The sequence below is a fragment of the Ureibacillus sp. FSL K6-3587 genome, from assembly GCF_038593165.1.
GTDB classification, from domain to species: Bacteria; Bacillota; Bacilli; order Bacillales_A; family Planococcaceae; genus Ureibacillus; species Ureibacillus suwonensis.
The window spans coordinates 1-57,671 of record NZ_CP151969.1; the positions used below are offsets into that span (position 1 = coordinate 1).

The window sequence follows — 57,671 nt, forward strand, 5'->3', positions numbered from 1 at the left end:
ATAAAAAAATTACCCTCCTTTGACTACCGTCAAAAGAGGGATGATTTTACTTCGCATATTCTACTGCACGAGTTTCCCGAATGACCGTCACTTTGATGTGACCAGGATAGTTGAGTTCTTCCTCAATTTGTTTACGGATATCTCTGGCAAGTCGATGTGCTTGTAAGTCATCAATTTTTTCAGGTTGTACAATGATCCGGATTTCCCGGCCTGCCTGAATGGCATAGGATTTTTCCACACCTTCATAGGATTCTGAAATTTCTTCAAGTTTCTCCAATCGGCGAATGTAGTTTTCTAGTGTTTCACTACGAGCACCAGGACGGGCAGCTGAAAGGGCATCTGCCGCCGCCACAATGACAGCAATCACACTCGTTGGTTCCACATCACCATGGTGGGAAGCGATACTATTAATTACAACTGGGTGTTCATTGTATTTCGTTGCAAGTTCAACACCGATTTCCACGTGGCTTCCTTCCACTTCATGATCGATGGCTTTTCCGATATCGTGCAACAATCCAGCACGCTTCGCAAGCGCCACATCCTCGCCCAATTCAGCAGCCATGAGTCCTGCCAAATGGGCCACTTCGATGGAATGTTTCAATACGTTTTGGCCATAGCTTGTCCGATATTTCATGCGGCCCAAAATTTTGATCAAGTCTGGGTGCAAATTATGGACACCGACTTCGAAAGTTGTAAGCTCTCCCGTTTCACGGATATGTTCATCCATTTCCCGGCGTGATTTTTCAACCATTTCTTCAATCCGTGCCGGATGGATTCGTCCATCTTGCACCAGTTTTTCAAGGGCAAGACGGGCCGTTTCGCGACGAATCGGGTCAAAACCTGATAAAATAACCGCTTCCGGCGTATCATCAATAATCAAATCCACACCAGTAAGCGTTTCAAGGGTACGAATATTCCGTCCTTCACGGCCAATGATTCGTCCTTTCATTTCGTCATTCGGCAAGTTGACAACCGATACAGTCGTTTCCGCCACATAATCGGCCGCAAATCGTTGCATAGCCAATGCCAAAATTTCTTTCGCTTTTTTGTCAGACTCTTCTTTCGCACGGGTTTCAGCTTCTTTGATCATCATCGCAATTTCCGTTGAAAGTTCCTGCTCTACTTGTTTCAAAATGAACTCTCTTGCCTCTTCTTTAGATAAAGAAGCAATTCGTTCCAACTCTGACTCCTGCTTTTTTACGAGCTCTTCCACTTTACTTTCCATTTCTTCAATATGCTGTTGTCTTTCGGCTAGAGCCTCTTCTTTTCTCTCTAGACTTGCTTCTCTCTTATTTAGAGCATCATCCTTGCGATCAAGATTTTCTTCCTTTTGCAATAACCGGTTTTCTTGTTTCTGAAGCTCAGCACGTCTTTCACGAATTTCCTTTTCAGCTTCAGTCCGAAGTTTGTGAGTTTCATCTTTCGCTTCCAATAGTGCTTCTTTTTTCAGCGCTTCCGCTTCTCGCTTCGCTTCATCTATAATGAGCTCAGCTGAGTGTTTCGCACCATTTACTTTCGATTCATTCACTTTTTTCATATAGAAATAGATAACAGCGGCACCGACGATGAGCCCAAGCAAAGCGGAGATCATGTATTCCATACGAACACCTCCTCTTGCTATTATCACATGCAATTTCAGTCGGCTCATATATTGATAACAATTCTCAACATATTGCCTATTTCATTTTATCATTGAAAAAAATTATACAGTCTAATTGTATAGTTCGGAGTTTTCTCTGTCAAGGATTGCCACTGCTGATGGCATTTGATTTTGATTGTTGCTTCCTTTTTTCAGGATAATAAAATACGATAATTTTTGGTATTTTTTATAAAACCATTGGTATAAAAAGGATCAGGAAGTTTATGGTTTCCTTTACGAAAACTTTCTTTTACCATTTTTCCATTATTTGATTATTTTTATACATATAATAATGGAAAAGGCGGCTCCGGATCATTTTTAAGGGTCAAAAAATCTATTAAGCTCCGTCTACAATAAAAAAGCGAATCAGATTATCGTCGTCCTCTGATTCGCTCTTTAAAAAGCAATCCCTTATTCTTCGTCAAATAATGGCAATTCTTCCGCCACTTCTTCATCGTCGTTATGGGCAGCGATCATATATGTGTTTGATGCCATGCCAAAAGATTCACGGATTTTTTCTGCAATTTCATCCCGGATTTCCGGATTTGCTCTTAAGAATTGTTTCGCATTTTCCCGTCCTTGGCCGATTCGTTCATCGTTATAGGAATACCAAGAACCGCTCTTTTGAATGATGTCCAATTCCACACCGATATCCACGATTTCGCCTTCTTTGGAAATGCCTTCACCAAACATAATATCCACTTCAGCTGTTCGGAATGGAGGGGCAACTTTATTTTTTACCACTTTAATTTTTGTTTTATTTCCCACCATTTCACTGCCTTGCTTAATTGTTTCCGCACGGCGGACTTCCAAACGGATGGAAGAATAGAATTTTAAAGCGCGGCCTCCAGGTGTTGTTTCCGGATTTCCAAACATGACGCCGATTTTATCGCGCACTTGGTTGATGAAAATGCAAATCGTATTGGATTTATTGATTACCCCGGACAATTTTCGTAAAGCTTGGGACATGAGGCGGGCTTGCAATCCCATGTGAGAGTCGCCCATCTCGCCTTCGATTTCCGCTTTCGGCACCAATGCCGCCACAGAGTCGATGACGATGATATCAATGGCGCCGCTTCGTACCAACGCCTCAGCGATTTCCAATGCCTGCTCTCCTGTATCTGGTTGGGAAAGAATCAATTCATCAATGTTGACGCCCAATTTTTGGGCATAAATTGGGTCTAACGCGTGTTCTGCATCGATAAATGCCGCTTGTCCGCCTTGGGCTTGCACTTCCGCAATCGCGTGCAATGCCACCGTTGTCTTACCGGATGATTCAGGACCATAAATTTCGATAATTCGGCCTCTAGGATATCCGCCAACCCCCAGAGCTGCATCAAGGGCCAATGATCCGCTTGGAACTGTGGAAATTTGCAGGTCTGTTTTTTCGCCAAGCTTCATGATGGAGCCTTTGCCGAATTGCTTTTCAATTTGTTTTAACGCCATTTCTAAGGCAGCTTTACGATCACTCAAAACATTTCCTCCTTAAAAAACGTATCTGTATTGTTCTGTTTCTACTATACTTCTTTTTTGAGAAATAATCAATAAAAAAGCGAACGTATTTTCGCAAAAATAAAATTTGAGCCCATTTTTAGGCTCAAATTTTATTTTTCACACTTTTTTATACCCTTTTTCCTCAAGCAATCGGATCAAATAACTGAACGTATATTTTACCGCGCGTAACCGGTTTGTATTTCGTAGGCCAGAAAGCCGGAGTTTTTTCGTCACCACATCATCCCCAATGGCAATGCCGATCCAAACCGTTCCTGCCGGTTCTCCATCGTGAGGCTCCGGACCGGCAGCACCGGTCAATCCAACCCCGATATCCGTGCCGAATTTTTCACGGACATTTTTCGCCATACTTGCGGCACATTCGCTGCTGACGATGCCATGTTGATCCAGCAATTCTTTTGGTATGCCCAACTGGTTGATTTTTGCTTCTTTCGTATAAGTGACCATTCCTCCAACAAGGGCTCCGCTAACACCCGGGATTTCCGCCAGTTCCGATTGGAATAGCCCGGCCGTCAAACTTTCCGCTGCTGAAATGGTCAATTTGTGATGAAGCAGCATTTCAACGGTTTTTGAAGCCAACGTATCATCGTCTGTACCATAGTTGTATTTTCCGACAATCGATAATATTTCCTGTTTCTCTTCATCAATTAATTTCCATGCCTCTTCTTTTGAATCCGCTTTTGCCGTAATGCGCAGCATCACTTCTCCATCAGAGGCGAGCGGGGCGATCGTCGGATTTGTTTGGGCATCCAAAATATGTTGAATTTCCGTTTCCAACTCCGCTTCTCCGATACCATAAAACCGGAGAACATGGGAAAGAATTACCCCGCCTTTGCTGATGAGGGAAGCAAGCCGAGGCTTTGCTTCAAATTGAAACATCGGCTCCAGTTCCTTTGGCGGACCAGGCAACAATATGTAAGTCCGGCCATCCTTTTGCAGCATCATGCCGGGAGCAAGGCCGTGATGATTCGGCAACACTTCACTTCCTTGCAAAACCAGGGCTTGTTTTTTATTATTCTCCGTCATTGTCCGGCCTTGGTTTTTAAAAAATGATTCAATGGTCGCCAACGCATTTTCATCATACACAAGCGGCACATTCAAATGCCCGGCAAGCGTTTCCTTTGTCAAATCATCCTTCGTCGGTCCCAATCCGCCGGAAAAAATGATCAAATCAGCGCGGGATTCAGCAATTTCAATCGCTTTTTTCAATCTTCCCCCATTATCGCCAATCACAGAATGAAAATAAACATTAATGCCTATTTCGGATAATTGGGCGGAAATAAATTTCGCATTCGTATTCGCAATTTGACCTAAAAGCAATTCGGAGCCCACGGCAATTATTTCGGCATTCATCTTTTTCCCTCACTTATTTGGAATTGACAAAAACATGTCTGTTCAAATAGAAGTAATCCCATCCGGACCAAATGGTAAAGAATAATGCTACGTAAAGCATGATGTCATCAAATGGTATGCCGAACAGTGCAAAAATAGTATTGTGCAAAAGCAAAGCAACGATGGCAACGATTTGCGTCCATGTTTTGATTTTTCCCAATTTGCTGGCGGCGACAATTTTTCCTTCCCCGGCCAAAATGGAACGCAAACCGGTAACGGCAAATTCACGGCTTAAAATGACAATAACCACCCATCCTGGAGCAAGTCCAAGTTCCACCAACAGGATGAATGCGGAAGTCACTAACAGTTTATCTGCAAGAGGATCCAAAAATTTTCCCAAATTTGTGACCAGATTATATTTCCGGGCAAAATGTCCATCGATCCAATCGGTGCATGATGCAACTATAAAAATCAGTGCACCTACAAAATGGTGGACAGGCATTTCCGCCCCAAATAATTCCATTGTTCCCCAATTAAAATCAAACATCATCACAATCACAAAAATCGGAATCAATAAAATGCGGGAAACGGTTATTTTATTTGGTAAATTCATCGTTCTCTACAACCTTTCATCAGAAAGAAAATATTGGTGCATCCATTATTTACTATACAACTTTTGGGCGAAAGAAAATAGTCATCTTCATTAGATGACTATTGTTCCTCGCTGAATTGAATAATGATATTTTGCGCACTTAAATCTTGAACATACTTGATTTCTTCACCGTTTACATAAACTTTTGCATTATTGGAGAAACCAAGTCGAATGCGGGCATAACCGTTCGCTGTGGAATCATGTTCCACCACTTCGCCCTGTTTATATATGCGATCTTCCACCTGTTCGTTTCCATTCGCGTCACGAATGCTTACCCATGTATCACCCAATACTTCCACACGGATGAGCATTTTGTCAGTTCCGGACAATTTATAGACCGTTGATACCCCATCCGGCTGCACTTCTCCCTCGGAAATCACTTGAGCTGTTTTTTCATCATCTTTTTGCTCTTCCTCATCCGCTTCTGTTGCCGGTTGTTTGTCAGAATTTTCCTCTTTTCCTTTTTCCTCATTATCTTTTGCAGGAGGTGTTTTAACTTCCGTTTGTTCGTATTCAAATGAATCGCCATTCTCCGTCACGGATTCATCTTCGGTAGAAGGTCTTTGGGAGAAAAAGAACCAAAGAACAGCAATAATAATGATAATGAATAAAGCGACGACATATTTCGGCAAATTTTCCATCAATTTATTTGGAGATGCGGTTTTTAATCTTTTCCGTGTTGGACTTTGGGAGAATGATTGGGCAACTTCCTCTGTTTGATGACTCGGAATTTCATCTTTATATTGCTCGAAAATTTCTTCCGGATCCAAGCCAACCGCTTCCGCATATTGTTTAATAAACGCACGGACATAGAAAGTACCAGGCATGATGGAATAATTTCCTTCTTCAATGCCGATCAAATATCGCTTTTGAATTTTTGTTATTTCTTGCAAGTCATCTAAACTGTAACCTTTAGACAATCTCGCTTCCTTTAGGCGAGTACCAAGCTCTGTCAACCATAACACCTACTTTATCTAATATTATTAAAATGAGAAAAAGTCATCATTTGCAAAAGTGTCATTTTTTACAATCGCATCATAAACTATTTCTTCGTCCGGATGATGCCTCAACTCAATAATATAGTCAAAATCTTCAATGGAGTATTCGGAATGTTTCACAAAAATGTCGGGATGTTCAATCACCTTTACGCTGGGCATTTTCATCACTTCCCGAACAAGCCGTAAATGCCTTTCATCTGTCGACATTCTAGTGACAACGCCATCGAGGATAAATATATTATTTGTATTAAATTCATCCCCTATCAGTTGTTTTCGAACCGTTTGTTTAATCATAGTGGAGGATAAAAATATCCATTTTTTATTGGCACAGACGCTTGCGGCAACAATGGATTCCGTTTTCCCCACCCGGGGCATTCCGCGGATGCCGATCAACTTATGTCCATCGGTTTTGAACAATTCAGCCATAAAGTCGACCAATATGCCCAGTTCATCCCGTACAAAACGGAATGTATTTTTTTCATCTGCGTCTTTTTCAATATATTGACCGTGGCGAACTGCCAAACGGTCGCGAAGTTTCGGCTCCCGGAATTTTGTGACGCGGATATCATCAATCGTATTGACAATGGATTGAAACCGTTTGATGGATTCTTCGTTTTCGGCTTTTAACAACAAACCTCGACGCCCTTCGTCAACACCATTAATCGTTACGATATTCACTTTCAGCATACCAAGCAATGAGGCGATATCCCCTAATAAACCTGGACGATTTACTTGAATTTCATATTCGAAGTACCATTCACCCATCCACAACCGTCCCCTTGCAATAGAAACGAAATTGATTACCTACAAGTTTCATCATAGCGGATTTTGTATGTATTGAAAAGTTTACAATGCGACAAAATTGTGCCAAAATCGGACAAAATTATGCTTTATTTTACATTAAGTTCAATTTGAATGAAGAAAAAGGAGGAAAATCCCCCTTTTCCTTTTTCAAAAATAGAGCATCAGTTAACTTTTTTGTCTTGCACCAATTTCATGACACAGCTTGCCAGTGCTTGCTTTTCCTTTTCATCAGCCACTGACCATAAATCAGCCAGAACCCGCTCCTGCTCATTTTTCGGGTCCACATTTTTTGCCAAATACTCGCCGATTTGTACAGCCGTTTTTTCAATTGTGTTGCTGGATAATCCCATATTTTTTGCATTTTCAACTTGTTTTCCCAAGAATGATTTCCATTTTTCCCAGTTTTGTAATATTTCCATATTCTCTCCTCCTTTTCGACATTAGTATGGTCAAGCATCCAATTTTATATGTACCAACCACCATTTAATCGAATAATTTGTCCCGTTACATAATCTGCCTGACCACTAATGTAAAAGGAGACGAGATTCGCCACTTCTTCCGGTTCTCCAGGGCGATGGAGCGGAATTTCATCATAAATCGCCTGTTTTTCCTCTTCTAATAAATGTGAGTTCATGTCGGTATTGATGATTCCCGGTGCGATGGCATTGACCAATATCCGCTGGCTGGCCGCTTCTTTCGCATAAGCTTTTACAAAAGCGTGCTGGGCCCCTTTCACCGTGGCATAAACGGTTTCGTTGGCGGCACCCGCTTCTCCCCAGATGGATCCGATGAACATGATATAACTGCTGCCGTTTTGGCGTAATTTTTTTGACAAAAGCGCAACAAGGCGAATCGGATTTTGCACATGTTCTTTCCACAACTTATCGATGATGCTTGCCGGCGTATCTTCAAGCAAGCCATAATATGCCGTTCCGCCGGCAAAAATCACCGCCTGGACAGAGAAGATTTGATTCGCCAATTGCTCCGCTCCCCCATCAACGGAAAAATCTGCCTGTACAGGAATGAATTCCGATTGCGGATAAGCGGCTGTCAATTCCTTCATTAATTGGTCCACTTTTTTCCGGCCTCTGAAATAATGCAAATAAAGCGACCAGCCATCTTTAGCCAGACGCTTTACAATCGCACTGCCAATCGCACCGGATGCCCCGATCACAAGTGCAAATTTCTTCATTGTTGATTCCTACTTATCGGTAAAATTTTAAAGATTGTTTGTTGGGATTCCCCTTGAATCGATTGGAAAGCTTCTTTTACATCTTCCAACGTAATTTTTTCAATCACCGGAACTACATCAAATAAATTCATATCATTAAATTTATATCTTGTAAATTGATTCGCAATATATTCCAAAGAATTAAGCGCTCTTAAGAAAAAACCGATTTTTTTACGCTTGATGCGTTCAATGGATTCAACATTGAGCATTTGCTCCGCGTGATTTACGGTATTCAAGATTTTTTCAACGAGTGCGTCAGGATTTGGCGTATCGGAACCGATTAAAGCAAAACCAAAACCTTTCTCCAACGTGAAATCGTAAGCAAAGGACTCATCGATTAAACCGTTGTCATAAACATCTGTGTAAAATTCCGATGCACGGCCAAATAAGTTTTCCAATCCGATTTGGATTGCAAGCTCATGCTTCAGCATTTCTTCTCCGCTCAAGTTGGTTTCTTTCGCTTTCAGCCCGACATACACTTTTGGTTGTTGGACATCCATTTGGATTTCCCGCTCTTTGATGGCCACTGCCAACGGTTCTTCATCAAAATAGCGTTGGATTTCCGGCGCTTCTTTGAAAGACTTTTTATTTTGGTTGTCTTCAATAAATGCCATCATCTCTTTCGGATCCACATTGCCGACGATGAAAAGCAGCATATTGGAAGGATGGTAGAACGTATTGTAACAAGTATATAAATGTTCGGCTGTAATTTGATCGATCGATTCAATCGTTCCGGCAATATCAATTTTTACCGGATGATTGTGATACATGTTTTCGATTGCGCCAAAATAAAGCCGCCAATCGGGCTGATCATCGTACATCGTAATTTCCTGTCCAATAATCCCCTTTTCCTTTTCCACCGTTTTTTCTGTAAAATACGGCTCCTGCACAAAGTCCAATAATGTTTCCGTATTTTCAAAAATATGGTCCGTCGCAGAGAATAGATAAGCGGTTCTTGTAAAAGAGGTGAATGCGTTTGCGGAAGCCCCTCTTTCACTGAACTTTTGGAATACGTCGCCTTCTTCTTTTTCAAACATTTTATGTTCAAGAAAATGGGCGATGCCATCCGGTACGGTAATGGGCTCCTTTTCACCAATCGGCGTAAAAGTGCGGTCAACAGAACCGTACTTTGTTGTAAAAGTAACGAACGTTTTGGAAAATCCTTTTTTAGGCAATATATAGACATCCAGCCCATTGGCCAGCTTTTTATAATATAACGTTTCATCCAACTGTTGAAATTCGATGGTTTCCATTATTCCGCCTCCTTTCCGCAGAGGAAGTACGTAGCTTCATGTTTCAATTGGGATGCCATTTGTTGCAGGTCTTCTTTTGTCACCTTTTCCCAACGTTCCTTCCATAATTCCACGGAAAATTCTTCATCCAAATCTTTGTATTGGTCAAAAATATCAATTTGCCCGCGAGGCAAATCCAAGGCTTCACGCAATTGGTTGACGAGCATCGCCCTCGTTTGATTCAATTCCAAGTCGGCGATATTCCCCTTTTTCATTTCATCCAATTGTTCAAAAATGATATCAATGGCTTTTTTCTCGTTTTTCGGTTCAATCCCGGATATGACATAAAGGAGTCCGTAATGCGGCGAATAAGAGCTGGAAACATAATAACATAAGCTTTCCCGTTCGCGCACATTCATAAATAATTTCGAATGGGCATAACCTCCAAAAACGCCATTGAAAATTTGCATTTTCGGAAAATCAGGATCCCCGAATTTCACCGGTGTGCTGAAGCCCATATGCAGTTTCCCTTGTTTCATATCCTGAAATTCTTTTACATAATCTTTCTCCGGTTTTGAATCCTCATTGATGGTTGGTTTTTGAGGAGTACGATCTTTAAATTGAAAAGCCTTTTTCATTTTTTCTTGTATCTCCTCAACGTCGATATCCCCTGCAACGTAAATGTCGATTTTATCGTTGTCGATCATCGACTGGTAAGCCTCAGTCAATGACGCCGGTGTCACTTCTTTCACCGTTTCGATCGTGCCGCTTGCAGGGATGGATGCAGGATGATTCGGACGTAAAATTTGCGTCAAACGCTGTTGGGCATAACGGGTTTTATCATCAAAAACAGATTCGATTCGCTGAATGACGATTTGTTTTTCCCGTTCAACGATGAAAGGGACAAATTGACCGTTTTTCCAATTCGGTTGAAAGATGACGGTTTGAAGCAAGTCAATCACATCGTTTAAAACCGGTTGGTTGGACAAATATTGGTCATTTACCGTTTCGACATTCAGCATGACCGTATGTTCCCCGCCACGTTTCGAAACATCGAAATACAGCATCGTTCCATATAAATCGTCCAAATAACTGCGAAACTCCGCCGACTTCCTGAATCTTGCATTGCTATGCTGCAACACATTTGAAAGTACGGCCCGTTCAGCTGCAGTTTTTGTCGTCAATGGTGTTCTCCATTTAAAGGAGAAATTGACCGTTTTAAATTGTGTCGTTTTTCTTATATGTAGCGAAACACCTTCCGCCAATTTCGTCGTCTGAAACAAAAAAATTCCTCCTGACTTCCCAATATTATGCATAACCTCATAAATAATTTTCTCAAGAGACCAGTATATTATTCAAAAAACTACGAATTGACCACTATTACTACTATACATGGAATAAATTTGTTTATGTACAACATTTTTATTTTAATAGAAAATTTTCCATTTGGCATTTAGAAGGACTTAAGTCGCCTCATTCACGGGATTCCAGCCAAGCTTTGGCCAAAGTTTCAACCACGGGATAAATGCTTTCGATTGGAATCGCTCCAAACCCTACCATTACAAGATGATTGGTTGTTTTCGTCTGATAACATGTTGAAACCGGATCGATGGCTATTCCATTTTCCGATGCAATTTGAACCGCCCGCCCTTCTTCCAGCCAAGGAGGGAGTTGAATGATGATATGAAGTCCTGCTGTATCGCCAAAAATTTTAAACTCATCCGTCAAATTGGTTTGTAATGCCGCCAATAATTGCTTTCTTTTTTTGCGATACAATGTACGCATTTTTTCAATATGCTTTGCAAAATGCCCGGAACGCATAAATTCAGCAACAACCAGTTGATCGATTCTCGATACGGTCGGTTTTTGATTTTGATAAAACTTTTGAAATTCCCCTGCAAGAGGTAACGGCAATGCCATATAACTCATCCTTATGGAAGGGATGAGGGTTTTGGAGAATGTGCCAAAGTAAATCACCCGTTGAAGTTGATCCAGATTTGAAAGCGGCGGTATCGGTAACCCTTTATAACGGAATTCCGCATCATAATCATCCTCGATCAGATATGCATCCACTTCTTTTGCCCATTGGAGAAGCCGGGCTTTTCGTTCAATAGGCATCACAACCCCCAAAGGGTATTGATGGGCCGGCGTTACATAATACAATTTCACCTTTTTTGAAGGAACAGCGGCTCCAGCTTGATCAATCGGTACATATTCAATATCATAATGCATTTGCTGAAAAATCGAAGTTGCCCTAAAATATCCGGGTTCCTCCACCGCAACCGAAATATTGCCAAAAAAAATGCATAATGCCTGCAACTGCTGTTGTGTGCCGCTGAATAGAAAGATTTGCTCCGGTTCGCAAGCAATTCCCCTTGCCATATGTAAATATTGGGCAATTTCCTTTCGCAGCGATTCTTCTCCTTGCCATGCACTATTGTGGACGGGATGGCTTTGCAATTGGTTTTTATATATTTTTTCCCAAATTTTATAAGGAAATGCCTCCGCATCTACCTGTCCGTTTTTTAAATTAAATATCGTTTTCTCTTCAGCGGGTTTGATGGACGGCTTTTTCGTTGCAGGAACGCGCAGCCATTCCTCATTATATTTGGCGACAAAGTAGCCGGAACGTTCCACGCTGTACAGGAAGCCTTCGCTCAATAATTGTTCATATGCGTTTTGGACCGTTTGGATACTGATATTTAATTGTTCCGCAAGTTTTCTTTTGGAAGGCAATTTTTCATTTGGCTTTATTTGCTTATTGATGATTTTTTCCTTTAATTGTTCGTAGATTGCAATATACTTGGGCACCCCATCCGGAAATTGAAACTGCAGCTCCATCGGCAACCTCCTGGTATGATGAAAAATTCGTAATTTGGTTATTTCAAAAATACCAAAGGAGGTTTTTAATGGCAACAAAGGAGTTGATACAATGGAACATATTATTTTGGAAAATGATATCGTTTTGCTGCGGCCAATAGAATCGGAAGATATCGAAGCGATTGCCGAAGCGGCGAAGGATGAACGTATCTGGGAACATATGCAGGTTGATTTGGCAACGAAAGAAGCGGTTGAAAAATATGTGGGAAAAGCGGTTCAAGAACGGAAGGAGCAAGTTTCCTATGTCTTTGTCATCATCCATAAGAAAACCAATCGAATTGTAGGCTGCACTTCATTTTTAGATCTCGTTTTGGACCATAAAAGGCTGGAAATTGGGGGAACATGGCTGAATCCATCGGTATGGCGTACACCGGTCAATACCAATTGCAAATATTTGCTACTCTCCTATTGCTTTGAGCAGTTGCAATTGAATCGGGTTCAACTGAAAACTGCCCATACAAATAAAAAATCCCAAAGAGCCATCGAAAGAATTGGAGCCACAAAGGAAGGCGTGCTTCGAAATCACATGATCAGGCCCAACGGAACCATCCGCCATACGGTAATGTATAGCATCATCAAAGAGGAATGGCCCGCTGTCAAAGAAAGATTCCTGCATGAATTGTTGTAATTGTGTCACAGTTTTATAGGATGGGAAGCGGCAAATAAATAGCTCTACCCTGGAACAAAAGAAGCTGCCCGAAAAGTTTCTTCCGGACAGCTTTTGTTTATTCGTTGATATTGGAAATCAGCACTTGTCTTGGACGGCTGCCGTCGGGAGGACCGACGACCCCGCGGGCTTCCATTTGATCGATGATTCTTGCGGCGCGGGAATAACCGATGCGGAAGCGGCGTTGCAGCATGGAAATGGAGGCGGATTGCATTTCCACCACCAATTTCACCGCTTCATCATATAACTCGTCGGTTTCCTCTTCAAAGCTTTTTTCCGGTTCATCCGTTGGGATCATCGTTTCATCATATTGGGCTTTCTGTTGGGAAATGACATAATCCACAACCGCCTGCACTTCCTCATCGGAAACGAATGCCCCTTGAACACGGATTGGTTTGGAAGTTCCCGCCGGCATAAAGAGCATATCTCCCCGTCCCAATAGCCGCTCTGCTCCCCCCATGTCAAGAATCGTGCGGGAGTCCACAGCACTCGATACGGCAAAGGCGATACGGGATGGGATATTCGCTTTAATGACCCCGGTAATGACATCTACGGATGGTCTTTGGGTTGCGATAATCAAGTGAATACCTGCCGCGCGCGCCATTTGAGCCAAGCGCGTAATGGCATCTTCCACGTCATGGGATGCCACCATCATTAAATCCGCCAACTCGTCAATCACCACAACGATATACGGCAACTTCGGCATTTGTTCATCGTGTTCCTGATTGTAACGTTCAACATAGTTGTTGTACCCTTTGATGTTTCTTGTTCCGGTATGGGAGAACAAGTCGTAGCGTCTTTCCATTTCGCTGACAACCTTTTGCAACGCCTGGGACGCTTTTTTCGGATCCGTCACAACGGGCGCAAGCAAGTGCGGAATGCCGTTGTAGACATTCAATTCCACCATTTTCGGGTCAATCATCATCATTTTGACTTCATGCGGTTTTGCACGCATCAAGATGGATATGATGATTCCGTTTATGCACACACTTTTCCCGCTTCCCGTTGAACCGGCGACGAGCAAGTGAGGCATTTTGTCCAATTCCGCCAAAATGGCCTGTCCTGTAATATCCCGTCCAAAAACGATCAATAGTTTTGCATCCGGTTTATTATTTTCTTTCGATTCAAGGACTTCTCTCAGTGTTACAACGGCGACTTCACTGTTCGGCACTTCAATACCAATGGCCGACTTTCCGGGAATCGGCGCCTCCATTCGGATGTCTTTTGCGGCCAGTGCAAGGGCCAGGTCATCCTGTAAATTGACAATTCTACTTACCTTTACCCCCACATCCGGCATGACCTCATACTTTGTCACAGCCGGGCCCAAGTGTACTTGCACCACTTTCGCTTTCACACCAAAGCTTAAAAGGGTTTGTTCCAGTTTTTTCGCATTTGCTTGAATAATTGAATATTCCCCGCTTTGATCATGCTCAGGGGGGACATTCAATAAATTCATCGGCGGCAAGCGATAATCCTGATTTTCCACATTCTTTTCAACAGACTGCTGAATCGTTTCTTCAATGGATTCGTCATCCGTCACTTCTTCCGGCTCTTCCCGCACTTTTTGAATATTTTGGGTGAAGGCAGAAATGATTGGTTCATGATCCTCTTTATCCTCTTCAATAATGGATAACGGAACTGTTTCTTCATTTGCCACAGCCATTTCTTTTAATGCTGATTGTTCACTTGTTTTCGCCCGCTTTTTGGCATTCTCGTCCTTATTCAAAGAACGGCGTTTTCTTTTTTTCCGTTGTGGCAGTTTTATTTTGAGGTTTGGAATTTTCTCGGCAATCATTGGCACAAAAGCTTTTCCCGTCACTAAAACCATTCCGATAATGAACAATAACACGGCGACCACCCGAGCTCCGGCGGAACCGAATAGAATGTGGAACATGCTGAATAATAATGCCCCAATAAATCCGCCGCCCAGAGCATTGCTTCTGTTTACAATCCCGCCATCCGTAATCATGATCCGCCAAGTTTCTTTCAAGACCGATTTAGATTCCAAGGCATCCTGTTTATATAACTCTTCAATAAGTACACTATGGCTAAAAATTGACAGACTGAAAATCATCATGATGACACCGAGAACAACCCGGTCCGTAAGCGGGATTTTTTCACGCTTGACCATCAATAATAATGCGAATAGTGCAAGAAATGTCGGAATGGCAAAGTATAAATTGCCTAATAAAAACATGGAAATATTTTGCGCCGTTTTGCCGACAAAACCATATTCGAAAAAGATGATGATTGAAAAACCAATCAACAGCAATCCAATGATTTCAAAATAGAGGACGGAAATGCCGTTTTTTGCTTTCGTTTTCGCTTTTGTTTTCCCTCTCGTCTTCCGTTTCGCCAAATTGTTCACCTACTTTGCAATCAACCATCAACAGTATGAGAAACAGGATTTCCTTGACCGCGGGATCGCGGTGAAGAAAATCCTGTCTTTCCGGGCTGGCTTAGTATTCCATAATAATTGGGATAATCATTGGTCGACGTTTCGTTTTTTGGAATAGATAAGCGCTAAGCGTTTCACGGATTTCTTGTTTAATATTCGTCCACTCAAATGTGTCTTTATTAACATATTTTTCAATGCAGTCACGGGCAATTTGCGTCGCTTCAGAAATCAATTCTTCCGATTCGCGAACGTAAACGAAGCCCCTCGAAATGATTTCCGGACCGGAAGCGATTCTCTTTTGGGAACGGTTAAGGGTTACAACCACTATGAATATGCCGTCTTGGGACAACAGTTTTCGATCCCTCAACACAATGTTTCCAACATCGCCAATACCGCTTCCATCAATTAATACATTTCCAGCCTGCACTTTTCCGCTTATGCGCATTTTCCCATTTCGATATTCAACAACATCGCCTTTATCTGCAATAAAAATTCTTGATTTATCAATTCCGACTTGCTGTGCCAATTTGGAGTGCGCGATTAACATACGGTATTCGCCTTGGATCGGGATAAAGTATTTTGGCTTCATTAAATTTAACATCAATTTTAAATCTTCCTGGCTGCCATGTCCGGAAACATGGACTTTTTTGTCGGCAGTCAATACCGTTGCACCAGCTTTGGCAAGATTGTTCATCGCATTGGACATTTGCACTTCCATTCCTGGTGACGGTGTGAATGTAATCAACACAGTATCCGTATCTTTTATACGGATGTCGCGATGTTGTTTTCGAACGATTTTATCAAGGGCGTCAAGCGGTTCCCCTTGATTGCTTGTCACAATAATGATCAATTCATCATCTTCATATTTGCTGATTTCCGTAATTGGAATCAATGTATTTTCATCAATCGATAAATATCCAAGTTTCACGCCGATATCGATGACTTTTTCAAGGCTTTTCCCCACGATAGCGACTTTCCGGTTTGATTTTTGTGCTTGGTTGAATACTTGTTGAATGCGGATAAAATTCGATGCATATACTGCAACAATGATACGGGCAGGGGCAGAGTGGAAGTATTTCGCCAACTTTTCTTCAATCACGGTTTCACTTGTCGTATATCCTGGACGTTCAGCTTCCGTTGATTCGGAAAGTAAAATGAATACCCCTTCTTCACCCAGTTGAGCCATTTTCGCAAGATCCGGCTTGAATTTTCCTTTTGCAGACTGATCAAATTTGAATTCTCCAGTAAACACAATTGCCCCTTCGGAAGTGTGGAACACGATGCCCAAAGAGTCTGGAATGCTGTGTGTTGTATGGAAAAATGTTACATAAGTCGATTGGAAATTCATGCGACTTTTGTTCGTCACTTCAAAGAATTTCACTTGATGCGGTGCCGGAAGCTCTTTTAAATGTTCCTTTGCAAGTGCAATTGTCAGTTTCGAACCGTACACAGGAGCATTTATTTTTTGCAAAACATAGGCAATGGAGCCAATGGCATCTTCATGGCCATGGGTTAAAAATATTCCTTTAATCCGATCTTTGTTTTCTTCCAAATAAGTAAAGTCTGGAATAACGATATCAATACCAAGCATTTCATCTTCCGGGAACATCAGTCCGCTATCGACAATAAAAACTTCGTCATCGATTTCGATCACGTACATGGATTTACCGATTTCTCCCACTCCTCCAAGCGGGATGATCCGAATGACTTCATTTTTTGTTTTTAACACAATCTTTCCTCCTAATATTATCCCGAACGCACAACCACTTATTTATCATTATACGGTGAGATGGGTGGAAGTACAAATAAAAAATGGGATTTCAAAGGGGGAAATTAAAAAAACCTGCCGTCCAAACAACTCAGAATGGAATTGTTTGGACAGCAGGATTTAAATACTTTGTTTTACATGTTCCCAAACTTCATCAAATTGACGCTTCTCTTCTTCGGTCATCTCAACCAGCGGAAGACGAACCCGTGCGACTGAAAAACCTACTTTGCCTAACGCATATTTCACCGGAACCGGATTCGGACATTTAAACAGCTGTTTAAAAATCGGCAATAAAGCTTGATGCATTTTCGCTGCCTCGTCTAATCTTCCTTCTTTAAAGGCGCGGATCATCGCCTGCATTTCATTCCCCACCACATGAGAGGCAACGGAAATGACGCCTTTGCCTCCGATGGCCAAAAGGGGCAGCGTCAATGCATCATCACCGCTGTAAACGAAGAAATCTTCATCGGTCTTTGCTAATATTTCAGCCATTTGATCCAAATTTCCGCTTGCTTCTTTTACGACTTGGATATTAGGTATTTTGCTTAATGCAATCGTTGTGGCGGCTTCGATATTGGTGCCCGTGCGCCCTGGCACATTGTAAAGGATAATGGGTAAAGCCGTTTCTTTTGCTACTGCCTCAAAATGTGCATATAGACCGCGTTGATTCGGTTTATTGTAGTAGGGAGCCACCAGCATGACCCCATCCACACCGAGGTTTTCCGCCTTTTTCGTCATCTCGATTGTTTCTTTTGTATTATAAGTGCCTGTTCCCGCAATGACGGGTATCCGTTTATTCACCTTTTCAACGGTAAATCGAATCAGTTGAAGTTTTTCATCCATTGATAAAGTTGGCGATTCACCGGTTGTTCCGCAAACAACAATCGAATCGGTTCCATTCGAAAGCAAATGTTCAATCAATTTCCCTGCAGCTTCAAAATCAATGTCACCATTTTCTTGAAACGGTGTCACCATGGCAGTAGCGATCCTACCTAAATCCAAATCTAACACCCCTTATAGTAAGTTATCCTCCAGCATTGCTTCAGCGATTTGGATGGAGTTCAATGCAGCACCTTTCAATAAGTTATCTGCAACGATCCATAGGTGGAAGCCTTTTGGATGATTCAAGTCTTTGCGAATTCTTCCGACATACACCGGATCTTCATCTTCCACAAAAATCGGCATCGGATAAACTTGGTTGTTGATATCATCTTGCAATACTACTCCAGGAGCGTCTTTTAAAATATCAAAGAGTTCTTGTAGACTCGCCTCTTTTTCCACTTCGATATAAACAGATTCCGAGTGTCCGGCAACTACCGGAACTCTCACGCATGTTGCCGCAACTTCCAAATCAGGCAAATGCATGATTTTTTTCGTTTCATTAATCATTTTCATTTCTTCTTTTGTATATCCGTTTTCTGTGAATACATCAATTTGAGGAATCACGTTGCGGGCGATTGGATAATGTTTTGGTTCGGATTTAACCGGCAACACATTCGCTTCTACATTTTTTCCTTTCTCCCATTCTCCGCTTTGCACGCGAAGTTCTTCAATTGCGGACATTCCTGAACCGGAAACCGCTTGATATGTGGAAACAATGACTCTCTTTAGACCTAATTTTTCCCGGATCGGTTGGAGTGCAACAACCATTTGGATTGTTGAACAGTTAGGATTGGCAATGATTCCGTTATGTTTTTTTAAATCCTCACGATTCACTTCAGGCACCACCAACGGCACATCCGGATCCATACGGAAATGACTTGTGTTATCAATTACAACGGCACCTTTTTTGACAGCTTCAGGAGCAAGTTTTGCGGAAACGGAACCGCCTGCAGAAAATAACGCGACATCCACTCCCTCAAACGCTTCAGGCGTCGCTTCTTCAATTTTGTACGTTTTTCCTCCGAATTCAATTTCTTTTCCTGCGGATCTGGCAGATGCCAAAAATTTTATATCTTTAATTGGAAAATTTCTTTTAAGTAATTGTTCTTTCATTTTAGTACCGACTGCGCCAGTCGCACCAACAATCGCTACTGTTAATTGCTTCGCCATTGCACAAATCTCCTCCTAAAATAGTAACCAAATAATCTTCATATAATGATGAAAATTTTATCACAATTTTACTGAATTGTGTGATAAAAATTAATTTTCTTTATGGTATTGAATAAATAAAGGCTGTAGCTGCTTTTTGTAGTAAATTGCGTGCACGACTGTATCCACCATTTTTGAAAAATCGGCTATCAACGAAGTCGGTTTATTGAATGGATCATCTTGCCCGAAAGGAATAAAATAAATGTTTTTTGAGTTTAATAGTTTCATAATGTTGACGCCGTTTAAACCAAGGGCATCATTTGTGGAAATTCCGATCACTACAGGATTGCCGTTCCGGAGGGTGGCTTTTGCCGCCATCAATACAGGGCTGTCTGTCGCGGCATTGGCAAATTTGCTGATGGAATTTCCCGTCATGGGAGCGATGACCATGCAATCAAGAGGATTTTTTGGCCCCAACGGTTCAGCTTCCACAATGGTCGAAACGACTTTTTCCCCCGCCAACTCCTCGATTTTTTTCACCCATTCTTGCCCGGAGCCGAAGCGGGTAACCGCAGTCAAAACGGAATGAGTAACAATTGGAATCACCGTCGCACCTGCATTGCGAAGATCTGTAATTTTCGGTACGACATCCTCATATGTGCAATGGGAAGCGGTGATGCCAAGCCCTATTCTTTTACCTTTCAGCAAGACTTTCTCCTCCTTAATTGACCAACAATTGAATTGTATAAAATGTTCGCCGCATCATTCGGGAAAAATTTCCCCGGCAATGCAGGAAGCAATTCGTAATTTTCCCGTTCTACCCCTTCTTGCAAACAACCTGGATAGGAAGCTAAATCAAAAATCGGAATGCGGATTTTTTCGTTGATACCCGCATCCAGCCATTTTGCCGGTATGGTATTGACAAAGTAATCCGCTTCGATTTCCCCCACATCCGCCAAATAAGTAGCTTGATAACGAAAGGCTTTCGCTTCGTTCAGTTGCACATCGGATCGGACTGCGATGATGACTTCAGCACCGATGCTTCGAAGCAGATGTCCCAAGGTTTTTGCCACCCGGCCAAATCCCGTAATGATGAATCTTTTTCCGGAAATGGCCTGCTTCGTTTGGTAAAATGTCGCAACAAACGCTTCCGCCGTCAACAACGCATTTTGCCAGATAAACGCTTCATCTTCCAAGTAATGATGGACGGTATGTTCCTCCAAAATTTCCTTCCATTCCTCATTGGTCTTTCCACAAAAAATAGTGGCGTTTTGCAACCCCAATACTGCAGGCACTTCCACTTTCAATGGTTGGATTGGCAGTACGATATAGTCCGGCTCTTGCTCTATTGCCAGCTGATTTAATTCATTGTCCCAAGAAGTTTTGCTTTTGTAAAAAACCGTCCGTTCGGGGTTTGACAATTTCTTGGCGAGAAGTTTCAATCGGGCATCCGTTCCAATGATGAGCCATTTTTCGCTGTTCATCGGTCATAATACCTTCTTGTGCCTGTGGTTTTGCGGAACAAAATGCGGTCTTCTCCAATCAGATGAATTTCTTCCCAAGGAATGAATAATGCCGCATTTGCTTTTCTCTTTTGGAAAGGCAGCCGGGATGTTTCTATCAGTTCAAATCCTAAAATTTTCCCCGTTTTAGGATCGAAAATGCATTCCGTTTCGGACAAATAGCCGTAGCGAACACCGTTTTCCATTTCGATCAATTCTTTTTCAGCGAGCTCTGACAACAGCATCATTTCCCTCCTCCATGAGCTTATTAGTACTATATGCATTGAAAAACTGATAGGTGCCCATCTTGTTTTAAAACTTTTTGGTTGACATTCTGTTCTAACTGTATAAACTGTATATATACAGTTATACATCCTAATGGTGGTGACTTTGTGGACATCAAACTGAGCAACGCATCGGAAAAACCGATTTATGAACAAATTACAGAACAAATAAAACAAGCAATCATCACAGGAAAATTGAAGCCGGGTGATTCCCTCCCTTCCATCCGCAGCCTGGCAAAAGAATTGAAAATCAGCGTGATGACGACAAAAAGGGCCTATTCCGATTTGGAGCGGGATGGATTTATCGTCACTTTTGCGGGAAAAGGCAGCTTCGTCGCGGAACGGAATCAGGAATTCTTGCGGGAAGAATTGCTTCGCCAGGTGGAGGAGCACTTATCTAAAGCCGTTCAAATCGCAAAGCTTGCAGGAATCGAGGGAAAAGAACTGATTGATTTACTTTCAATGTTAGTGGAGGAGGAATTGGAATGACGAATGCAATTGAAGTGCGCAATTTAAGTAAGAGGTTTTCCCAATTCCAATTGGAAAATGTTACTTTTCAATTGCCAAAAGGAACCATTATGGGATTTGTAGGGGAAAACGGTGCCGGTAAAACAACAACCATTAAATGCCTTTTAAATTTATTGAAAAAAGAGCAGGGGGAAATCAAAATTTTCGGGCTCGACCATGTTGAACATGAAACGGAAATCAAAGAACAGATCGGCGTTGTCTTTGATGACCTTTACGTACCGGACATTTTGAATCCAACCCAAATCAACAACATCTTTGAAAAATTCTACAACCGTTGGGATGAAAACTTCTACGTTGAACTATTAAAACGATTTAAAATCCCTTTCAAAAAACCGGTTAAACAGCTTTCCCGCGGGATGCGGATGAAACTGTCCATTGCCATGGCTTTGGCCCACCATCCGAAATTGCTGATATTGGATGAACCGACAAGCGGACTTGACCCGATTGTGCGGGATGAAATTCTTGATTTGTTCATGGAGTTTATTCAGGACGAGGACAACAGCATTTTATTCTCCACCCACATCACATCCGATTTGGAAAAAATCGCCGATTATATCACTTTTATTCATGAGGGGAAAATTGTCTTCAGCAAAAATAAAGATGAACTGTTGTATAATTACGGGATTTGGAAAGGAACAGCCGAGCAATCGATGGAACTGCCGGAACACGCAAAAGTGCGTATGCAAAAAAACGCTTTTGGCGTCGAGATTTTAGTGGATCGCAAAGAAGTAAACAGCGCCTTTACACTTGATCAGCCGTCCATTGAAGAGATCATGTTATTTTTCGTGAAAGGGGTTCAACCATGAGGGCACTTATTTTGAAAGATTTGTATTTAATGTTCAATCAAAAGAACTTAATCTTCACTTTAACATTGTTATTTTTCTTCGCCTCTTTCTTTTTTGGAGACCCTGGAATGCTGATGATTTTTCTAACCGTTTTATGTATTACACAAATTAACACCTTACTTGCCTATGACGAAACAAGCAATTGGTATCGTTATGTCTATACGATGCCGGTGAAAAAAGCCGATATTGTAAAAAGCAAATATATATTGAGCTTAATTTTGCTGTTATTCATGCTCTTGATTATCTTTCCAGTATTTCTGATTACGAACGAGATGTCCGGAGCAGCTATTGAGATGAATGAATTTTTGAAGGTTTTATCTATTGTCGCCTCCAGCTTGCTGATTATGTTGGGCCTAACGATTCCAGCAACCATTAAATACGGAATCCAAAAGGGGCGCATTTTGATACTAGCTGCTATATTCATCCCAATTATCGCTACAAATATTTTATCCAATGGGAATTGGAGTGTACGGTTTTTTGAAATTTTGGATATATTGAGTCTTATTTCTTTGCCGGTTTCTGCAATTCTTTTCTATTTATCTTATAAACTTTCCACCTACATTTTGGAGAAAAAGGAATTTTAACATAAAAAAACGAGCAGAGGACGTTTTCCCTTGCTCGTTTTTTCTTCATGCATTTACCATTTTTCGTTGATAATTTTGGACATCCTTCCCGATGATGGCCACTGCCGGTTCAACGGAAAAAATCTTACCAATCAGTTTCTGTACCGAATCCAGTGAAATGCCATCAATCTTTTGAAGAATTTCATCCACCGGCAAATGACGGCCAAAAATCAACTCGTTTTTCCCGTTTCGGGTCATCCGGTTTGTCATACTCTCCATATTGAGCAGGAAACTCGCTTTCAGCTGCTCTTTTCCGTTCTCAAGCTCTTTCGGTGTCACACCTTCTGTTTTGATTTTTTCAATTGCCCCTAGAATCGTTTCATGCAACAGGGACAATTGCTGATTGTTGGTGCTGCCGTATATGGTGATCGCCCCGACATCCATGTAACAGGAAGGATAGGAGTAAATGGTGTAAGCCAATCCCTTTTCCTCCCTCACTTCTTGGAACAGACGGGAGGACATGTTGCCTCCAATTATATTATTCAGCGCGATGAAGCTATAATAATCGGAATCTTTGACGCTGATGCCAGGATAACTCATGGCAAGATGGGACTGCTCCACATCCCTTTCCTTGATGAAACGGCCTGAGTGGAAGGCCGGATCCGTCAATTGCATCGGTACGGCTTTTTCTGACGGTTCAAATTGTCCAAACAATGATTCAATATGTAAGAGCAATTCCTTCGATATATTCCCGGCAAGGGATACAACGACATTTTTCGGATAATAGTGTTTCTCCATATAGGTTAGAATGAGCTCCCGATTGAAGGTTTGAAGGGTTTCTTTCGTCCCTAAAATGGGAAGTCCCAATGAATCGTTCGGATACATGACTCTCCATAAACGTTCATGGATATCATCATCCGGCGCATCTTCGCTCATTAAAATTTCCTCTAAAACGACTTGCCGTTCCTTTTCCAATTCACTTTTTTCGAAAACGGAATTGAAAAACATATCCGCCAATATGTCAATGGCCAATTTTCCATGATGATCCAACACTTTCGCATAATAACATGTATTTTCTTTTGTTGTGAATGCATTCAGCTCTCCGCCGATGCGATCAAACTCCTCCGCTATCTGTCTTGCCGAACGGGTGGCTGTTCCTTTAAAAAGCATATGTTCAATAAAGTGGGTGATTCCATTTTCTTCAGGCAATTCAAAACGGGAACCTGCCCCCACCCAAATGCCCACAGAAATCGAACGCACGTATGGAACATGCTCATAAACAATTCTTAAGCCATTTTGGCAAGTGTAAACGTTAACCAATGTTCAACCTCTTTCTATTTCAACCTTTTCCTTCGAAACTACTCTTACTTTACAAAATATTAAAGAAGATGAAAAGTTTTTTGATTCACTCAAAGGCATGGCCATTGGACAAATTAAAAAGAGGTTGTTCTCCTTTCTTACAACCTCTCATTATCTTAACGATTATTCGAATTTTGTTTTGCCCGTTCCCTGTCCTCTTTTAAAACGACTTTTCTGGACAGATTGATTCGTCCTTGATCATCGATGTCGATGACTTTTACAAGAACTTTATCTCCAACTTTCAACACATCTTCCACTTTGTTCGTGCGTTCTTCCTGAATTTCGGAAATATGCAATAGTCCATCTTTTCCTGGCAAGATTTCGCAGAATGCACCGAATTTTTCAATACGTTTAACCGTTGCCAAATAATATTCTCCCACTTTTGCTTCACGTACGATATCCTCGATGATCTCTTTGGCACGTTGGTTCATTTCTTCATTCGGTGAGCAGATGTAAATTGTTCCGTCCTGTTCCGTATCTATTTTTACGCCGGTTTCATCGATAATCCGGTTAATTGTTTTTCCACCGGAACCGATAACATCGCGAATTTTTTCCGGATTGATTTTGATGGAAATGATTTTAGGCGCATATTTTGAAAGTTGTTTGCGCGGTTCGGCAAGCGTTTGTTTCATATGCTCCAAGATGATCATGCGGCCTTCTCTTGCTTGCATGAGCGCTTCTTCCAAAATTTCACGGGATAAGCCATCAATTTTAATGTCCATTTGCAGTGCTGTTACACCTTTTTCAGTACCAGCCACTTTAAAGTCCATATCACCAAGATGGTCTTCAATTCCTTGGATATCCGTTAATATTGTGTAATAATCGCCTTTTTTTACAAGTCCCATCGCAATTCCCGCAACAGGCGCTTTGATTGGCACACCAGCGTCCATCATGGCAAGGGTTGATGCGCAAATAGAAGCTTGGGAAGTGGAACCGTTGGACTCCAATACTTCAGATACGCAACGGATGGCATACGGGAACTCTTTTTCATCCGGGATGACAGCAAGCAATGCTCTTTCCCCAAGGGCACCGTGACCAATTTCCCGGCGTCCCGGACCACGCATCGGACCAGTTTCCCCAACGGAGAATGGAGGGAAGTTGTAATGGTGCATAAAACGTTTTGATTCTTCCAAACCTAATCCGTCAATGATTTGCACATCGCCTAATGGTCCTAACGTACAAATGGAAAGCACTTGCGTTTGACCGCGGGTAAATAACCCCGAACCATGAGCCCGTTGCAATAAACCGACTTCGGATGAAAGCGGGCGGATTTCGTTCACTTTCCGTCCATCCGGCCGGATTTTTTCTTCTGTAATCAATCTGCGGACTTCTTCTTTGACTATTTTTTCTAATACGATATTCACATGTTTCAATGTTTCTTCTTCGGCTTCTTGTTCTTCATAATGGGCAACCACACGCTGTTTCACAGCCTCGATTGCTTCTTCGCGGGCCAATTTTTCGACCGTTTGAATAGCGGCAATCATATCTTGTTCGCACATTTCCCGTACCGCTTTTTCAATTTCTTCATCCACTTCAAACAATTCCACTTCAATTTTTTCTTTTCCGACTTCCGCCACAATTTGTTCTTGGAACGCGATCAATTTTTTAATTTCTTCATGGCCAAACATAATCGCTTCCAGCATGATTTCTTCAGGCACTTCCAATGCTCCGGCTTCCACCATGTTGATGGCATCTTTATTTCCTGCAACCGACAAGTGGATTGTACTTTTTTCTGATTGCGCCACATCCGGGTTGATGACAAATTTACCATCCATATAGCCGACATTCACACCGGCAATTGGTCCATTGAATGGAATATCCGAAATGGAAAGCGCCAATGATGAACCGACCAATGCCGCCATTTCTGTCGGACAATCCGGATCGGAAGACATTACGATGGAAACAACTTGTACTTCATTGCGGAATCCATCCGGGAACATTGGACGAATCGGACGGTCAATCAATCGGGATACCAGGATGGCATGTTCGGATGGACGTCCTTCCCGTTTAATGAATCCTCCTGGAATTTTACCTGCTGCGTATAAACGTTCTTCATAGTTGACTGTCAGTGGGAAGAAATCCAATGCCTTTGCTTCTTTTGACATCGTCGCAGTACATAGAACGGCCGAATCTCCATAACGGACAAGCACAGCGCCATTCGCTTGTTTGGCCAATTGTCCGACTTCAATGATTAAAGGACGGCCGGCCCAATCATAGCGATAAACCTTCTTTTCGGTCATGTATTGATCTCCTTTCTTCTTGGGGACATACGCCACCATTATTTATATACCATTAGTAAGTGTATCAAAAAAGCATTTTCTATGCTAAACATTTTCAATTAAATTATGGTAATTTTACTTTATTTGTTACTCGCTGGAAACTGTTTTTTGGATAAATAAAAAGCGGGAAAATCCCGCTTTCTGATTATCGACGAAGACCTAATTTTTCAATTAATGTACGATAACGTTGAACGTCTTTTTCACGTAAATATTTCAATAAATGACGGCGATGACCTACTTTTTTAAGAAGTCCGCGTTGGGAATGGAAGTCTTTTTTATGAACAGATAAGTGTTCGTTTAATACGTTGATTTCTTCTGTTAAAATTGCGATTTGCACTTCTGGAGAACCAGTATCTCCTTCATGAGTTTGGAATTGTTTAATGATTTCATTTTTGCGTTCTTTTGAAATAGCCATTTTGTTTTCCTCCTATTTTTTGATTACTCCTTTAGCACAGTCAACCGTTGGAGCTTCGGTATGCCGAGCTAAGGAATGTACAATTTTGTACACTAAGAGATATTATCATAGTTCAAATGTTTAGGCAAATGATTTATTTGAAAAATATTCAATCGCCTGCTCCTTATCGCGGTTGATTTGGGCTTTCAGCGATTCGATGCCATCAAATTTTTGTTCGTCCCGGAGCCGCTTATACCAATAAACTTTCACTTCTTCACCATAAATATTTTTGTGGAAATCCAAAATATGGACTTCGATTGTTAATTGCTTTTCATCGGGATTTTTGAATGTCGGTTTATATCCCACGTTGCAGACCCCATCGAATAATTGGTTTTGCACCAATATTTTCACTGCATACACACCATTTTTCGGAATAAAGCCGCCTTCCTTTGGCTGGATATTGGCCGTTGGGAAACCGATGGTACGGCCCCGTTTATCTCCTTGAACCACAATGCCTTGAAGTTGATAAGGACGGCCTAATAAATGGTGAACGGTTTCCATATCCCCCTCGCGCAGACTCTCACGAATGCGGGTCGATGAAATTTTTTCTCCACCTTCCACCTGCTTTTCCACTACCGTCACACCGAAATCCCCGTGGGAAAGTTCCTTCATCAATTCCATATTTCCTTTCCCGAAAGCGCCAAAGGAAAAATCAAAACCGGCCGTGACATGTTTCACATTCAAATCCCGAATAAAATGTTGGATGAACTCTTCCGGTGAAAGCTTTGCAAAGTCGGAGGTAAATTGCACCACAAATGTCGTATCGACACCCAATTCTTCCAAGATTTCCAACTTTTGATGAAGAGGGGTAATGTAAAAGATTTTTTCATTGCTTTTCCCTAATACGATCGAAGGATGGGGATCAAAGGTCATCACAGCACTTTTGACATTGATTTCTCTCGCTTTTTCCATTGCGGCACGGATCACCGCTTGATGTCCCCTATGTACGCCATCAAAAAAACCGACTGCCAGGGAATAGGAAGTGGAAGGATCCACTTTATCTAATTGGTACGGATATTTTAAATGAATTACCTTCATTCATGTGGCCTCCTAAAGATTATTTGGAAACATCTTATCTGGTTTCATCAGCCCAGGTTTTGTCGGATGTTCTCTATATACAGCAATCGCCTTCCCGTTGCGGGTGAATACAATTTTACCGCTCTTTTTTAATAATGAATGGACTTTTAAGATTTGTCCATTACAAATTTGCTTTTCATTGGATGCATCCATTTCAATGAATGGATAAGAAGATAGGGCTTTTTCAATGGGAAGAATCAGCTGTTCAATGGTACCTTCTTCCACAGCATTTTCAACTTCACGGATTGTGGCACACTCGTTTTTCATAAAATTCCCCGAAGCCGTTCGCACAAGGGAAGACATATGGCTAGGGTAGCCCAGCAGTTCCCCGATTTGTACCGCCAGCGTTCGGATATACGTGCCTTTGCTGCACTTCACCCGTATTTTGAACTTAATTTCTTGCCCTTCAAACATTTCCCGATCATCGAGCAGCTCCAATTCGTAAATGGTCACTTTTCTTCGAGGACGTTCAACTTCAATCCCTTTCCGGGCATATTCATAAAGTTTCATGCCATTCACTTTCACCGCTGAATACATTGGGGGAATTTGTTCAATTTCACCGGTCAATTGGGATAGCGCTTGAAGCAATTGCTTCCTTGAAATTTTCTTATGACTGCTATCTTCTTCCACCGTATCTCCTTCAGCATCTTCCGTAGTTGTGGAACGTCCGATTGACACTTCCGCTTCGTAAGTTTTGCCAGCCTCCATCAAATATTCAGATATTTTAGTCGCTTGTCCAATGCAAATTGGCAAAACCCCTTCCACTTCCGGATCAAGGGTTCCGGTATGTCCAATTTTTTTGGTTTTCAATATTTTTCGAAGTTGAAACACGCAGTCGTGGCTCGTTAAACCTCTTTCTTTCCATAATGGCAAAATACCATCCACTCGAATCCCCCCAAAAATTTCAATAAAAAAAGCCCACCTGCATGATGGATGCAGTCGCAGGCTTTTTACGATATGGATATTTACGCTTCATCGGTATCCTTGATAGAGCGCAATAATTGTTCGATTTTGTTTCCATATTCGATCGATGTATCAAATTTGAATGTGATTTCAGGTGTTCTTCGAAGGCGAATGCGATGACCGATTTCGGAACGGATAAAACCTTTCGCCTTTTCCAATGCTTTCAACGTTTCATCTTTCTCTTCTTCCGTACCTAACGTTGTAAAATAAATTGTCGCTTGTTGAAGATCCCCAGTGACTTCAACAGCTGTTATGGTTACAAATCCCACACGGGGATCTTTCAATTTACGGCCAATGATGTCGCCCAATTCTTTTTTCATCTGTTCAGCAACACGATTTGCACGTAGAGACATATTGTCACCTCTTTTAAAAAGTAGAATAAAAGCACAACACGCACTTTTATCTACTTGACTTCATGATATTAATGTTATTGTTGTTGGAATCCTAAAAATTATCCATACATATTACAAATACTCTCGGGAAAACTCCAACAGCTCCCAAGATGGATTCGATTGCAGAAAATGGAGCACTTGGTCTATTTCCCGCTCAGCTGCAGAACGGGATGAAGCAACGGCCACGACAGCAATTTTTGTCCGTTGCCATACATCCTGATGATCGATTTCTGCAACCGATACATTAAATTTTTGCTTTGCTCTCGTGATCATTCGCTGGAGAACTGCACGCTTTTCCTTCAAAGAATGAGCGTCCGGAATGATGAATTCCGCTTCCAAATACACGATCATTTGCGCTCAATTTCTTCCATAACGAAGGCTTCGATGATGTCGCCCTCTTTGATATCGTTGAAGTTTTTGATTTGCATACCGCACTCGAAGCCTCTCATGACTTCTTTGACATCATCTTTGAAGCGTTTTAGCGATGCAAGTTCCCCTTCGTAAATCACAATTCCATTTCGGATGACACGTACACCGGCATCGCGTGTCACTTTGCCGTCTGTAACGTATGAACCTGCAATTGTACCCACTTTTGAAATTTTAATTGTTTGACGAACTTCCGCTTGACCGATGATTTTTTCTTCATATTCCGGATCAAGCAAACCTTTCATAGCTGCTTCAATTTCTTCAATCGCTTTGTAGATGATGCGGTGCAGGCGGATTTCCACGCCTTCTTGTTCTGCGGCACGTTTTGCGTTGACGTCTGGACGGACGTTGAAGCCGATGACGATGGCATTGGACGCCGCAGCAAGGCTGATGTCAGACTCTGTAATCGCACCTACGCCAGTGTGGATGATTTTAACATTTACACCTTCCACATTGATTTTCATAAATGAAGAAGCCAAAGCTTCCACAGATCCTTGCACGTCCGCTTTGATGATCAAATTCAATTCTTTGATATCGCCTTGGGACATTTGTTCAAACAAGTTATCCAAAGTGATGCGTGATTTTTGGGCACGGCTTGCCTGAAGCGCCATTTGTGCACGGGCTTCCCCGATTTCACGGGCCGTTTTTTCATCTTCGAATACAACGAATTTATCTCCCGCTTGAGGTACTTCGTGCAATCCTGTGATTTCAACAGGCGTTGCAGGCGTAGCTTCTTTTACGCGGCGTCCCAAATCATTCACCATTGCACGAACGCGGCCAAATGTATTACCGACAACGATCGGATCGCCGATGCGCAACGTACCATTTTGAACCAACAATGTGGCTACAGAACCGCGGCCTTTATCCAGGCGGGCTTCAATGACCGTACCAATTGCCCGGCGGTTAGGATTTGCTTTCAATTCAGAAACTTCCGCAACAAGCAGGATCATTTCCAACAATTGGTCGATTCCTTCACCTTTCAAGGCTGAGATTGGAACAAAGATTGTATCGCCGCCCCAGTCTTCCGGAACTAGACCATATTCCGTCAATTCCTGCATGACGCGGTCCGGATTTGCTGTTGGTTTGTCGATTTTGTTGACTGCGACAATGATTGGCACATTTGCGGCTTTGGCATGGTTGATCGCCTCCACTGTCTGAGGCATGACACCGTCATCTGCCGCAACAACGATGACAACGATGTCGGTAACTTGCGCACCTCTTGCGCGCATTGTTGTGAACGCTTCGTGCCCTGGTGTATCAAGGAAAGTGATTTTCTTTCCATTAATATCTACTTGGTATGCACCGATATGCTGCGTTATACCTCCAGCTTCCGCTTCTGTCACTCTCGTATGGCGGATGGCATCCAAGGTTGTCGTTTTCCCGTGATCGACGTGACCCATGATGGTTACGACAGGTGGACGTTCCACCAATGCATCTTCCGGATCTTCTTCTTCAAAGTAAACATTTAAATCCGTCTTATCAATGCGAATTTCTTCTTCGACTTCCACGCCATAATCCGCACAAACCAATTCGATGGCATCTTTGTCAAGAGATTGGTTGATTGTCGCCATCACACCAAGCATAAAGAGCTTTTTGATGATTTCGGAAGGTTCACGGTTTAATTTTTTCGCCAGTTCCGCCACCGTTAAAGATTCGTAGAAAGTGATTTTTTCTGGAAGCTCTTTTTGAACCGGTTGCTGCGGCTGTTGTTGTTTCGGTTGACGGCGTTTTCCGCCATGAATGCCAGGCTTTTTCTTTTGGTTTCCTTTATGTTTAGCCTGTTGTTGAACCGGTTCTTGATCTTTGGCAACTTTATTTCGCTTAATTTTTTCAAAGGAAACTTGCACTTCATCCTGATCTTCTTTTGGTTTTGCAGGATGTTCATGTTTCTTTGCATCTTTGTTTTGCGGCTGTTTTGATTTATGTTGTTGTCCGCCATTCTTTTTGGCAGGCGCTTCATTCGCACTTTTGTTAAAAACCGCATCCAGTTTCGCAACCGCTTCTCCGTCAAGCGTAGACATATGATTCGAAACATTTATATTTAATTTTTTTAATTCTTCAATGACTTCTTTACTTGGTCGATTCACTTTTTTGGCATATTCATGAACTCTCAATTTGGTCATTAGCTCACCCCCGATTAATTTTCGTTGAGCAGACTGGACAGCTTTTTGGCAAATCCCTGGTCGGTAATGGCAATCACTACCCGTTTTTCTTTGCCAATCGCATGTCCCAGCTCATAACGATCGCTGAACGAATGGAATTCAACGTTGTAATGCGTACATTTATCTTGAATTTTTTTTCTTGAATTTTGGGATGCATCCGAAGAAAGAATGACTAACTTCGCATTGCCCTTTTGAATTTCTTTGATCACCAATTCTTCACCGGTAACGACTTTCCGCGCTCTCGTCGCCAATCCCAGAAGCTGCAAAATCTTTTCTTTATTCATTTTTGAAAAGCTGCTCCCTGCGAATAAGCCGTATTAGCTCATCGTAAATTTCATCCGGTATTTTCACTTCTAAATGGCGTTCTAAAATCTTTTTGCTGCGGGCTTTTTCCACCGCTTCTTCAGATTTGGAAATATATGCGCCGCGACCGGACTTTTTTCCAGTCGGATCCACTGATACTTCACCGTCTTTGGAGCGGACAACGCGAAGCAATTCTTTTTTTGGAAACATTTCACCTGTTACAACACAGCGGCGTAATGGAACTTTTCTTTTCGTTGGCACGTATATCACCTTCCCTATCAGCTCAACGCATTCCATTTTTCGTGTTATCTGGAATATCCCAACTTATTATTCTTCATCACCATCGACATCTTGATATAGGTCGTAATCAATTGGATCAAAAGAAGGTTCTTCTTCCTGATTGTCGCTTTCGATTTCGATGAAAGGACTGTTTTCATTCGGGTAAATTCCTAATTCCCGAGCATCGGATTCACTTTTAATATCAATTTTCCAGCCTGTCAATTTTGCTGCAAGTCGCGCGTTTTGTCCCCGTTTGCCAATCGCTAATGAAAGCTGATAATCCGGAACGATGACAGTTGTGGATTTCTCTTCTTCATTCACAATGACATCCAACACTTTGGATGGACTCAATGCATTGGCAACAAAGACTACCGGATCTTCTGACCATTCCACAATATCAATTTTCTCGCCATTTAATTCATTGACGATCGCTTGTACCCGTGCCCCTTTCGTACCAACACATGCACCAACGGCATCCACTTCCGGATCGTGCGCGTAAACTGAGATTTTGGAACGATCCCCGGCTTCACGGGCGATGGATTTTATCTCCACAATTCCTTCATAAATTTCCGGCACTTCCATTTCAAACAATCTTCGAAGCAACCCTGGATGTGTGCGGGAAACGATGATTTGCGGTCCGCGAGTCGTTTTTTCCACTTTTGTAATGTAGACGCGAATGCGTTGTTGTGGTTTGTACTCTTCCCCTGGAATTTGTTCATTTAAAGGCAAAGCGGCTTCCACTTTTCCAAGATTGATATAGATATTTCGCGCATCTCTCCGCTCAATGATTCCATTGACGATATCATCTGTGCGATCGACAAATTCCTCATAAATGACGCTTCTTTCCGCTTCACGTACGCGTTGGGTCACAACTTGTTTTGCCGTTTGTGCAGCAATCCGTCCGAAGTTGCGGGGAGTCACTTCTTGTTCAACAATATCGCCAGGTTCATAAACACTGTTGATTTTTCTGGCCTCTTCCAATGAAATTTGCAGGCGTGGATCTTCCACTTCCTCCACAACTTCTTTTCTTGAGAAAACTTTGATTTCTCCTGTTTCTTGATTAAAATCAACACGTACATTTTGCGCTTGATTGAAGTTGCGTTTATATGCGGTAACCAGTGCAGCTTCGATCGCTTCCACCAATATTTCCCTTGAAATGCCTTTTTGCTGTTCCAGAGCATTTAAAGCATCTAGTAATTCACTGCTCATCTTTTCATTTCACTCCTAATTAATTTGATGAAAAATCGATTGCCAGGCGAGCTTTGGCAATCTTTTCTTTTCCGATTTTTATAAGAACATTGCGTGTTTTTATGCGAACTTCAATTTCCAGGCTATCTTCGCTGTTGGATTTCAAGTAACCATAGAACTCTTTCATGCCTTCAATCGGCTCATACGTTTTGATATATACGTATTTGCCAATGGCTTTCTCAAAATCGGATTCTTTCTTCAATGGGCGTTCCGCACCAGGAGAGGAAACTTCTAAATAATAGTTTTGTTCTATAGGGTCCTTTTCATCCAACAAGGCACTCAATCGCTCGCTGACAAGTGCACATTGGTCAATATCAATTCCACCTTGAGGAGTATCGATATATACACGGAGGAACCAAGCGCGTCCCTCTTTCACAAACTCAATATCCACTAATTCAAGATTCAATTCCTCTAAGATCGGTGTGACCAGCTGTTCTACTGTAGAAGTAATTTTGCTCATAAAATCCTCCCAACGTCCTGTTTCCTAGACTAAAAACAGAAATTCCACCAATCATGGTGAAATTCGCATTCCGTGTACAAAGCAATCGCTACCCTCCTGGTGGAGAGCTGCACCTAGACTCAATTCAAACAAACAATAGAAAAGAGCGGGAAACCCCACTCTTTTGCTGCAAGACTATCAACAAATTATTGATTTAACAATAGCACAATTTCTTAAGAAATGCAAATATGAGAAACTGTGCCACCGCATCTTTGACGGATGCAAAATCATTCCAGGCAAAAGGATTTAGAATAAAGACAGCTGATTTTCATCAGGCAGACCTTCCAACACGCCCAATTGCTCCATGTATTCAATCAAAGATTTGGAAACGCGGCCCCGTGTTTGCAAATCTTCTTTCGATAAAAACTCCCTTTCTTCCCTTGCCGCCACAATTTGTTTCGCCACACTTTCCCCCAAACCAGGGATCGCATTGAACGGCGGAATGAGGGAATTCCCTTCAATGACGAATTCTGTGGCTTTCGATTTGTACAAATCTACATTTTTGAAGCTCATGCCTCTTTCGCACATTTCAAGGGCTATTTCAAGAACGGTCAATAAATCTTTTTCTTTTTTCGTTGCATCCAAGCCTTTTGCGTTAATTTCTTCGACTCTCGTGCGGATCGCTCTGGCCCCTTTTATCATCGCCGGCAAGTCAAAGTCTTCGGCACGCACGGAGAAATAAGCGCAATAATAGGCTAGAGGGAAATGGACTTTAAAGTATGCCACGCGGACAGCCATTAATACATAGGCGGCTGCGTGGGCTTTCGGGAACATGTACTTGATTTTTTTGCATGATTCAATATACCAGTCAGGCACATCATGTTCCCTCATCGCTTTTTCCATATCTTCCGTCAAGCCTTTCCCTTTACGGACCGACTCCATCGTTTTGAAAGCGAGCGAAGGATCCAATCCTTTATAAATTAAGTACACCATGATGTCGTCACGACAACCGATGACTTCTGAGAAGGAACATACATTATTTGCGATTAATTCGCTGGCATTTCCAAGCCATACATCCGTACCATGGGATAGGCCTGAAATTTTTAACAACTCAGAGAAGGTTTTCGGTTTTGTGTCCTCCAACATTTGACGGACAAATTTCGTTCCAAATTCCGGAATACCTAAAGTTCCCGTATTGCATAAAATTTGTTCAGGCGTCACGCCCAAAGATTCCGTTCCTGTGAAGATGGCCATGACATCAGGGTCATCCGGTGGAATCGTTTTAGGATCGATGCCCGTCAAATCTTGCAGCATGCGGATCATTGTCGGATCATCATGTCCCAGAATATCCAATTTCAAAATGTTGTCGTGGATTGAATGGAAGTCGAAATGGGTCGTACGCCATTCCGCATCCTGGGCATCGGCAGGATATTGCACCGGAGTGAAGTCGTAAATATCCATATAATCAGGAACAACAAGAATACCGCCCGGATGCTGGCCGGTCGTCCGTTTGACACCGGTGCAGCCTTGCACTAAACGGTCAATTTCCGCCGAACGGAAATTGATATTATTGTCATTCGCATAACCTTTTACGAAGCCGTAAGCGGTTTTTTCCGCAACGGTACCAATTGTTCCCGCGCGGTAGACTTTATCTTCCCCGAACAAGACTTTCGTATAGTTGTGGGCCCGCGCCTGGTATTCCCCGGAGAAGTTCAAGTCAATATCCGGAACTTTATCCCCGTTGAATCCAAGGAACGTTTCGAATGGAATATCCTGTCCGTCCTTGTTCAAAGGCGTACCGCACTCAGGGCAATCCTTGTTCGGCAAGTCAAATCCTGAACCGACCGAACCATCCGTAAAGAATTCGGAATAGTGGCAGTTCGGGCAGATGTAATGAGGCGGCAGCGGGTTGACTTCCGTAATTTCCATCATCGTCGCGACAAGGGATGAACCGACGGAACCCCGTGAGCCGACCAAATATCCATCCTCCAAGGACTTCTTCACGAGTTTTGCGGAAATTAAATAAACCACCCCAAACCCGTGTCCCAAAATCGAGTTCAATTCTTTTTCAAGCCGTTTTTCCACGATTTCCGGCAGCTTTTCGCCGTAAATTTTATGCGCCATTTCATAGGTCAAGCGTTTAATTTCTTCATCGGACCCTTCAATGATCGGCGTGTACAATTTATCTTTGATCGGTTTCACATCGCCGATCATATCGGCAATTTTTTGGGAGTTGGTCACAACGATTTCCTTCGCCACTTCCTCTCCCAAAAAGGCGAATTCTTCGATCATTTCATCCGTTGTACGGAAATGCACTTTCGGCAATGGATAGCGGTTTAATGGATTTGCCCCTCCCTGGGAAGCCACCAAAATCTTCCGGTAAATGGCATCATGTTCATTTAAATAATGGACGTTCCCGGTCGCCACCACCGGCTTATCCATTTTTTTGCCGAGCTTCACAAGTTTGCGGATAATGTCTTCCAAATGCCATTCATCATGGATTGTTCCACTGTCAATCAATTGGGAATAGACGGCTTTTGGATGAACTTCAATATAATCATAGAATTCAGCCACCGCTTCCGCTTCTTCCGGAGATTTGTTCATCATCGTCTCGAACAATTCCCCGTTGCTGCAGCCGGATCCGATAATCAGCCCCTCCCGATGTTTCATCAAATCGGAACGGCGGATGCGGGGAACCCGGTAAAATGTTTGAGTGTGGGAAATGGACACCAATTTGAACAAGTTTTTTAATCCGGCATTATCCACCACTAAAATTGTACAGTGATAAGGCCGGGATTGTTTATAGGAGTCTTCTCCGCCCATGAATTTATTAAAATCGTCATGGTATTCGATCCCTTTTTCTTTGGCTTCTTTCAATAATTGCAACAGCAAGTAGCCCGTTGCTTCCGTATCATAGATTGCGCGGTGGTGCTGTACAAGTTCGATGCCGTATTTTTTACACAATGTATTCAAACGATGATTTTTGAGTGTCGGATTTAATAAGCGGGACAATTCCAACGTATCGATGACCGGATGTTTCACCCCTGTAATGCCCGCTTTTTCGTACGCTGCATACAAAAATCCCATATCGAAGGACGCGTTGTGGGCAACCACAATGGCATCTCCGATAAATTCATGGAATTCACGGATCACATCATCCACTTCCGGTGCGTCCTTTAACATGTCATCCGTAATATTCGTCAATTCGATGATTTTTTCTGTAAGCGGCCGGTGCGGATTGGCAAAGCGTTCGAATTTATCAATCACTTTGCCGTCGCGTATTTTGACCGCCGCGAGCTCAATAATCACATCATAGGCAGTGGATAATCCGGTTGTTTCCACGTCAAATACAACGAAAGTGGCATCATCCAGTTTGATATGCCGTTCTTCATAAGCAATCGGAACACCGTCATCCACCAAGTTGGCTTCCAAACCGTAAATGATTTTTATGCCATATTTTTTTCCGGCGGCATAGGCTTCCGGATAGGCTTGGACGACAGCATGATCCGTAATTGCCACAGCGGAATGCCCCCACTTTGCGGCCTGTTCCACAATGCGGTCCACCGGTGTCACTGCATCCATCTGGCTCATTGGTGTATGTAAATGCAATTCCACCCGTTTTTCGCCTTCAGGTGCCGTGTCTTTTCTCGGCTCTTTATGAATTTCATTGATATCATTTGCAATCACGACCAATTCACGGACAAACGTATCATTTTGCACTGATCCTCTGACCCTTACCCACATGCCCTTTTTCAGGCGGGCCATCTTCTCGGCATCATCATTGTTGCGGGAAAACATTTTCACGAGGATGGAGTCCGTATAGTCGGTCATTTTGATTTCCAAAAGGGAACGGCCACTTTTTAACTCTTTTACTTCCACGGCAAAAATATGTCCCTCAATGACGATGCGGCGTTCTTCTTCAACGATCGATTTGATATCCATAATTTCAGTATCGTGAATGATTGAGCCGATTTGTACCGGACCTTCTTCAGCATGCCCGTTGGAAGACGAAGATTCTTTCTTTTCTTTTTCCCTGTTTTGGAAATCTATAATGGCTTGTCTGGCCAGTTCTTCTTCTTCCAACCTGCGCTGTTCCATTAATTTTTCCTGCTCCAGCTTTTCTTCCTCCGATGCTTCAACTAATTTGAAATCCACTGGAATTGCTGGAAATCCAAAACAAGCATAAGTTTCCGAAATAATTTCCCGGTACTTCGATTTTAATGTCAATTGCTCCATTTCAGAGATGCAGGAAAGAACCATTTTGCTTCCCGTCCAGGTTGGCAATTGACATGAGAGACGTTTCTTTACAGGCGGCGAAGCGTCGATGCGTTCAACGACGGTCATCCAATAATCGGAAATGAGATCATCTGTTACTTGCGGATTTTCCGTCTGTATCGAAATTTCCGTTTGAGCAATATGTTGAAATTCTTCCTTTAATCGGGAAGAGAATAGTTGGTACACTTGAAAAGGTAAAATATTTTTCAGCTTCAATGAGAAATTCCAAATTCTCTTTTTCTTATGAACCGTCAATCGGTTCAGTTCACCATGTTCAAAGAAAGACATGTAAATATCTTCCGTCAGTTTCAGTTGGGATAAAAGCGTCAATAAACGCTCTCTCGCTTTTGAGTTTTCCATCCAACTCACCACCTTTAATTGAAAAATGCCTTGATGGAATAAAAAATGAAAAGAATTCGCAAAACTCTATCAGGCAAGACGGTGAGGCGTCTCGTCTATAGAAGAGCGAATTCTATTTTAACTGCCATCTATTAAGTATACACTATTTTTTCAAGACTGTTTGGATTTATTGTGTTCGAAAAAATTCATTTAAACGGTCGATTAACTCTTCTTTTACGCATTCGATTGTTTCGCCCGTTTTTCGATTTTTTACTTCCACCATTCCTGTTAACGCCTTATTCCCAATGGTGATCCGTATCGGCAAACCAATCAAATCGCTGTCCGCAAACTTTGCACCTGCCCGTTCGTCCCGGTCATCGTATAAAACATCATATCGGTAAGTGGTTAAAATATTGTACAGCTGCTCTACAAGGTTCAATTGCGCTTCATCATTAACATTGATCGCCATCAGATGCAAATCATAAGGTGACAGATGTTTCGGCCATATAAATCCTCTATCATCCTGGCATTGTTCCGCCAGTGTGGCAAAAATCCGTGTCAATTCCAGTTCGTAACTTGCCATTTGCAATGGAATTTGTTTCCCCTCATCGCCGGCGATGGTTGCCTGCATATTTTCCATATACCGATTTCCTAATTTCATTACACGGCCGAGCTTAATCCCCTTCTTCAACTGAATGCTTCCTTGTCCATCAGGGGAAGGGTCTCCCTCTTCGATAAATCGGATATCTTCGTACAGATTGATGGCAAAGTCACGATCCGGATTCACATTGATATAATGATAGCCGTCTTCATTGGCGCCAGTGACAGCGTTTACAACGGATTTGATTCCATTATCCGCGATCACTTTGATATCGATAGGCAGTTTTAACGGGCCGATTGATCCTTTGGAGCAGCCTATGTGTTTTTTGATTTCTTCTTCACCGGCAAATTGTACATTCGTTGTATTCAAAACTTTGGCTATTTTCCTTAAATTCAGCTGGTGGTCTCCGCGGACTAAAGCAACGGTGATATCCCCGTCGACGTTTAATACAAGTGATTTTATGCATTGACTTGGTTCCACTTGCAAAACATCACATAATTCCTGAATCGTCTGGACATTCGGCGTAGCCAACTTTTCAAGCGGCTTCATTTCTTCAGTGGAGCGTTCATATTCGGTAGATACTTTTGCGATTTCCGCATTGACGGCATAATTCGATTGATCTGAACAAGCAATGATTTCTTGTCCGATATCCGAGAAAATGACAAACTCGTAAGATTCATTTCCGAAAGGCCCCGGATCCGCTTCCACCATTTGAATATTTAATCCCAAATAAGAAAAAATCCGTTCAAATGTTCCAATCATTTCTTCAACCGTGTGATTTAAACTTTCGTCGCTGTCGTGGAAAGAATAAGCTTCCAACATTAAAGGCTCTTGCGCATGGAATAAATCAAAGCGCAATTCCTTTTCTCTCCGAATTCTTTTCTGCAATTGGTAAAAGGTGATCGGCAATTTTTTATAGGTTTTTATTTCATCCCGCACAATGGAAGTCATTACATCCATACTTTGTCCGATGACAAATTCCTGTTTGTTCCGATCTTGGAAATGTATCAATTCTTCATCGAAAAAATGCAGTCTCCCTGACTGCTTCCACAAATCAACCGATTGGATGGAAGGCAATTCAATTTCAATCGCTTCCTTATTCTCCATTTCTTCCCGGATGATTGTTTCAATCTTTTTTAATACCCTCTTCGCCAATGGCAAATAGGAATAGGTGCCTTTTGAATGTTGACGTATGTATCCTGCACGCAGCAACATTTGACAAGATTTCGTATGAACATTTTGTGGCACTTCCCGCATCGTTGGGATCAACGTTACACTTTGCTTCATAAGTGCTCCACCTTTATCAGTTTCTATCTTTTTTAATAGAATAGCATACCCATCAAAGTGTTGAGTATATACATTTTTTTGATATTTATTTACTGCATTGATTCACTTATCAATAAATCTTGCAATGATGCATCCAATATTAAAATTTGATGATGAAAAAGCAAAAATCGCCCCGTCGTTCCATCGGATGGCGATTTTTGACGCGCGTTTTTTATTGGAAAAACAATCGTTGAATGTCGTTCCATGTGACAGCAATCATTAATATCATTAAGAGCACAATTCCCACCAAATGAACCATGCCTTCTTTTTTGCGATCGACAGGTTTTCCTCTCAATGCCTCAATGCCGAAGAACATTAAGCGGCCACCGTCCAAGGCTGGAAGCGGAAGCAAGTTCATGATTCCCAAGTTGATGCTCAATGCCGCTGTCCAGTACATAAGGGTGAAGAAGCCGTGTTTTGCCACTTCCCCGGTGTATTGGTAAATGCCGACAGGACCGGCCAAGTCATCAAGGGTAAAGTTCCCTGCAATTAAATACACCAGCGCCTGTAGAATTAAAAGGGTGTATTCCCACGTTTGTTGAAAACCATAGCCAATGGCTTTGATTGGATTTTTCACAAGCGGACTTTGGTACATGACACCAATTTGTCCAACTTTTTCACCGTTTTCCATTTTCACTGTTTCAGGGACGACGGATAGTTCCACTTGCTGTCCGTCCCGTTCAACAATGAATGAAAGCTCTTTTCCAGGATTCTCTTTTACAAAATCGGTCAATTCATCCCATTTTTTAACCGGTGTTCCATTAATGGATTTTACATAGTCCCCTGCTTCCATCCCTGCTTCAGCGGCTGGGCTGTCATCGACCACTTCCGTAATAATCGGTTCATTCGTTGGCACTCCTTGGAATATACCGAGGAATATAAAAATGGCAAAAGCCAAAATAAAGTTAAACAACGGTCCCGCAAAGATTGTAAGTGTACGGTGCCATAACGATTTTGCTTCAAAAGTCCGATCATATGGTGCAATTAACGTTTCTTCCCCATTTTCAACAATGATTGCATTCCGGGCAATGTCGAAACGGACTAAACGCTCTTCTTCATCGTAACCTTCAATCCATAATTTTTTATTTAAATCTGCCCGCTCCACTTCCATAAATAACACATTCGGATGTCGGACACTTTGATTTAAATAAATCTTCTCGACCTTTTCTTCATCATTTAATATGAGACCTACCCGATAACCAGGTTGCAGCTCAATTTGATCGAAATCCTCACCGGCCATCCGGACATAGCCGCCCAAAGGCAATAATCGGATCGTATATAACGTTTCCCCTTTTTTCATGCCAAAAAGCTTAGGTCCCATACCAATGGCGAATTCCCGCACTAATATGCCTGCACGTTTCGCAAAGATAAAATGCCCAAATTCATGAAAGAAAACGATTAATCCAAATACGAGGATAAATGCTAATATTGTTTGCATAGTATACCACCTTTAGAGCTGAGCTCAAGTTTATTGTACCATATGAAGCACTTTTTTTCTTGTTTCCCTATCCACATGCAAAATCGTTTCCAAATCCGGGTTTAGAATATTGTTATGGCTGTCCATCATGCGTTCGATAATTTCCTCAATTTCCAAGAATGGGATCTTTTCCTGTAAAAACAGTTGCACTGCCGCTTCATTGGCTGCATTCATTGCCGTTAATACCGTTCCGCCCATTCGACCTGCTTCATAAGCAAGTTTTAACGCTTTAAACCGGTCAAAATCCACTGCTTTGAAATGCAGCTGTCCGATTTCCGCCAGATTTAACGTCTTCCCGCCAATCAGAGGCAATCGGTCCGGATAGCTTAATGCGTATTGAATCGGCACACGCATATCCGGGGTTCCCAATTGGGCAATGACGCTTGTATCATGGAACTCCACCATCGAGTGGATGATGCTTTCTTTATGAAGCAACACATCAATCTGTTCAAAGGGCATATCAAATAACACATGGGCTTCAATCACTTCCAGCCCCTTATTCATCATCGTCGCCGAATCAACCGTTATTTTCGCGCCCATTGACCAGTTCGGATGATTCAAAGCATCCCTCACTGTCACATGTTTCAGTTCATCGCGGGTTTTATCTCTGAATGCACCACCGGAAGCTGTCAAAATCAGCCGCTTGATTTGTTTCGGATTTTCACCATTCATCGACTGGAATATGGCTGAATGCTCACTGTCAACAGGCAAAATGGGTGCATGATACTTTTTCGCTTCTTCCATGACCAGATGCCCAGCGGTAACAAGGGTCTCTTTATTGGCAATCGCAATCGTTTTGCCCATGCGGATGGCAGCCAATGTGGAAGGCAGTCCAACACTGCCCAAAACCGCATTCACCAATACTCCGCTTTCCGGGTGAGTGGCCACTTCTATCAACCCTTTGTCACCGTATGTAAAATGTATATGAGGAAACTCTTTTTTTAATGCATGTGCATCTTTTTCTTCTTGCACAGAAACCAGTTCAGGATTCAATGTTTTAATAATTTCCCTTGTTTTTTCTATATTTTTTCCAGCAGAAAAAGCAACAAGTTGAAATTCTTCTGGATGATTTTTCAAAATATCACAAGTTTGCCATCCAATCGAACCTGTTGCGCCTAATAAACTGATTTTTTTCAACATGGGTCCTTCCCTTCATCAACTGACGAAATGCAACAAGTTAAGTAATGGTAATACAAACAATAAGCTGTCAAAACGATCCAGTATTCCCCCATGTCCCGGAAGAATCTTCCCTGAATCTTTCACATCATAATGCCTTTTTATAGCGGATTCTACCAAATCGCCCAATTGTCCGAATACAGAACTTACAATCGTTACAAGAACTAGTATAAACCAAGGTTTATCAAATGGGTAAATCATTTGCATAATGCATGCGAAAACAACCGCTGTGAGTATTCCTCCGAAAAACCCCTCAACGGTCTTATTTGGCGAAATTTCCGGCCATAATTTGTTTTTCCCGAATTTTCTTCCGGTAAAATACGCCCCTGAATCGGTGCACCAAACGATGAGCAGGGCAAAAATAATGAACTCCAGCCCGGCGTTTCTCGTTTCAATCAAATAATAAAAGCCGATACCGATATATAATGCGGACAGAAGTACGAATCCAATCTCATCAAAAGTAAAATGGTTTTTTACAATGACAGAATGAATCAATAACAAAAGGGCCGCAATGACAAGAAATTCCAATTTGCTATAAGAAGTGACTTCATGAACTTTATCCGCCCATGAATCCGGCATTAATAAAACATACACGGTCAAGAAACCAACGAATCCTGGTATTGAAAAAACAGACATTTTTTTCATTCGAAGAAGTTCAAACATTGCTACTGTAGCCATTGCATAAACTAATAGGGTAAATGGGAGTTGACCATAGATGACAAACGGGATGAAAAATGCAGCTGCCACAACTCCCGTAATAATCCGTTGCTTCAATTAATTTCTTCTCCTTTCAATCCACCATACCGACGATTTCTTCTCTGATAGGCATAAATCGCCTCCATAAAGTCTTCTTCATCAAAATCCGGCCAGAGGGTATCAGTGAACCAAAATTCTGTATAAGCCAATTGCCAAAGCATAAAATTGCTTAATCGTACTTCCCCGCTCGTGCGAATCAAAAGATCCGGTTCCGGCAGATGGGATGTCATCAAATATTGGTTCATCGTTTCTTCCGTAATGGCATCGATGGACAATTTTCCTTCCTGAACATCCGCCATCATCTTTTTCATCGCTTTCACAATCTCTGCGCGGCTGCCATAATTTAATGCAAAATTCAAAATAAGTCCTGTATTATTTTTTGTTTTTTCCATCGCATTATTAATTGCTTTTTTTGTATGTTCCGGCAAACCTTCCTTTTCGCCAATCATTTGAACACAGATATTTCGCTCTATGATTTCCGGTAAAAAATCATCAAGAAATTTTTCTGGCAAGCTCATTAAATAATCCACTTCTGTTTTAGGACGCTTCCAGTTTTCCGTTGAAAAAGCATACAGCGTTAAAACTTTCACTCCAAGATCATCTGCCACGCGCGCAATTTTCCGAACGGTCTTCATCCCTTCATGATGACCAGCGATACGTGGCATAGCCCGCTTCTTCGCCCAACGTCCATTGCCGTCCATAATGATTGCAATATGGGAAGGGATCACTTCAATTTTGCCATCCATTTTGGATGCCTTTTTTGCATATTTAGTTTTCCTAAAAAAATTGTAAAATACCATGTATTCCCCCACCTGACAACGTTTTGGACGTATTCTAATTAATAATATCAAAAACCAATATATGTGTCTTTCATTTCCTAAAGAATTATTTGCATTTTTTCTAATTCTTTTAATAACTTATGTTTAATCCGATGACTTTATTGAAATTTCTATTATTATTCAATCAACAAATCCTATGCATAATATGAAATGAAAAAGACGTCCTGAAGAAAAGGACGTCACAGCCTATGGAAAGTTCTTTTTGACAAACCTTTAAATTGAAAGGATTTCGTCTTCTTTTTCTTTTGCTAAATTGTCAACTTTTGCAATGAACTCATCTGTTAGTTTTTGGATATCATTCACATGTCCTCGTAATTCGTCTTCCGTCATTTCCCCGTTTTTCTCCAATTTTTTCAATTCATCATTTGCGTCACGTCGTACATTCCGGATGGCCACTTTTGCTTCTTCCGCTTCTTTTTTCACGACTTTCACCAACTCTTTACGACGTTCCTCAGTCAAAGGAGGAATTGTTAAACGGATTACATTTCCATCATTTGTAGGGGTAATACCAATATCCGATTTTAAAATGGCTTTTTCAATTTCCCCTAAAATGGACTTGTCATAGGGTGTGATTACAAGAAGGCGCGCTTCCGGAGTAGTGATCCCTGCAAGCTGATTCACCGGAGTTGGTACCCCGTAATAATCGACAGTAATCCGGTCCAGTAATTTTGCGTTTGCTCTGCCTGCACGAATCGATGCAAGTTCTCTAGTAAAAGCGGTAATCGACTTGTTCATTTTTTCCTTCGCTTGTTCATATACACTATTCATTATGCATTCCTCCTAACAACTGTCCCAATTTTGTCGCCTAAAACAGCCCGTTTAATGTTACCTTTTTCCATTATAGAGAATACTATTAATGGGATGTCGTTGTCCATACATAATGTGGAAGCTGTGGAATCCATTACTTGAAGACCTTGCTGAATGACCTCTAAATAAGTGAGTGTTTCGTATTTCACTGCATCTTGGTGAATTTTGGGATCCGCTGAATAAACGCCATCAACATTATTTTTTGCCATTAAAATAGCGTCCGCATCAATTTCGGCAGCCCGCAATGCAGCCGTTGTATCTGTGGAGAAAAATGGATTTCCAGTTCCAGCAGCGAAAATCACGACACGCCCTTTTTCGAGATGACGCACCGCTTTTCGACGTATGTAAGGTTCCGCCACTTGGGTCATCACAATAGAAGATTGTACACGAGTTTCCACGTCCAATTTTTCCAGAGCATCTTGCAATGCGAGGGAGTTCATGACAGTTGCAAGCATTCCCATATAATCGGCAGAAGCACGATCCATTCCCATTTCACTACCTATTTTACCACGCCAAATGTTTCCTCCGCCAACAACAACTGCAACTTCCACTCCAAGATCCACTACTTCTTTGATATCTTCGGCCACTGATTTAATAATTTTTGGGGAGATGCCAAATCCTGCTTCTCCTGCCAATGCTTCACCACTTATTTTAATGACTACTCGTTTGAATTGCGGCACACTCATAGTAAACCTCCGTTATGCGTTAATTTAAAATTCTTTTCTGAAAAATAGGGAACACTTAGAGTGCTCCCCATAAAGTTTGTGTATTTATTCTACGATTATTTATTTCCTTTTACTTGGCTCATAACTTCTTCCGCAAAGTTGTCTTCGCGTTTTTCGATGCCTTCTCCTACTTCATAACGAACGAATGAAGTTACGTTACCGCCAACTGATTTCACGAAATCACGAACTTTTTGATCAGAATCTTTAACAAATGCTTGCTCTAATAAGCAAACTTGCTCGAAGAATTTTCCAAGACGACCTTCAACCATTTTTGCCACAATGTTTTCAGGTTTTCCTTCGTTCAATGCTTGTTCAGTCAACACTTTGCGTTCACGTTCAACTTCTTCCGCAGGCACTTCATCACGGGAGATATATTTTGGCTTGATTGCCGCAATGTGCATCGCGATATCTTTCGCTGCATCAGCATTTGTAGTACCTTCAAGAACAACTAATACACCGATGCGGCCGCCCATGTGCAAGTAGGAACCAAAAGCATCTGCATCCGTTTTTGTTCTGATTTCGAAACGGCGAAGAGTGATTTTTTCACCAATTGTCGCAACAGCAGTTGAAATTTGTTCCGCTATGCTTGCGCCTTCCTCGTTTTTCACTTCCAATGCAGCTTCCAAAGACTCAGGTTTAGCTTTTAATAATTGTTCCGCCAAGCTTTTTACTAGTTCTTGGAATTGGCTGTTTTTCGCAACGAAGTCTGTTTCAGCGTTCACTTCCAAAATGATCGCTTCGTTTCCTTCAGTTAAGATGTAAGTTGTACCTTCAGCCGCGATACGGTCAGCTTTTTTGCTTGCAGAAGCCAAACCTTTTTCACGTAGGTAATCGATGGCAGCTTCGATGTCACCGTTTGTTTCTACAAGGGCTTTTTTGCAATCCATCATACCTGCGCCCGTTTTTTCACGAAGTTCTTTTACTAATTGTGCAGTAATTGCCATTGAAAGTTCCTCCTTGGATCATGATTGTTTACTATAAGTTTTAGCCATTTTACAAAGTAAGAAACCATTGTTTCTCAAAAAAAGGTGATAAGTGAAACAGTCACTTATCACCTTTGTAGCAGTGAATTACTCAGCAACTACTTCTTCAGCTGGAGCTTCTGATTCACCTTGTTTAGACTCGATAAGAGCATCTGCAATTTTAGCTGTTAATAATTTCACAGCACGAATCGCATCATCGTTTGCAGGAATTACGTAGTCGATTTCATCTGGATCGCAGTTTGTATCAACAATTCCTACAATCGGAATATTTAATTTACGAGCTTCAGCTACAGCGATGCGTTCTTTGCGTGGGTCAACTACGAATAGTACATCAGGTAATTCGTTCATGTCGCGGATACCGCCAAGGAATTTCACTAAACGTTCATGTTCTTTTTTCAATTTCATAACTTCTTTTTTAGGAAGAACATCAAAAATTCCTTCTTCTTCCATTTTTTCGATTTCTTTCATACGTGCAACACGTTTTTTAATTGTGTCGAAGTTTGTTAATGTTCCACCTAACCAGCGTTGGTTAATGTAGAAGTTGCCAGAACGTTCAGCTTCTTCTTTAATAGCGTCTTGTGCTTGTTTTTTCGTACCAACAAAAAGAACTTTACCGCCGTTTGCACCAACTTGACGCATGAACTCGTAAGCTTCTTCTAATTTTTTTACAGTTTTTTGCAAGTCGATAATGTAAATGCCGTTACGTTCAGTAAAAATGTATTTTTTCATTTTTGGATTCCAACGGCGAGTTTGGTGACCGAAATGTACACCTGCTTCTAATAATTGTTTCATTGAGATTACTGACATGAATTTTCCTCCTACTATTGGTTTTATTCCTCCGCATTTTTCATATGGAATAAGCAACTTAAAAGATTACTTTTAAGCACCACTTACCCATCAAAATGCGTGTGTAATTATCACACCAATTGGTAATATAACACAAAGCCTTTTACTGTGCAAGAAGTTTATGCTTGGAACTTTAACAATAGTTCAATTTCCGTTTTTCCTTTTTGCGTAATTTTTGCGATTTCTTCGATGGACTTTCCTTCCTGATGCAGCGCCAATACTTTGTCTTTCAAAGATACATCCTTCTGAAGCATTTCATCATTTAGTTTATGCCCTTTTTTTTCATTTGCTATCACATCCGGCATGTTTTCTTGCTCTTTGGCCATGTTCTTTTTTTGTTGGATGTAAGCATTTTTGGCAATCGCTTTAGGGATTGTAGGCAAAATTGCATCCAGGTTCACCACGTTTTTCTGTAAATCATCTTCCACTGGTTCTTTCCCAATAGGATCAGGAACAGTACCCGCTTGCAAATTGAGGACGCTTTTTTGCTGAGAAGTTTTTATTTTCGTTAATTCATGAATGAACCGGTCGTTTTCTTCCTTGATTTCCAATAAATATACGCTGATTGCATTTTCCATTTCTTCCATCATCTTATCTTGCCGCGATTCCAAGTCCTTAAATTTTGACATCTTGGAATTTAAAATAAAAATAAGATAAAAACTTATTAATTGGGAAATGGTGAGTATAATAATAAATACTGTAGCCATATAATCTCCTATCCGCTTAAATCAATAAAATTTCCTTTATATGGATGTTTCGCTTCCTGATGTTCCTGCTGATTCTTGCGTTCTTTTTTGTTTTTATCTTGGTCTTTTCCCGTGCCTTTTTTTTCATTATTGTCGGATACTTCAGAGATTTTCTCGGTGTCGTTCACGGTAAGTTGCTTTCTTTCAATTTCCCTGTTCAACGCATCATTTGCATGATATTGTTGCTGAACAACATTTTGTTGATGCTGCTCAGCAATTTTGCCGGCATCCACCGTTTTGGGAATGGCGATTTGCAATTCAACACCTTTTAAACTCATAAGTTCCACCCACTTTAGGCGTTCATCTCATTTGACAACAGTTTTCTCAGTTTCAACAACGCTTTTGAATGAATTTGTGAAATGCGGGAAGTGGATAAATTCAATACTTCCCCGATTTCTGTCAATGTCATTTCTTCAGAGTAAAAAAGACTCAGTACCAGTTGCTCTTTCTCACTTAATTTTTTTATGTTTTCTGCCAATTCTTCTATAAGCTCTTTATGTATCGTTTCCTGTTCCGGTGTTCTGACATTTTCGTCCCGAATGACAAATGACTTTCCTTCTCCTTCGTCCTGATCATGCTGGGGTTCATTGAGAGACAATATATTCGAGAAGAAATGCTCTTGCACCGTTTGATATACTTCTTCAACAGGCATGTTCATATGTTCCGCCAGTTCCTCAGGAGTAGCATGACGCATCAACTTTTGCTCCAGTTGTTCAATGGTCGCTTCCATTTTTTTTGCTTTTTCCCGCGCCGATCGTGGCAGCCAATCCTCTTTTCTAAGGCCGTCAATGATGGCTCCCCGGACACGGAATGAAGCATATGTATCGAATTTCAAGTCTCTATTGATATCAAATTTATTTAAGGCGTCAAAAAGTCCCATCATTCCCAGGCTTGTCAAATCATCCCGGGAGACATTTTTCGGAAGCCCTGAACCAATTCTTTGAACATGATAAGAAACTAAGGGTTTATATTTTTTTATCAGTAAATTTCCTGCTTGCGGATCCCGATCATTTATCCAGCTATTCCATAATTGCTGCTCATCTAGCTTGCTAACCATCGAACCCACCTTTCTTTACGATACGCCTTTTATTACTAATCATTATACCAAAGAAAGGTATAAAAAACACAGTATTCTATAGGACCAAATCAAGCGGTTAACGGTGAGTATTTTTGCTCAATCCTTATGGAAAAGAGCCTAAAAAGCGGATTTTATCACTGAACATAATAGTACTTAAGCATCTTATTCACTCAACATTGAACGGACAAGTTTGGCTATTTCTTCCGAGCTTTCATCTTGAAACTCCATTTTCGAGGATTGATTCAAAGAATTTGTGTCCCTTTCTGAAATCTCATCTTCCTCCTCTTGAACGCTGTTGTTTTCATCGGTGCCTTCAATAAACTCTTCAAAGAGCCCATCATCCGGCGTATATAGAATATAGCCAATGAGATATCGTACAGCAAACAATAAAATGAAGGCGGCGAGTGCAGCAAAAAAAGATACGAGTAAAATTTGCGAAGGAAAGATGGAAACCTGGTACATGATTGCAAATGTGATTGAAAATGTGATTAAACTTCCCCAACAATTCAAAAAAATTGAACCATACATCAAATTTCACTCACTCCTTGATTGACTGTACGAATCATCAATTTGCACGTTGCAGGATCAAATTCAATCGTCCTGCCGCTATTTCCGCCAATATCTTCCGCCACAAGAGGAATCCCCAATTCATTAAGCACTTTTTTCACGGCTTCGACATTGCGGGGACCGATCCTCATCATTTCTTTTGCGGAAGAAAATTGAAACATTTGTGCTCCTCCGGCAATTTTCGCTTTTAAACGATATTTTTGGGCACCTTCCATTAACAGTTTTTCCACAAGTCCTTTAATGCCTGTATCTGCAAATTTTGCCGTATTGATTGTATCCGTACTGCTCAGCGAAGAGTCCGGCAACATAATATGAACAAGACCGGCAATCTTTTTCGTTTCATCATATAAAACGACTCCCACACATGATCCCAGTCCTGATGTTCGTATTGTATCGGGAAATTTGACCACATCCATTTGGGCAATACCCACTTTGACAACCTTCCCTGATTGTGGAGTAAACATATTATTCAACCCCTAACGCTTTAAAAATTACGTCAAAAGACTCAGGAGAAGGCAGCAATAGAAAATGTCCTTTCATTTCGCTCTCCAGCCCTTCTTCCAAAATGGATGTGTCAATGACAATTACATAATCGCTTACTTGGGAAATCTCAATAAGACCGACACTGATAATTGCCCCAAACATATCAATGCTTAAACCCGGAACGGTAGGAAACACCTTTAAATTCAAAAAGTCGGACATGGCGGATAAGTAAGAACCGGATAAAATATTTCCCATTTCCTGCATTGCGGACATTCCAATATCGGATGCGTTGCTGCGGAAATCAAACCGGTCATCTTGAATCAGGCGTTGAATAAACCGGTTCGCCTGTTCAATAGGCAAAATGAAGAACATGCTTCCTTCCAAATCGCCTTCAATTCGCAAATAGATTCCCACGACAACCTTTTCAGGTCCGTCCATCAGTTCCATCATTTCATTAAAGGTAACCATTTCCGCTTTTGGAACACGCATATCGATTTTTTTATTCAACATATTCGAAAGGGAAGTGGCGGCATGGGCAGCACCAATATTCCCGATTTCTTTGAGAATGTCCAAATGCAATGAATTCATGCCAGGATGTTTCATATGTATCCCTACTTTTTCAATAGTCTATTCAGATAAATTCAACACTTTATCTAAATGAAGCATTATCAGTAAACGATTCCCAATCTTGGACACCCCAGAGATAAAGGCTTCTTCCTTCACCCCAACGACTTCGGGCTGAGGTTCTATTGAGTTGACCGGAATATCGATGACATCATTGGCGGAATCAACGACAAATCCCACTTCGATATCGTCCAATTGAACAATGATAATGCGAACCGATTCAGTATCTTCCACAGGAGGCAGACCAAACCGTTCCCTTAAATCGACGATCGGTGTTACGACCCCGCGCAAGTTGATGACACCTTTTACAAACTTTTCAGTTCTTGGCACACGGGTGATGTGCATCATTTTTTCTATCCCTTGAACGTGGTTGACAGGTATCGCATACTCTTTATCCATTAGTTGGAAAACTATTACTTTAATATTTTCTTTCTCCGCTGCAGTTACCATATCCAGCACCCCATTTCATTCAATTATTTCATTAACGCATTGATATCGATGATTAATGCCACTTGACCGTTTCCTAAAATTGTTGCACCGGAAATCGCAAAAATATTTTTCAAATAATTGCCCAATGATTTCAATACGATTTCCTGTTGGCCGATGAATGAATCAACCACCAAACCTGCCATTTTATCGCCTTTTCTTACGATGACAACGGATTGATATTCATCATCACAAGCTTCGCTGCGCGGCACCTCAAAGACTTCATCCAAGTAAATGAGCGGCACGACTTTTCCACGGAAATCGATGACTTTTTGATTATGGGCATTTAAAATATCCGATTTTTTAATGATGGATGTTTCAATAATGGATGATAATGGAATTGCATAAATTTCTTTCTCTATTTCTACCAACATGACGGAAATAATTGATAAAGTTAAAGGCAATTGAATAGAGAATTTCGAACCGACATCTTGTTGCGATTCAATGGAAATGCTGCCGCCAAGAGATTGGATCGTCGTTTTCACAACATCCAGACCAACGCCTCGTCCTGAAACATCCGTGATTTTATCGGCCGTTGAGAATCCAGATTCAAAAATGAGTTCATTGATCTGTTTGTCTGTGAGCGTAAGAGCCGCTTCTTTTGAAACAATTCCTCGCTCGATCGCCTTTCTCAACACTTTCTCTTTATTGATTCCGGCTCCATCATCTTCAATCTCAATAAAGACATAATTTCCGCTATGGTATGCCCTTAAAGTAACCGAGCCTTCTTCCGGTTTTCCTTTTGCTCTTCTTGCTTCCGGACTTTCGATACCATGGTCGACAGAGTTGCGGATCAGGTGGACTAACGGATCACCGATTTCATCGATGACGGTACGGTCCAGTTCCGTTTCGGCACCGATAATTTCCAACCGGATTTTTTTATTCAACTCGCGGGATAAGGAACGGACCATTTTAGGGAATCGGTTAAAGACGGTTTCGATTGGAATCATGCGCATTGTCAGCACGATGTTTTGCAAATCGCCCATTGTACGGCTCATCCGTTCAACTGTTTCCGTCAATTCGGATTGTTTCACATCTGCCGCAATCGACTGCAATCGTCCGCGATCAATGACCAATTCTTCAAATAAGTTCATTAAGATATCAAGTCGTTCAATGCTTACGCGAATCGTTTTGGAGTGAGCACTTTGTTTGGATGCACTTGAATCTTTCTTTGCAGCTACTTCTTTTTTCTCTTGTTTCGGCACTGGACTGGATTTCTCCAACTCTTTTTGTTGCTGTTCTTTGGAAGCAATCTCTTCTTTACTTGCCTCTTTCACCATTGCATCAGTCAATGGCACCACGACAACATTCTCAATCTCTGAAACTTTGCTGATTTTCTTTTTGATTTCTTCCGGAGAATCTTTCGTGATGAAGGCCACTTGGAAGTTTTGGTCGAATTGTTCTTCTTCCAGCTTCTCTACCGTTGGGAAAGATTTTATGACTTCCCCGCTTTTCTCCAATACTTGGAATACCATAAAGACCCGCGCTGCCTTTAACAGGCAATCAGGCCGAAGGGAAACGGAAATTTCATAAGTGTTGAACCCTTGTTCCTTCGATTGTTTCAATACGGTAATATCATATTCATCATAGATTAAGTAACGGCCAGGCGCTGTTTCTTCCACCGCCACATCCGCAGCAACTTCCTGCTCCGTAGGAGTGCTCGAAGGAATGCTTTTGCCAGCTTCAATATCTTTTAGTTTTGATACAATTCCGGATACATCCCGTTTCCCATCGCCGCCATTGGCAATATCCGTAATCATTGCTTCCAAATGATCCACTGATTCAAAAACAACATCCAACAAATTCGAATCAACGGTAATTTTTTCATTCCGAATGGCGTCCAACACGTTTTCCATTTTATGTGTCAAATCGGCCAAATCTTCAAATCCCATCGTAGCGGCCATTCCTTTTAAAGTATGGGCAGAGCGGAAAATCTCATTGACGATGGATAAGTCACCCGGATTTTTTTCCAAATCCAATAATAGATCGCTGCAATTTTGCAAATGTTCTTTGCTTTCTTCAATAAACATATCTAAATATTGCTGATTCATTTCCATTCGAACACACTCCCTTTACGACAAATATTTCAACATGGTCTCCGCAATTTCATCCACATTCACTACTTCATCGACAAATTGCGTTTCGATGGCAGCTTTTGGCATACCAAAAACAATGCAAGTTTCCGCTGATTCCGCAATGGCGATCACATTTCCGGTTCTCTTTAATGCCATTAAACCTTTAGATCCGTCATTGCCCATTCCTGTCATGATGACGGCGATTTTATCCAGTTCCTCGAATTGGCTGATATTTTCAAACAACACATCCACGCTCGGTCGATGTCCTGCTCTTGGCGGTTCCTTATCATCCAGCACGATTTCATAATGGGAACCAACCTTTTTCATTTTTAAATGAAATCCGCCAGGCGCAATATATGCTGTTCCAGCCTCAACCTTTTCTCCCTGTTCCGCTTCCTTCACCTGGACATAACTGATATGGTTCAATCTTTCTGCAAGCGACTTTGTAAAACCCGGTGGCATATGTTGAACAATCAATATGGGCGCAGGGAAAGCTTTAGGCAATTTTGTAATCACTTGTTGCAAGGCTCTTGGCCCACCTGTCGAAGTTCCGATTAAGACTATTTTTTCGGAAGTTTTACTCCATTTTGTTTGAACCGGATGGATACTTCGATTGCTTTCCGTCACGGTCTGTTTTTCGCTGATGCCGGCGGATGTCCCCCGGGGCATGTTTTTTATGTAAGAATATTTGATGGAACTGCCATGTTTTCTCAATTTTTCTATCGGCACTTTTGCGGCAAGTTCCACTTTATGGATAAGTTCGTCCTTTACTTTATGTATATCAAGGGAAATCGTGCCACCGGGTTTTGTCACGAAATCAACAGCACCGTATTCCATCGCGAGCATCGTTTGTTTTGCCCCATTTTCTGTAAAACTTGACAACATGACAACCGGAACCGGTGAAATATCCATGATGCATTTAAGAGTTTCCAGCCCATTCAGTTCAGGCATTTCAACATCCATTGTCACTACATCCGGTTTTAATTGTTGAATTTTTTCGATGGCATCTTTCCCGTTTCTCGCTGTGTCAATCACTTCAATGGTTGGATGATCTTTAAAGAAATCGCTGATCATTTTTCTCATAAATGCCGAGTCATCCACAATTAATAACTTATGTTTTTTCGAAGGTACCAATTAACCACGACCTTTCGAGAAAATACGTTTTAATCTGGATAAGAATGAGTTGGAAGGAAGAGGAACCTTTTCTCCAAATTTGTTATGAATGAAACGATTGACTATTTCTTGCAATGATATGGATATTTGTGCATTAGGATATGAAATGGAAAAAGGAACTTGTTCAATCACCGCTTTCCGAACGGTTCCATCTTCCGGAAGCCAACCAAGTATCACGACTTCTTTTGATAAAAATTTCATCATCGTGTTTTTTAATCTTTGCAGCGCTTCTTTTCCTTCTTCATTCGAAAAAACCCGATTACATAATAGATAGAAAGTTTTGTTCGGTTCTTTTAAGTGAATGAATTTCATCATTGAATAGGCATCTGTGATTGCGGTAGGTTCCGCCGTTGTGACGACAATGACTTCATCAATGGATGTAACGATATCCAACGACCAATTCGATGCCCCGGCTCCCATATCAAATAAAATAAAATCATAACTTTTCTGCAATTCTTCAAAGCCGTGAATAAATGCCTCAAACATCTCTTCCGACCATTCAACAACCGAAGAAAAGCCGGAACCGCCGGAAATGTAGTGGATATTTTCCGGGCCTCTGAAAATAATGTCCGTGAACGAAACGCGTCCTTCCAAATAATCCTTCAAATGATATGGTGCTTGTTTCCCAATTAAAATATGAACATTGGCCATGCCAAGATCCATATCCAAAATAACCACTTTTTTTCCCAATTTTGCTAAATTAATGGCAAAGTTCGTCGTGAAATTGCTTTTTCCAACTCCGCCTTTTCCACTGACAACCGCAATCGATCGCCCCAATGCCCCTTGGCTTTCCAACATTTTCAACCTCAATTTTTCTGCTTGATCTCTCATTTGAATTCACCTTGGAAAAGCATTTCCAATAATTTTTCTATGGTCGCTTCTTCAATATCTTCTGGTACTTCTTGACCAGTAGTATAGTAAGCAAGTCCTTTCTTATATTTAATCATTAAATTATACATCGCGCCAATAGAATTTGTTTCATCCGTCTTAGTGAAAATGAATTTTTCAATTGGAAATTCACTAAATTGTTCAATAATTGTTTCAATATCTTTTTCTTTGGCAGTCAATGATAATACCAAATAAGATTCGACTTCATCATCAAAAGAAATCAGCTTTTTCAATTCATTCACATATTTCGTTTCTTTATAGTTTCGTCCCGCGGTATCAATAAACACCAAATCCAGGTTGGCAAATTTCCTGATCGCTTCCCTGTAATCATTCAGGTTATAAACGACTTCAACCGGCGCTTGCAGCAAATTCGCGTAGGTTTTTAATTGTTCGATTGCGGCGATCCGATAAGTATCCGTCGTAATAAAGCCGACCTTTTTCTTTTTCTCCAATACAGAGCGTGCCGCCATTTTTGCAATCGTCGTCGTTTTCCCCACCCCTGTCGGTCCCAACACACATACATACTTCTTGTCATAAGATATTCCGCCGATTGAAAGGGGGGAGAGCTCCTTTTTCAGCACATTTTTTGCAATTTCAACCATTTCCTGTCGGGAAATTTCTTTTGATTGATTCACATGTGCAAAAAGCCCATCACAAATGTCCGTGATGAGCTCATTATTAAGCTCTTGACGTTTCAAATATTCGATGAATGGTTTCAGCTCTTCAGGTATGGAAGCTTGTATTGTGTCTTGCTTCATGGATTTCAGCATTTCTTTTAAACTGACGATTTCTTCCTTCAACTCTGAAACATTTCCATCATTAGGCAGCTCATCATGTTTCGGGACTATCGGCTGTAACTGCTTTTGTTCTTGGACGGCGAATGTTGGCGGCTCCACTTCATCAATGCCGGCCAACACTTCGAAATTTTTCTGTCGGATCAACCCAAAAAACTTCTTTTTTACAACCACTTTCGAACTGATGATGACAGCTTCTTCCCCCAAATCGGCACGCACTTGTTTCATCGCTTCATTAATGGAAGGCGCGATATATTTTTTCATTTTCATTCAACAGTCACCACCCCAACACTTTGGATTTCAACATTGGCATCCAATTCGTTATAGGACAATATCGGAATTTGCGGGAAATATCGCTCC

General features: G+C 41.5%; 56 protein-coding genes (1 of these 56 running past the window's edge). 4 read left to right on the top strand and 52 right to left on the bottom strand.

The genetic code is table 11. The annotated features are described in order from the left end of the window. Nucleotides 1–46: 46 nt before the first annotated feature. The 11 genes from rny to NSS77_RS00055 form a co-directional block, all read right to left on the bottom strand. Nucleotides 47–1,600 (bottom strand): ribonuclease Y, encoded by a 1,554-nt coding sequence (gene rny, locus NSS77_RS00005; RefSeq protein WP_342469800.1) that lies wholly within the window; start codon nucleotides 1,598–1,600, stop codon nucleotides 47–49. 450 nt (nucleotides 1,601–2,050) lie between these two features. Next, nucleotides 2,051–3,112 (bottom strand): recombinase RecA, encoded by a 1,062-nt coding sequence (gene recA, locus NSS77_RS00010; RefSeq protein WP_342469801.1) that lies wholly within the window; start codon nucleotides 3,110–3,112, stop codon nucleotides 2,051–2,053. 138 nt (nucleotides 3,113–3,250) lie between these two features. Beyond that, nucleotides 3,251–4,504 (bottom strand): competence/damage-inducible protein A, encoded by a 1,254-nt coding sequence (locus NSS77_RS00015; RefSeq protein WP_342469802.1) that lies wholly within the window; start codon nucleotides 4,502–4,504, stop codon nucleotides 3,251–3,253. A 13-nt stretch (nucleotides 4,505–4,517) separates the two neighbouring features. Next, nucleotides 4,518–5,096: a CDP-diacylglycerol--glycerol-3-phosphate 3-phosphatidyltransferase gene (gene pgsA / locus NSS77_RS00020; protein ID WP_342469803.1), complete on the bottom strand. Its 579-nt coding sequence runs from the start codon at nucleotides 5,094–5,096 to the stop codon at nucleotides 4,518–4,520. Nucleotides 5,097–5,194: 98 nt separating this feature from the next. Beyond that, nucleotides 5,195–6,100: a RodZ family helix-turn-helix domain-containing protein gene (locus NSS77_RS00025; protein WP_342469804.1), complete on the bottom strand. Its 906-nt coding sequence runs from the start codon at nucleotides 6,098–6,100 to the stop codon at nucleotides 5,195–5,197. An 18-nt stretch (nucleotides 6,101–6,118) separates the two neighbouring features. Further along, entirely contained in the window at nucleotides 6,119–6,898 is a 780-nt protein-coding gene (locus NSS77_RS00030) for a DUF3388 domain-containing protein (protein ID WP_342469805.1), read from the bottom strand. A gap of 200 nt (nucleotides 6,899–7,098) precedes the next feature. Beyond that, nucleotides 7,099–7,356, bottom strand: a complete 258-nt coding sequence (locus NSS77_RS00035) for a DUF3243 domain-containing protein (RefSeq protein WP_342469806.1) — start codon at nucleotides 7,354–7,356, stop codon at nucleotides 7,099–7,101. A gap of 44 nt (nucleotides 7,357–7,400) precedes the next feature. Continuing rightward, entirely contained in the window at nucleotides 7,401–8,129 is a 729-nt protein-coding gene (locus NSS77_RS00040; protein WP_342469807.1) for an SDR family oxidoreductase, read from the bottom strand. Continuing rightward, nucleotides 8,126–9,421 carry a pitrilysin family protein gene (locus NSS77_RS00045; RefSeq protein WP_342469808.1) on the bottom strand — a complete coding sequence of 432 codons (1,296 nt, stop codon included), beginning with the start codon at nucleotides 9,419–9,421 and terminating at the stop codon, nucleotides 8,126–8,128. The genes NSS77_RS00040 and NSS77_RS00045 overlap by 4 nt, the downstream gene beginning before the upstream one ends. Continuing rightward, the gene (locus NSS77_RS00050; protein ID WP_342469809.1) at nucleotides 9,421–10,683 is read right to left on the bottom strand and encodes a pitrilysin family protein; all 1,263 of its coding nucleotides are present in this window, start codon (nucleotides 10,681–10,683) and stop codon (nucleotides 9,421–9,423) included. The genes NSS77_RS00045 and NSS77_RS00050 overlap by 1 nt, the downstream gene beginning before the upstream one ends. A gap of 190 nt (nucleotides 10,684–10,873) precedes the next feature. Beyond that, the gene (locus NSS77_RS00055) at nucleotides 10,874–12,241 is read right to left on the bottom strand and encodes a PLP-dependent aminotransferase family protein (RefSeq protein ID WP_342469810.1); all 1,368 of its coding nucleotides are present in this window, start codon (nucleotides 12,239–12,241) and stop codon (nucleotides 10,874–10,876) included. A 91-nt stretch (nucleotides 12,242–12,332) separates the two neighbouring features. On the opposite strand from NSS77_RS00055, the gene NSS77_RS00060 reads away from it, so the two are divergent. Next, complete coding sequence (locus NSS77_RS00060) at nucleotides 12,333–12,908, top strand: GNAT family protein (protein WP_342469811.1); 576 nt, start codon at nucleotides 12,333–12,335, stop codon at nucleotides 12,906–12,908. A 97-nt stretch (nucleotides 12,909–13,005) separates the two neighbouring features. Here the strand turns inward: NSS77_RS00060 and NSS77_RS00065 are convergent, their stop codons facing one another. The 7 genes from NSS77_RS00065 to NSS77_RS00095 all read right to left on the bottom strand — a co-directional run bounded on the left by NSS77_RS00065 (nucleotide 13,006) and on the right by NSS77_RS00095 (nucleotide 20,891). Then, nucleotides 13,006–15,306: a DNA translocase FtsK gene (locus NSS77_RS00065; RefSeq protein ID WP_342469812.1), complete on the bottom strand. Its 2,301-nt coding sequence runs from the start codon at nucleotides 15,304–15,306 to the stop codon at nucleotides 13,006–13,008. A 100-nt stretch (nucleotides 15,307–15,406) separates the two neighbouring features. Next, on the bottom strand, nucleotides 15,407–17,074 hold the full coding sequence (locus NSS77_RS00070) for a ribonuclease J (RefSeq protein WP_342469813.1): 1,668 nt from the start codon (nucleotides 17,072–17,074) through the stop codon (nucleotides 15,407–15,409). Nucleotides 17,075–17,233: 159 nt separating this feature from the next. Further along, complete coding sequence (gene dapA / locus NSS77_RS00075; protein ID WP_342469814.1) at nucleotides 17,234–18,115, bottom strand: 4-hydroxy-tetrahydrodipicolinate synthase; 882 nt, start codon at nucleotides 18,113–18,115, stop codon at nucleotides 17,234–17,236. A 12-nt stretch (nucleotides 18,116–18,127) separates the two neighbouring features. Continuing rightward, the gene (locus tag NSS77_RS00080; protein ID WP_342469816.1) at nucleotides 18,128–19,165 is read right to left on the bottom strand and encodes an aspartate-semialdehyde dehydrogenase; all 1,038 of its coding nucleotides are present in this window, start codon (nucleotides 19,163–19,165) and stop codon (nucleotides 18,128–18,130) included. Nucleotides 19,166–19,255: 90 nt separating this feature from the next. Next, nucleotides 19,256–19,852, bottom strand: a complete 597-nt coding sequence (locus NSS77_RS00085; RefSeq protein WP_342469817.1) for a dipicolinate synthase subunit B — start codon at nucleotides 19,850–19,852, stop codon at nucleotides 19,256–19,258. Further along, nucleotides 19,846–20,628 (bottom strand): dipicolinate synthase subunit A, encoded by a 783-nt coding sequence (locus tag NSS77_RS00090; RefSeq protein ID WP_342469818.1) that lies wholly within the window; start codon nucleotides 20,626–20,628, stop codon nucleotides 19,846–19,848. The genes NSS77_RS00085 and NSS77_RS00090 overlap by 7 nt, the downstream gene beginning before the upstream one ends. Beyond that, nucleotides 20,625–20,891 carry a YlmC/YmxH family sporulation protein gene (locus NSS77_RS00095; RefSeq protein ID WP_342471319.1) on the bottom strand — a complete coding sequence of 89 codons (267 nt, stop codon included), beginning with the start codon at nucleotides 20,889–20,891 and terminating at the stop codon, nucleotides 20,625–20,627. Before NSS77_RS00095 ends, NSS77_RS00090 begins: the two co-directional genes overlap by 4 nt. Before the next feature lie 147 nt (nucleotides 20,892–21,038). Between NSS77_RS00095 and NSS77_RS00100 the strand changes: the two genes are divergently transcribed. From NSS77_RS00100 to NSS77_RS00110, 3 genes are read left to right on the top strand one after another with little or no spacing between them, the layout of a single operon-like run. Then, on the top strand, nucleotides 21,039–21,419 hold the full coding sequence (locus NSS77_RS00100) for a GntR family transcriptional regulator (RefSeq protein WP_342469819.1): 381 nt from the start codon (nucleotides 21,039–21,041) through the stop codon (nucleotides 21,417–21,419). Further along, nucleotides 21,416–22,264 carry an ABC transporter ATP-binding protein gene (locus tag NSS77_RS00105; protein WP_342469820.1) on the top strand — a complete coding sequence of 283 codons (849 nt, stop codon included), beginning with the start codon at nucleotides 21,416–21,418 and terminating at the stop codon, nucleotides 22,262–22,264. Before NSS77_RS00100 ends, NSS77_RS00105 begins: the two co-directional genes overlap by 4 nt. Beyond that, nucleotides 22,261–22,887 (top strand): ABC-2 transporter permease, encoded by a 627-nt coding sequence (locus NSS77_RS00110; protein WP_342469821.1) that lies wholly within the window; start codon nucleotides 22,261–22,263, stop codon nucleotides 22,885–22,887. Before NSS77_RS00105 ends, NSS77_RS00110 begins: the two co-directional genes overlap by 4 nt. 45 nt (nucleotides 22,888–22,932) lie before the next feature. Here NSS77_RS00110 and NSS77_RS00115 read toward each other — a convergent pair whose 3' ends face one another. From NSS77_RS00115 to flhA, 34 genes are all read right to left on the bottom strand, one after another. Continuing rightward, a complete protein-coding gene (locus NSS77_RS00115; RefSeq protein ID WP_342469822.1) occupies nucleotides 22,933–24,186 on the bottom strand; it encodes a pitrilysin family protein in 1,254 nt (417 codons plus the stop codon). A 155-nt stretch (nucleotides 24,187–24,341) separates the two neighbouring features. Next, on the bottom strand, nucleotides 24,342–26,465 hold the full coding sequence (gene pnp, locus NSS77_RS00120) for a polyribonucleotide nucleotidyltransferase (protein WP_342469823.1): 2,124 nt from the start codon (nucleotides 26,463–26,465) through the stop codon (nucleotides 24,342–24,344). 184 nt (nucleotides 26,466–26,649) lie between these two features. Beyond that, nucleotides 26,650–26,919, bottom strand: coding sequence for a 30S ribosomal protein S15 (rpsO, locus tag NSS77_RS00125; protein WP_342469824.1), 270 nt, complete (start codon nucleotides 26,917–26,919; stop codon nucleotides 26,650–26,652). 120 nt (nucleotides 26,920–27,039) lie between these two features. Beyond that, nucleotides 27,040–27,996, bottom strand: a complete 957-nt coding sequence (gene ribF, locus NSS77_RS00130; RefSeq protein WP_342469825.1) for a riboflavin biosynthesis protein RibF — start codon at nucleotides 27,994–27,996, stop codon at nucleotides 27,040–27,042. A gap of 12 nt (nucleotides 27,997–28,008) precedes the next feature. Then, nucleotides 28,009–28,920: a tRNA pseudouridine(55) synthase TruB gene (truB, locus tag NSS77_RS00135; protein WP_342469826.1), complete on the bottom strand. Its 912-nt coding sequence runs from the start codon at nucleotides 28,918–28,920 to the stop codon at nucleotides 28,009–28,011. 80 nt (nucleotides 28,921–29,000) lie between these two features. After that, entirely contained in the window at nucleotides 29,001–29,351 is a 351-nt protein-coding gene (gene rbfA, locus NSS77_RS00140; protein WP_342469827.1) for a 30S ribosome-binding factor RbfA, read from the bottom strand. Between the two features lie 111 nt (nucleotides 29,352–29,462). Continuing rightward, nucleotides 29,463–29,741, bottom strand: coding sequence for a DUF503 domain-containing protein (locus NSS77_RS00145; protein WP_342469828.1), 279 nt, complete (start codon nucleotides 29,739–29,741; stop codon nucleotides 29,463–29,465). Further along, the gene (infB, locus tag NSS77_RS00150; protein ID WP_342469829.1) at nucleotides 29,738–31,939 is read right to left on the bottom strand and encodes a translation initiation factor IF-2; all 2,202 of its coding nucleotides are present in this window, start codon (nucleotides 31,937–31,939) and stop codon (nucleotides 29,738–29,740) included. The genes NSS77_RS00145 and infB overlap by 4 nt, the downstream gene beginning before the upstream one ends. Nucleotides 31,940–31,953: 14 nt before the next feature. After that, the gene (locus tag NSS77_RS00155) at nucleotides 31,954–32,262 is read right to left on the bottom strand and encodes a YlxQ family RNA-binding protein (RefSeq protein WP_342469830.1); all 309 of its coding nucleotides are present in this window, start codon (nucleotides 32,260–32,262) and stop codon (nucleotides 31,954–31,956) included. Beyond that, a complete protein-coding gene (locus NSS77_RS00160; protein ID WP_342469831.1) occupies nucleotides 32,255–32,542 on the bottom strand; it encodes a YlxR family protein in 288 nt (95 codons plus the stop codon). The genes NSS77_RS00155 and NSS77_RS00160 overlap by 8 nt, the downstream gene beginning before the upstream one ends. 66 nt (nucleotides 32,543–32,608) lie before the next feature. Then, on the bottom strand, nucleotides 32,609–33,769 hold the full coding sequence (gene nusA, locus NSS77_RS00165) for a transcription termination factor NusA (RefSeq protein WP_342469832.1): 1,161 nt from the start codon (nucleotides 33,767–33,769) through the stop codon (nucleotides 32,609–32,611). A gap of 19 nt (nucleotides 33,770–33,788) precedes the next feature. Then, nucleotides 33,789–34,268: a ribosome maturation factor RimP gene (gene rimP, locus NSS77_RS00170; protein ID WP_342469833.1), complete on the bottom strand. Its 480-nt coding sequence runs from the start codon at nucleotides 34,266–34,268 to the stop codon at nucleotides 33,789–33,791. 285 nt (nucleotides 34,269–34,553) lie between these two features. Next, nucleotides 34,554–38,882, bottom strand: coding sequence for a PolC-type DNA polymerase III (locus NSS77_RS00175; protein WP_342469834.1), 4,329 nt, complete (start codon nucleotides 38,880–38,882; stop codon nucleotides 34,554–34,556). A 166-nt stretch (nucleotides 38,883–39,048) separates the two neighbouring features. After that, nucleotides 39,049–40,749 (bottom strand): proline--tRNA ligase, encoded by a 1,701-nt coding sequence (locus tag NSS77_RS00180; protein ID WP_342469836.1) that lies wholly within the window; start codon nucleotides 40,747–40,749, stop codon nucleotides 39,049–39,051. Nucleotides 40,750–40,960: 211 nt separating this feature from the next. Continuing rightward, on the bottom strand, nucleotides 40,961–42,226 hold the full coding sequence (gene rseP, locus NSS77_RS00185; RefSeq protein ID WP_342469837.1) for an RIP metalloprotease RseP: 1,266 nt from the start codon (nucleotides 42,224–42,226) through the stop codon (nucleotides 40,961–40,963). Nucleotides 42,227–42,256: 30 nt separating this feature from the next. Continuing rightward, nucleotides 42,257–43,402 (bottom strand): 1-deoxy-D-xylulose-5-phosphate reductoisomerase, encoded by a 1,146-nt coding sequence (gene dxr, locus NSS77_RS00190; RefSeq protein WP_342469838.1) that lies wholly within the window; start codon nucleotides 43,400–43,402, stop codon nucleotides 42,257–42,259. An 18-nt stretch (nucleotides 43,403–43,420) separates the two neighbouring features. Continuing rightward, entirely contained in the window at nucleotides 43,421–44,215 is a 795-nt protein-coding gene (locus NSS77_RS00195; RefSeq protein WP_342469839.1) for a phosphatidate cytidylyltransferase, read from the bottom strand. After that, entirely contained in the window at nucleotides 44,212–44,997 is a 786-nt protein-coding gene (locus NSS77_RS00200; protein ID WP_342469840.1) for an isoprenyl transferase, read from the bottom strand. The genes NSS77_RS00195 and NSS77_RS00200 overlap by 4 nt, the downstream gene beginning before the upstream one ends. 252 nt (nucleotides 44,998–45,249) lie before the next feature. Further along, nucleotides 45,250–45,804, bottom strand: coding sequence for a ribosome recycling factor (frr, locus tag NSS77_RS00205; RefSeq protein WP_342469841.1), 555 nt, complete (start codon nucleotides 45,802–45,804; stop codon nucleotides 45,250–45,252). Next, a complete protein-coding gene (gene pyrH / locus NSS77_RS00210) occupies nucleotides 45,804–46,529 on the bottom strand; it encodes a UMP kinase (protein ID WP_342469842.1) in 726 nt (241 codons plus the stop codon). Before pyrH ends, frr begins: the two co-directional genes overlap by 1 nt. A 95-nt stretch (nucleotides 46,530–46,624) precedes the next feature. Beyond that, nucleotides 46,625–47,512, bottom strand: a complete 888-nt coding sequence (tsf, locus tag NSS77_RS00215; protein WP_342469843.1) for a translation elongation factor Ts — start codon at nucleotides 47,510–47,512, stop codon at nucleotides 46,625–46,627. A gap of 126 nt (nucleotides 47,513–47,638) precedes the next feature. After that, nucleotides 47,639–48,358: a 30S ribosomal protein S2 gene (rpsB, locus tag NSS77_RS00220; protein ID WP_342469844.1), complete on the bottom strand. Its 720-nt coding sequence runs from the start codon at nucleotides 48,356–48,358 to the stop codon at nucleotides 47,639–47,641. 158 nt (nucleotides 48,359–48,516) lie between these two features. Beyond that, the gene (locus NSS77_RS00225; RefSeq protein ID WP_342469845.1) at nucleotides 48,517–49,026 is read right to left on the bottom strand and encodes a hypothetical protein; all 510 of its coding nucleotides are present in this window, start codon (nucleotides 49,024–49,026) and stop codon (nucleotides 48,517–48,519) included. Between the two features lie 86 nt (nucleotides 49,027–49,112). Then, the gene (locus tag NSS77_RS00230) at nucleotides 49,113–49,421 is read right to left on the bottom strand and encodes an RNA polymerase subunit sigma (protein WP_342469846.1); all 309 of its coding nucleotides are present in this window, start codon (nucleotides 49,419–49,421) and stop codon (nucleotides 49,113–49,115) included. 14 nt (nucleotides 49,422–49,435) lie between these two features. After that, complete coding sequence (locus NSS77_RS00235) at nucleotides 49,436–50,200, bottom strand: FliA/WhiG family RNA polymerase sigma factor (protein ID WP_342469847.1); 765 nt, start codon at nucleotides 50,198–50,200, stop codon at nucleotides 49,436–49,438. 183 nt (nucleotides 50,201–50,383) lie between these two features. Next, the gene (locus tag NSS77_RS00240; RefSeq protein ID WP_342469848.1) at nucleotides 50,384–50,749 is read right to left on the bottom strand and encodes a hypothetical protein; all 366 of its coding nucleotides are present in this window, start codon (nucleotides 50,747–50,749) and stop codon (nucleotides 50,384–50,386) included. Next, nucleotides 50,749–51,252, bottom strand: a complete 504-nt coding sequence (locus NSS77_RS00245; RefSeq protein WP_342469849.1) for a chemotaxis protein CheD — start codon at nucleotides 51,250–51,252, stop codon at nucleotides 50,749–50,751. The genes NSS77_RS00240 and NSS77_RS00245 overlap by 1 nt, the downstream gene beginning before the upstream one ends. A gap of 1 nt (nucleotide 51,253) precedes the next feature. Beyond that, entirely contained in the window at nucleotides 51,254–51,874 is a 621-nt protein-coding gene (locus NSS77_RS00250; RefSeq protein WP_342469850.1) for a chemotaxis protein CheC, read from the bottom strand. Between the two features lie 24 nt (nucleotides 51,875–51,898). Next, nucleotides 51,899–52,345 (bottom strand): chemotaxis protein CheW, encoded by a 447-nt coding sequence (locus NSS77_RS00255; RefSeq protein ID WP_342469851.1) that lies wholly within the window; start codon nucleotides 52,343–52,345, stop codon nucleotides 51,899–51,901. 23 nt (nucleotides 52,346–52,368) lie between these two features. Then, nucleotides 52,369–54,438 (bottom strand): chemotaxis protein CheA, encoded by a 2,070-nt coding sequence (locus NSS77_RS00260; protein ID WP_342469852.1) that lies wholly within the window; start codon nucleotides 54,436–54,438, stop codon nucleotides 52,369–52,371. 15 nt (nucleotides 54,439–54,453) lie between these two features. Next, a complete protein-coding gene (locus NSS77_RS00265; protein WP_342469853.1) occupies nucleotides 54,454–55,590 on the bottom strand; it encodes a chemotaxis response regulator protein-glutamate methylesterase in 1,137 nt (378 codons plus the stop codon). Beyond that, nucleotides 55,591–56,460: a MinD/ParA family protein gene (locus NSS77_RS00270; RefSeq protein ID WP_342469854.1), complete on the bottom strand. Its 870-nt coding sequence runs from the start codon at nucleotides 56,458–56,460 to the stop codon at nucleotides 55,591–55,593. Next, nucleotides 56,457–57,581, bottom strand: a complete 1,125-nt coding sequence (gene flhF / locus NSS77_RS00275; protein WP_342469855.1) for a flagellar biosynthesis protein FlhF — start codon at nucleotides 57,579–57,581, stop codon at nucleotides 56,457–56,459. The genes NSS77_RS00270 and flhF overlap by 4 nt, the downstream gene beginning before the upstream one ends. Next, nucleotides 57,578–57,671, bottom strand: partial view of a flagellar biosynthesis protein FlhA gene (gene flhA / locus NSS77_RS00280; protein WP_342469856.1) — the 3' end only. 1,940 nt of this gene lie beyond the right edge of the window; 94 of the gene's 2,034 nt are visible here — the last part of the coding sequence; the start codon falls outside the window, past its right edge; the stop codon is at nucleotides 57,578–57,580. The genes flhF and flhA overlap by 4 nt, the downstream gene beginning before the upstream one ends.

What these genes read in the sequence shown, in the direction of transcription:
- rny (WP_342469800.1), bottom strand. Translation starts at nt 1,600, where the DNA reads ATGGAATACATGATCTCCGCTTTGCTTGGGCTCATCGTCGGTGCCGCT.
- NSS77_RS00015 (WP_342469802.1), bottom strand. Translation starts at nt 4,504, where the DNA reads ATGAATGCCGAAATAATTGCCGTGGGCTCCGAATTGCTTTTAGGTCAA.
- pgsA (WP_342469803.1), bottom strand. Translation starts at nt 5,096, where the DNA reads ATGAATTTACCAAATAAAATAACCGTTTCCCGCATTTTATTGATTCCG.
- NSS77_RS00030 (WP_342469805.1), bottom strand. Translation starts at nt 6,898, where the DNA reads ATGGGTGAATGGTACTTCGAATATGAAATTCAAGTAAATCGTCCAGGT.
- NSS77_RS00035 (WP_342469806.1), bottom strand. Translation starts at nt 7,356, where the DNA reads ATGGAAATATTACAAAACTGGGAAAAATGGAAATCATTCTTGGGAAAA.
- NSS77_RS00040 (WP_342469807.1), bottom strand. Translation starts at nt 8,129, where the DNA reads ATGAAGAAATTTGCACTTGTGATCGGGGCATCCGGTGCGATTGGCAGT.
- NSS77_RS00045 (WP_342469808.1), bottom strand. Translation starts at nt 9,421, where the DNA reads ATGGAAACCATCGAATTTCAACAGTTGGATGAAACGTTATATTATAAA.
- NSS77_RS00055 (WP_342469810.1), bottom strand. Translation starts at nt 12,241, where the DNA reads ATGGAGCTGCAGTTTCAATTTCCGGATGGGGTGCCCAAGTATATTGCA.
- NSS77_RS00060 (WP_342469811.1), top strand. Translation starts at nt 12,333, where the DNA reads ATGGAACATATTATTTTGGAAAATGATATCGTTTTGCTGCGGCCAATA.
- NSS77_RS00080 (WP_342469816.1), bottom strand. Translation starts at nt 19,165, where the DNA reads ATGGCGAAGCAATTAACAGTAGCGATTGTTGGTGCGACTGGCGCAGTC.
- NSS77_RS00090 (WP_342469818.1), bottom strand. Translation starts at nt 20,628, where the DNA reads ATGAACAGCGAAAAATGGCTCATCATTGGAACGGATGCCCGATTGAAA.
- NSS77_RS00095 (WP_342471319.1), bottom strand. Translation starts at nt 20,891, where the DNA reads ATGCTGTTGTCAGAGCTCGCTGAAAAAGAATTGATCGAAATGGAAAAC.
- NSS77_RS00105 (WP_342469820.1), top strand. Translation starts at nt 21,416, where the DNA reads ATGACGAATGCAATTGAAGTGCGCAATTTAAGTAAGAGGTTTTCCCAA.
- NSS77_RS00110 (WP_342469821.1), top strand. Translation starts at nt 22,261, where the DNA reads ATGAGGGCACTTATTTTGAAAGATTTGTATTTAATGTTCAATCAAAAG.
- pnp (WP_342469823.1), bottom strand. Translation starts at nt 26,465, where the DNA reads ATGACCGAAAAGAAGGTTTATCGCTATGATTGGGCCGGCCGTCCTTTA.
- rpsO (WP_342469824.1), bottom strand. Translation starts at nt 26,919, where the DNA reads ATGGCTATTTCAAAAGAACGCAAAAATGAAATCATTAAACAATTCCAA.
- ribF (WP_342469825.1), bottom strand. Translation starts at nt 27,996, where the DNA reads ATGAAGGTAATTCATTTAAAATATCCGTACCAATTAGATAAAGTGGAT.
- rbfA (WP_342469827.1), bottom strand. Translation starts at nt 29,351, where the DNA reads ATGTCTCTACGTGCAAATCGTGTTGCTGAACAGATGAAAAAAGAATTG.
- NSS77_RS00145 (WP_342469828.1), bottom strand. Translation starts at nt 29,741, where the DNA reads ATGATCGTGTATTTGGAAGCGGAATTCATCATTCCGGACGCTCATTCT.
- infB (WP_342469829.1), bottom strand. Translation starts at nt 31,939, where the DNA reads ATGACCAAATTGAGAGTTCATGAATATGCCAAAAAAGTGAATCGACCA.
- NSS77_RS00155 (WP_342469830.1), bottom strand. Translation starts at nt 32,262, where the DNA reads ATGAATAAAGAAAAGATTTTGCAGCTTCTGGGATTGGCGACGAGAGCG.
- nusA (WP_342469832.1), bottom strand. Translation starts at nt 33,769, where the DNA reads ATGAGCAGTGAATTACTAGATGCTTTAAATGCTCTGGAACAGCAAAAA.
- rimP (WP_342469833.1), bottom strand. Translation starts at nt 34,268, where the DNA reads ATGAGCAAAATTACTTCTACAGTAGAACAGCTGGTCACACCGATCTTA.
- NSS77_RS00175 (WP_342469834.1), bottom strand. Translation starts at nt 38,882, where the DNA reads ATGGAAAACTCAAAAGCGAGAGAGCGTTTATTGACGCTTTTATCCCAA.
- NSS77_RS00180 (WP_342469836.1), bottom strand. Translation starts at nt 40,749, where the DNA reads ATGAAGCAAAGTGTAACGTTGATCCCAACGATGCGGGAAGTGCCACAA.
- rseP (WP_342469837.1), bottom strand. Translation starts at nt 42,226, where the DNA reads ATGCAAACAATATTAGCATTTATCCTCGTATTTGGATTAATCGTTTTC.
- NSS77_RS00200 (WP_342469840.1), bottom strand. Translation starts at nt 44,997, where the DNA reads ATGGTATTTTACAATTTTTTTAGGAAAACTAAATATGCAAAAAAGGCA.
- frr (WP_342469841.1), bottom strand. Translation starts at nt 45,804, where the DNA reads ATGAATAGTGTATATGAACAAGCGAAGGAAAAAATGAACAAGTCGATT.
- pyrH (WP_342469842.1), bottom strand. Translation starts at nt 46,529, where the DNA reads ATGAGTGTGCCGCAATTCAAACGAGTAGTCATTAAAATAAGTGGTGAA.
- tsf (WP_342469843.1), bottom strand. Translation starts at nt 47,512, where the DNA reads ATGGCAATTACTGCACAATTAGTAAAAGAACTTCGTGAAAAAACGGGC.
- rpsB (WP_342469844.1), bottom strand. Translation starts at nt 48,358, where the DNA reads ATGTCAGTAATCTCAATGAAACAATTATTAGAAGCAGGTGTACATTTC.
- NSS77_RS00225 (WP_342469845.1), bottom strand. Translation starts at nt 49,026, where the DNA reads ATGTCAAAATTTAAGGACTTGGAATCGCGGCAAGATAAGATGATGGAA.
- NSS77_RS00230 (WP_342469846.1), bottom strand. Translation starts at nt 49,421, where the DNA reads ATGAGTTTAAAAGGTGTTGAATTGCAAATCGCCATTCCCAAAACGGTG.
- NSS77_RS00235 (WP_342469847.1), bottom strand. Translation starts at nt 50,200, where the DNA reads ATGGTTAGCAAGCTAGATGAGCAGCAATTATGGAATAGCTGGATAAAT.
- NSS77_RS00240 (WP_342469848.1), bottom strand. Translation starts at nt 50,749, where the DNA reads ATGTATGGTTCAATTTTTTTGAATTGTTGGGGAAGTTTAATCACATTT.
- NSS77_RS00245 (WP_342469849.1), bottom strand. Translation starts at nt 51,252, where the DNA reads ATGTTTACTCCACAATCAGGGAAGGTTGTCAAAGTGGGTATTGCCCAA.
- NSS77_RS00250 (WP_342469850.1), bottom strand. Translation starts at nt 51,874, where the DNA reads ATGAAACATCCTGGCATGAATTCATTGCATTTGGACATTCTCAAAGAA.
- NSS77_RS00255 (WP_342469851.1), bottom strand. Translation starts at nt 52,345, where the DNA reads ATGGTAACTGCAGCGGAGAAAGAAAATATTAAAGTAATAGTTTTCCAA.
- NSS77_RS00260 (WP_342469852.1), bottom strand. Translation starts at nt 54,438, where the DNA reads ATGGAAATGAATCAGCAATATTTAGATATGTTTATTGAAGAAAGCAAA.
- NSS77_RS00270 (WP_342469854.1), bottom strand. Translation starts at nt 56,460, where the DNA reads ATGAGAGATCAAGCAGAAAAATTGAGGTTGAAAATGTTGGAAAGCCAA.
- flhF (WP_342469855.1), bottom strand. Translation starts at nt 57,581, where the DNA reads ATGAAAATGAAAAAATATATCGCGCCTTCCATTAATGAAGCGATGAAA.